Below are 57671 nucleotides of genomic sequence, written 5' to 3'. Positions count from 1 at the left end.
TCCTGCTGACCACGGCCGCATCCGCCTTGGGCTCGTCCTTGGGGCTGAATGCCGTCGGCCAAGCCTTGCTGAATGCCGGCGCGGCCATTGCCGGCAGCGTCATCGACAACGCTCTGTTCGGCGGCGGCGGCACGACCCGCATCGGGCCGCGGCTGACGGAGCTCGACGTGCTCTCGGCGACCGAAGGCAGCCCGATCCCCCGCGCCTATGGCCGCGCCCGCCTCGGCGGCCAGATGATCTGGGCGACCCGCCTGGAGGAGGAGATCGACAAGGACAAGGACGACGTGGGCGGCGTGTTCGGGGTCGGCGGCCAGACGATCACCACGATCAACTACCGCTATTACGCCAACTTCGCCGTGGCCCTGTGCGAGGGCGAAATCGCCCATGTGAACCGCGTCTGGGCGGACGGCAAGGAGCTGGACCTCAACAACATCAGCTACCGCGTCCATGCCGGCAGCGAGGACCAGCTGCCGGACGCGCTCCTCGAGGCGAAGGAAGGGGCGGGCAATATGCCGGCCTATCGCGGGATTGCCTATGTGGTGTTCGAGCGCCTGCCGCTGGAGCGCTTCGGCAACCGTATCCCGCAGCTGAATTTCGAGGTGTTCAAGCCGCTGCCCGGCCGAGTGGAGGAGCGGATCCTCGGAGTGAACCTGATCCCCGGCGCGACCGAGTTCGGCTATGAGCCGCAGGCAGTGAAGCAGGTGAGCACCGGCAGCTGGGGGGCGATCTTCGTCGGCCCGGAGAACCGGCACGTGACCGCCGGCACGAGCGACTGGAGCGTCTCGCTCGACCATCTCGCGGCGCTGCTGCCGAACCTCAAATCGGTGAACCTGGTGGTGGCCTGGTTCGGCGACGACCTGCGCTGTGGCAGCTGCACCGTCCGCCCGAAGGTCGATAATGCGACGAAAGATACCATGCCGATCCGCTGGCGGGTTGCGGGCCTGGAGCGGCAAGACGCTGAGGTCGTATCCCTGATCGCGGGTAGGCCCGCTTATGGCGGCACACCGAACGACGCATCCGTGATCGCCGCGATCCAACAGCTCAAGGCACGCGGCTATTATGTGATCCTGCTGCCGTTCCTGATGATGGACGTGCCGGCGGACAATGCCCTGCCGGACCCGCATACGGGCGGCACCGGGCAGCCGGCCTATCCCTGGCGCGGCCGCATCGCCTGCGACCCGGCGCCGGGGCAGGGCAACGCGCTTCTGACGACGGGCGACCTGAGCGGCTGGACCCTATCGAATGTGAGCCGGATGGCCGCTGCCGGCACCATGCCCGACGGCATTGCCGGGGAGCGGGTCACCCTGACGGACAGCTCAGGCGCGGCCGGCGGCTTCGGCGCGTGCTCGGCCGATCTGCTGGCCGGCAAGCGGGTCACGGTTTCCGCCTATGTGCTGCGGGATGAGGCCGCCGCCCATTTCCCGGCGCTGCGGGTGATGACCCGGCTCGGCACCCACACCGTCACCCTCCGCTACAATCCCGACACCGACCAGCTGAATGTGCTGACCGCCGGCGCCGGGCTCGTCGCGCACGCCCACGGCATGGAGTCGGCCGGCGACTTCCGCCGGCTGTGGGTCGATCTGGAGGACCCCGGCGGCACCATGCTGCGCGCGGATCTGTTCCCCGCCTTCGGGTTGAAGACGTCCTTCCCCGCCACCAGTGCCGCGGCCACCGGCTCGGCCAGTTTTGCTGGCCCGCAGATTACCCGCGGTCGTGGGCTCAAGCCCTATTGGATCAATCTGGGCACGACACCGCTGATCGCCGACTTGACGGCGGAAGCCGCCGCCCAGGTGGATGTGTTCGTGGGCACGGCCGGCCCCGGCGACTTCTCGGTCGATGGCAGCCGGATCGACTATGCCGGGCCGGCGGAATGGTCCTACCGCCGCTTCATCCTGCACTATGCCGCCCTGGCCAACGCCGCGGGTGTGGACGCCTTGCTCATCGGCTCGGAAATGGTCGGCTTGAGCCAGGTGCGGGACGCGGCGGGGCAATATCCCTTCGTTCAGGCGCTGATGGGCATCGCCGCCGATGCGCGGACGATGCTGGGACCGGCGGTGGCGATCGGCTATGCCGCCGACTGGTCCGAATATCACAGCCACCGGCCGGACGACGGCTCCGGTGACGTCATCTTCCACCTCGACCCGCTCTGGGCCGATGCCAATGTCGATTTCATCGGCATCGACAACTACCTGCCCCTGTCCGACTGGCGCGAGGGCCGCGATCACCTCGATTACGACCCGGAGGCGGGCATCTTTTCGATCTATGACCATGATTACCTCGAACGGGGCATCGAGGGCGGGGAATATTACGACTGGTACTATGTCGACGAGGCGGCGCGCCGCGCGCAGCTGCGCACGCCCATCACCGACGGCGCCGGCAAGCCCTGGGTGTTCCGCAACAAGGATATCCGCAGCTGGTGGGACAATCCTCATTACGATCGGCCGGGCGGCGTGGAGGCGGCCTCGCCCACGGCCTGGGTTCCGCGCGCAAAACCGTTGCGCTTCACCGAATGCGGCTGCCCCGCCATCGACAAGGGCACCAACCGGCCGAACCTGTTCTTCGATGCGAAGTCGTCGGAATCGGGTATTCCGCCCTTCTCGACCGGCGGCCGCGACGACGAGATCCAGCGGGCCTATCTCGACGCCATGACCCACTATTGGGACCCGGCATCGGGGAACAACCCGGCAGGCCCCTATGGCGGCGCCATGGTGGATGCGGACAAGACCTGTGTCTGGGCTTGGGACGCGCGGCCGTTCCCGACCTTTCCCATCGACCGCTCGGCCTGGGGCGACGCGGAGAACTGGCCGCAGGGGCACTGGATCTCCAGCCGGGCGACCGCGGTGTCGCTGGCCGACCTGGTGCAGGCGCTGGGCGAGGACTACAGCTTCGACAACTTGGACACGTCAGAGCTGCATGGCACGGTCGACGGCTATGTGCTGGACAGCACCATGTCCCTGCGCGAGGCGCTGGAGCCGCTGGGCCTAATGTTCGGCTTCGATGCGGTCGAGGCCGGGGCCAAGGTCCGCGTGTTCTCCAAGCGGGGCACGAGGCCGGTGGCGGTGCTCGATCAGCACAGGCTGGTGGAGCAGGGACAAGGGGAGGTGCTGACCCTGACGCGGCGCCAGGAGACGGAGCTGCCGGAGGTGGCCAAGCTGCGCTTCATCGAGGGGCAGGCGGACTACCGCACGGCCGCGGTCGAGGCGCGGCGGGTCGCGGGCTTCAGCGCCCGGGTGGCCGAGGCCGAGGTGGCCGTGGTCATCGACCAGGCACGGGCGCAGAACGCCGCCGAGACATGGCTGCAGGACCTGTGGGTGGCGCGCGATCTCGGCACCTTCGCCCTGCCGCCGTCGCTGCTCGCCCTCGAGCCCGGCGATCTCGTGACGGTGGCCTATGATGGGGAACCGGCGCGCGATTTGCGCATCAACCGCATCAGCGAGCTGACGAACCGTGCCTGCGAGGCCCAGGCCTTCGACGAGGACGTGTTCCACGCCGCCTATGCGGCGCCCCGCCACGGCCGGGCGATCTCGGCCAAGCCTGTGAATGCGCCACGCGCCGCGCCGGCCCTGGCCCTGCTCGACCTGCCGCGGCTTAGGGACGGCGAGCCCGACCATGTGGGCTATGCCGCCGCCTTCACTCATCCCTGGCCGGGCGCCGTCAATCTTTACCGTTCGGCCAGTGGGCAGGGATACAGCCTGAACCGTGTGCTGGCGGCGCCCGCCGCTGCCGGCGAGACCGTCGCCCCCTTCGGCGCCGGCCCGACCGGCCGCTGGGACAACGGCAATGTCCTGGAGATCCGCCTTTACGACGGGCAGGTGCAATCGCGGGATGATCCGACCGTGTTTGCCGGCGCCAATCTCATCGCGGTGGAGAGTGCCGCTGGGCGATGGGAGCTGCTGCAATTCGCCTCCGCGGAACTGATCGCGCCCAAGACATGGCGGCTCACCCGGCTCTTGCGGGCGCAAGCAGGCACCGACGGCGAGATGGCGGACATCGTCGCACCAGGCACCCGCTGCCTGGTGATCGATGCAGCGGTGGTGCCGGTCAACATGCAGGCGGGCGACATCGGCCTTGCCTACCACTACCGCGCCGGCCCGGCCGGAGACGACCTCGGCGGCGACACCTATACCGAACAGCAGCACGCCTTTTCGGGGATGGGCTTGAGACCCTTGAGCCCCGTGCACATACGCGGCCGCAGGCTCGCCTCGGGGGATGTGGAACTCCGGTGGATCCGGCGCACACGCGCAGGCGGCGACAGCTGGCACATGGTCGAGGTGCCGCTGGCGGAGGAAAGGGAAGCCTACGAGATCGACGTCCTCGACGGAGCCGATGCCGTGAAGCGCACCATCACCGCCCCGCAAAGCCCGGCGATCTATACCGCCAGCGCGCAGCTCGCCGACTTCGGCAGCCTGCCAGGAAACCTGACCGTCATGGTCTACCAGATCTCGGCGGCTGTCGGACGCGGCACCGGCCGCAGGGCGGCAGTCCAACTCTAAGGCATGGACCTGACATGGGAATCAGGTCTCTTGCTTGGAGCTTTTGATTTGTGGAGCGCTGCAAAACCGCTAACCAAGACTGTGCGCTTGTCCAGCAAGCCGCGATTCACATTCAGGCTATGTTCAGAGCAACGGGGCTACCCCACCAGAAGCAACTGAAACCGACGGCGATGACCCTCAAGGACTTCATCATAGCCGCCGCGCTCTTCGGAGCTGTCATGCCGGAGGTCGCAGCAGTCACCGCGACCCAAGCGGTAGCGCAGTCTGCGACCGTCAGCGCGCCGGACGNCGTAAGTGGTGTCGATGTCCTGATCGGCGGTGAGCGTGTTGGCGCCGAGCGCCACCGTGCCGCCCGTGGCGCCGCTCAGGGCGGCCACGGTCTGGTCGAAGCCGCCGAGGTCGAAGGTGCCCTGCGCCCCCACATCGAGATGGGCATCGGCGATCACGTCGGCCATGCCGGCCTCGAGGGTGCCCTCGCTCACCTCCACCGTGCCGGTGAGGCTGTTCTGATGGTCGAGGGTCAGGGTGCCGGCCCCGGTCTTCTTGAACACCCCATCCCCGGTGATGTCGCCGGAGAAGGTCTTGTCGCCCGTGACATTGGTGATCAGCTCGCCGCCGCCCAGGGCGATCTCGCCGCCGTCTCCCGAAAGGTCGCCCAGATTGAGGGTGTGGCCATTGAGGTCGAGAATGCCGTCATCGCCGATATGAACAGGACCAGAGCCCAACGCATGATCGGCCCCCAGCCGGATGGTGCCCTCGGCAATGTCCGTGCCGCCCGTATAGGTGTTGGCGCTGGCCAGCACCAGGGTGCCGGTGCCGTCCTTGTGCAGCTTGCCGGCCCCGCCAATGGCGCCGTTGGCGGTGAGCACATTATCGCCGGTCACGGCGATGGTGCCGGTGCCGCCGGCGAGGGTCACGCCGCGCCCCGTCGCGAAGCTGCCGGTCGCTTCCAGCCCTGCGCCATCGGCGATGGTCACCGCGCCGCTCACTGCGCCAAGATTGTCGTTGCTCGACACCGACACGGTGCCGGCCTGAATGTTGGTGCCGCCGGCATAAGTATTGTCGCCGGTGAGCACCAGGGTGCCGGTACCGTCCTTCTCCAGCTTGCCGGTGCCGCCGATCGTGCCGCTCGCGGTCAAAGTGTTGCTGTCGGTCACATCGATGGTGCCGACCGTGCCGGCAAGCTCGATGTCATGGGGCGTCTCGAAGGTGGCGGTCGCCTCCAGGGTGGTGCCGTCGGCCATGGTCACCTTGCCCGAGACCGCACCAAGGCTTGAGCCGTTCGAGATGGAGACGGTGCCGGCCTGGATATCGGTGCCGCCGTTATAGGTGTTGGTGCCGGTGAGAACCAGGGTGCCGGTGCCGTCCTTCTCCAGCTTGCCGGTGCCGCCGATCGTGCCATTGGCGGTCAGGGTGCCGGTGGCCACGTCGATCGTCCCGGTGCCGCCGGCGAGGGTCAGGTCGCGGCTGGTGGCAAAGCCGGCGCTGGTCACCTCCAGAGTGGCGCCATCGGCGATGGTGACCGCACTGCTCGCCGCACCGAGATTGTCGTTGCTCGATACCGAGACGGTGCCGGCCTGAATATCGGTGCCGCCCTGATAGGTATTGGTGCCGGTGAGCACCAGGGTGCCGGTGCCGTCCTTCTCCAGCTTGCCGGCGCCGCCGACCGTGCCATTGGCGGTCAGGGTGCCGGTGGCCACATCGATCGTGCCGGTGCCGCCGGCGAGGGTCAGGTCGCGGCTCGTGGCAAAGCCGGCGCCGGTCACCTCCAGGGCGGCGCCATCGGCAATGCTCACCGCGCCGCTGGCAACGCCGAGATTGTCGTTGCTCGACACCGAGACGGTGCCGGCCTGAATATCGGTGCCGCCCTGATAGGTGTTGGTGCCGGTGAGCACCAGGGTGCCGGTACCGTCCTTCTCCAGCTTGCCGGTGCCGCCGACCGTGCCGCTCGCGGTCAAAGTGTTGCTGTCGGTCACATCGATGGTGCCGACCGCGCCGGCAAGCTCGATTTCGTGGGCTGTCTCGAAGGTGGCGGTCGCCTCCAAGGTGGTGCCGTCGGCCATGGTCACCTTGCCCGTGGCCGCACCAAGGCTCGAGCCGTTCGAGATGGAGACGGTGCCGGCCTGAATATCGGTGCCGCCCTGATAGGTATTGGTGCCGGTCAGCACCAGGGTGCCGGTGCCGTCCTTCTCCAACTTGCCGGTGCCGCCGATCGTACCGGAGGCCGTAAGAATATGGTCATCGGTCACATCGATGGTGCCGACCGTGCCGGCAAGCTCGATGTCGTGGGGCGTCTCGAAGGTGGCGGTCGCCTCCAAGGTGGTGCCGTCGGCCATGGTCACCTTACCCGAGGCCGCACCAAGGCTCGAGCCGTTCGAGATGGAGACGGTGCCGGCCTGAATATCGGTGCCGCCTTGATAGGTATTAGTGCCGGTGAGAACCAGGGTGCCGGTGCCGTCCTTCTCCAGCTTGCCGGCGCCGCCGATCGTGCCATTGGCGGTCAGGGTGCCGGTGGCCACGTCGATGGTGCCGGTGCCGCCCGACAGGGTGACGCCGCGGCTCGTGGCAAAGCCGGTGCCGGTCACCTCCAGGGTAGTGGCATCGTCAATGACGACCGTGCCGCCATTGCCAAGGTTCTCGTCCTTCGACACCGACACGGTGCCGCCGGCGATATGGGTATCACCCGTATAATCGCTGTCGCCCGACAGGGTGAGCGTGCCCGTGCCCGCCTTGGTCAGCCCGCCCGTTCCATGTATCGCGCCGGCATATTCGCTGTCGAAATCCTGATTGGTGGTGAGCGTGGCGGTGCCGAGCTCGATGGTCGCGCCGGCTGCCCCCGTGAGGCCCGCAACGGTCTGGTCAAAGTCGTTCAAGTCGAAGACCGCGCCGGCGCCGATATCGAGATGTGACCGGGTGATGACGTCAGCCGCGCCGGCCTGCAGAGTGCCTTCGGAAACCGTCGTCTTGCCGATGTAAGTGTTCTGGCCACTCAGCACCAGCGTGCCGGCGCCGGTCTTGGTAATGCCGTTGTCTACACCGTCACCGGCCGGGTCATCATTGGTGGGATCCGTCGGATCGTTGAATGCATCGCTCTCGATCGCATCAGCTATGGTGACCGTCTCGCCGGCTGCCGCTTCGATGTCCAGGCCCGTCTCGCCGTGCAGATAAAAACCGCTGCCGAGGCCAAGACCGGCACTTGCTCCCGCACCACCGGTACCGCCCGTGGCTGCGCCGTTTTGAACCTCAACGTTGCCCTTAATTTTCAGGCTACCGCCATCCATCACGAAGACAGCGCCGCCCATGCCGGCCCCGCCGCCGCCTGTCGAGGTGCTGCCCGTCGAACCGCCGTTGTTAATCGGACTGCCGACCGCAGCAGCACCACCCCCGAAGCCTGGAGTTCCAAGGGTTCCTCCTCCGCCGGCACCCCCGCCGAAACCACCATCGCCACCCCGGCCAGAGCCAGATCCGCCACCGCCCCCTCCGAAACCGCCGGTTCCGCCGGTTCCGTGGTTTGCACCACCCCCGCCGCCGCCGAATCCCCCATTGCCGCCCGATGCACCGACACCACCCCCGCCGCCGTTCGTGCCGGGATCTCCGCCCCCGGTATTGTTTCCTACACCGCCACCACCGCCGCCATTCAAGCCGCCGGCGCCGCTGGGGCTTCCTACACCCGCCGCACCTCTAGCACCCCCTGCATAGTTTCCGGCTTGACCGTTTAAATTCGTCTGTCCTCCACCGTTTGCGCCGACCCCAAAGCCACCACCACCCCAGGCTCCTTCATTATAATTGCTATTACTCCCACCGTGTCCGCCCATACCTCCACCGCCACCCCCGGCATGTATATTGCCTTCGGGCACGGAGGACTGGTAGTTGCCACCATTGCCACCTCTTGCCGAATTGGAGTCGAACTGGACCGTATCGATGGTCGCACTGGCGCCGTCTTTCACGAAGATGGCGCCGCCTGCGCCCATACCGCCGCCGCCCCGCTGCAAGCCGCCGTTGCCGCCGCGCGCGTGGCCTTGCTCCAAGCTGAGGTTCGCGAAAGTGGCATCACCCGACGCAACGAAAAAGATGCGGTATTGGCCGTTTCCGCTGATTGTGACATTGCCGCCGCCATCAATCGTCACGTCGTCCTGAATGATAGGCAACTCGCGGGTCAGAGTGATGGTTTGCCCCGCCAGGCTCGGATCGAACACGATTTCATCGGCGCCGGCATTGGCGTTGGCCTGGGCGATGGCCCAGCCCAGCGAATTCTCAACGGTTGGATCGCCCGAGGCGCTGGTGACGGTGTATGTGGCCGCTCCGGCCGCTCCTGCGGCACTAAATAACGCAAAAACACCGAGCGCCACAGTATTGAGCAACTTGTAGTTGTGTGAACCATACGTGCGCATGCAAGCTCTCCCTGTCGATCGCCTTAAGGCGAATCGCGCCGCATCTTACGACCCAATAACCGTGGTTGATGTTTAGCTCTGATTCAGAATGCTCTTCCACGTTCTGAGTTGACGAGGGGAAATAACGAATATTGTCGTTGCTTGCCGGCAACAGTGTTGTAGCTCTGTTTATATAAACTGATGATTGACATATGTTGGCCGATCTCTAACAAGCGGCACATTACAGATATATTGGGAAAAGCTTGAGAGATCCGCGTCCGCGCGCGCTCGCAGGTTTCGGGGAGCGGCATACTCGACCCGAGTCAGATTGGGGACGCTCGGTCCGTCACGCCTCGAAGACGTGGTGTGTGGATAAGTGCCGGGAGGGCAGGTTGGCCGAAAGTATAGGGCGGTTTCGCTTCTCTCCGAATCGCAAAACCGCCTCGCTGTAAGGGGGATGACGTATCGTTGACTTGGCCAGCCGATCAGGCGGCGAGCAGCTGTTCCGGCGGCGCCCAGGGCAGCCCCTGTGCTTCGGCCACCGGCGCACAGGTTATGCGGCCATTGTAGACGTTAAGGCCGGCCCGCAGGTGCGGGTCCTCCATGAGCGCGCGCCGCCAGCCCTTGTCGGCAAGTTCAACCACGAAGGGCAGGGTGACATTGTTGAGGGCGAGCGTGGAGGTGCGGGCGACCGCGCCCGGCATGTTGGCCACGCAGTAGTGCACGACCCCGTCCACCACATAGGTCGGCGCGGCATGGGTGGTCGGCTTCGAGGTCTCGCAGCAGCCGCCCTGGTCGATGGCCACGTCGACGATGACCGAGCCGGGCTTCATGGTGGGCAGCATGTCGCGGGTGATGAGCTTGGGTGCAGTGGCGCCGGGCACGAGCACACAGCCGATGAGCAGGTCCGCCCGGCGGGCAAGATCCTCAATGGCGCTGCGCGTCGAGAACACGGTGCGTACGCGGCCGCCGAACTGGGCGGAAATGCGGCGTAGCGCGTCCGGCGAGCGGTCGACCACCGTCACGTCGGCGCCCATGCCGAGGGCGATTGTGGCGGCGTGAGTGCCGGAAATGCCGCCACCAAGGATGACGACCTCGGCCGGGGGCACGCCGGGCACACCGCCGAGCAGCACGCCGCGGCCGCCTTGGGGCCGTTCCAGGCAGTGGGCGCCGACCTGAGGGGCAAGCCGGCCGGCCACCTCCGACATGGGGGCAAGCAGGGGAAGGCCGCCATTGGGGCCGGTGACGGTCTCGTAGGCGATGCAGGTGGCACCGGAGGCGACGAGATCCGCGGTCTGTTCCGCGTCCGGGGCGAGATGCAGGTAGGTGAACAGCACCTGGCCCTTGGACAGTTTACGGCGCTCCGCAGCCTGGGGCTCCTTCACCTTCACGATCATTTCGGCAGAGGACCAGACCTCGTCGGCAGATGGGGCGATGCGGGCGCCCGCCGCCTCATAGTCCGCATCCGTCATGCCGCTGCCCAGGCCCGCAGCGGTTTCCACCACCACCTCGTGGCCGCGGCGGGTGAGCTCGGCCACCGAGGCCGGCACCAGGCCCACCCGGGCCTCGTTCGCCTTGATCTCCTTGGGAACACCGATACGCATAATGATTTACTCCAATGCTTAAAGTGTTGCGGCGACAGCCTCGACCGCGCCGCGTGTGGCGGCGACCACGGTGTCGACTTCGTCGCGGGTAATGCAAAGGGGTGGGGCGAAACCAAGAATATCGCCCTGGGGCATGGCGCGGCCGATGACCCCACGCTCAAGCAGGGCGGCGGCGATGCGCGGACCGACCTTCAAGTCGGCATCGAAGAACACCCGATCCTCCTTGTCGGCCACGAACTCGACCGCGGCGAGCAGTCCTTCGCCGCGGACCTCTCCAACAATATGGTTGCTGCCAAGCGCTTCTGTTAGCGTCTGCTTGAAATAGGCGCCGGTCTCGGCGGCATTGCGCACCAGGCCGAGCGCGTCGATCAGCTCCAGATTGGCCACGCCGGCCGCGGCGCAGAGCGGGTGCGAGGAATAGGTCCAGCCGTGGCCGATGGGGCCGAGCTTGTCGGAGCCCTGCTCCAGCACGCGCCAGAACCGCTCGGATACGATGACCCCCGACAGGGGCGCATAGGCCGAGGTGAGGCCCTTGGCGATGGTGATGAGGTCGGGCTTCATGCCGTAATGATCGGAGCCGAACATGGTGCCGAGCCGCCCGAAACCGGTGACCACCTCGTCGGCGATCAGCAGGATGTCGTATTTGTTGAGCACCGCCTGGATCTTGTCCCAATAACCCTGGGGTGGGGGCACGATGCCACCGGTGCCCAGCACCGGCTCGCCGATGAAGGCGGCGATGGTGTCCGGGCCTTCCGCCTGGATCAGCTCTTCCAGCTTGTCGGCGCAGTATTGCGAGAAGGCCTCTTCGCTCATGGCCGGGTCGGGCCGGCGGAAGTAATAGGGGGCTTCCGTGTGGAGGATGGGCGCGCGCGGCAGGTCGAAGGCGTTGTGGAAATTGGCAAGTCCCGTGAGGCTGCCGGTCATGACGCCGGAACCGTGATAGCCGCGCCAGCGCGAGATGATCTTCTTCTTTTCCGGCCGGCCCAGCACGTTGTTGTAGTACCAGATCAGCTTGATGTTGGTCTCGTTGGCGTCCGACCCGGAGAGACCGAAGAACACGCGGCTCATGCCGGCGGGCGCCCGGTCGATGATCATCTTGGCGAGCTTGATCGAGGGCTCGCTGCCGTGGCCCGCATAGGCGTGGTAATAGGGCAGCTTGAAGGCCTGATCGGCGATCGCCTCGGCGATCTCGCGGCGGCCATAGCCCACGTTCACGCAATAGAGCCCGCCAAAGGCATCGAGACTCCTGCGGCCGTCGCGGTCGACCACATAGACGCCCTCGCCACCGGTCATGATGCGGTTGGGCGTCTCGCCTCGCGCATGCTGGGACATACTCGTGGACGGGTGGAAGAAGTGATCGCGGTCCCAGGCGGTCAGATCGTTGCTGCGGTCGAGCATACGGCGGCTCCTTCGGAAAAAATCGTGGCTGATTTCAGGCGGCGTCGAGGCAGAGATATTTGAGCTCGGTGAAGGCCTCGAGGCCATGGCGCGAGCCTTCGCGGCCGAGGCCGGACTGCTTCATGCCGCCGAACGGGATGGGCGCGCCGGTGATCTTCACCCGGTTGACGGCGACCATGCCGTATTCGAGAGCGCGGCCCAGCCGCAGCATGCGGGCACCGTCGCGGGTGACCACATAGGCGACGAGGCCGTATTCCGTGTCGTTGGCGCGGGCGATCACCTCGGCCTCGGTGTCGAAGGCGGTGACGGCGGCAACGGGCCCGAAGGTCTCCTCCTGCATGATCAGCGCATTGTCCGGCACATCCACCAGCAGGGTGGGCGCATAGAACAGGGCGCCGGACGGGTGGCGGCTGCCGCCCGTGAGGCAGCGCGCGCCATGGGCGAGGGCATCTTGCACCTGCGCGTCGACCTTCTCTACGGCGCGTTTATGCATGAGCGGGCCGATGTCGGTGCCCTCCGCAAGGCCTGGCCCGACCCGCAGCGCTTCAACGCGGGCGGCGAAGGCCTTGCAGAATGCGGCGTAGATCGGGCGTTCCACATAGATGCGGTTGGCAGCCAGGCAGTCCTGGCCGGAGGTGGCGAATTTGGCGCCGATGGCGATGTCGACGGCGCGGTCGAGATCGGCATCGGCGAAGATGATGAGCGGGGCGTGTCCGCCCAGCTCCATGACCAGGCGCTTCATGGTGGGCGCGCATTGGGCGGCGATCATGCGGCCGATCTCGGTCGAGCCGGTGAAGCTCATGGCGCGCACCCGCGCGTCCTCACATAGCCGGCCGACGATGGCCCGGGCATCACCGGTGAGCACGTTGACTACGCCGGCCGGCAATCCGGCACGATCCGCCAGTTCGGCCAAAGCCAGGGCAGACAGCGGGGTCTGTGAGGAGGGGTGGGCCACCACGGTGCAGCCGGCGGCCAGGGCGGCGGCGGCCTTGCGGGTGAGCATGGCGGACGGGAAGTTCCACGGGGTGGCCACGCCGACCACGCCAAGGGGCGCGCGCTGCACGATCATCTCGGCGCCCGGCAGATGGCTGGTGACCGATTCGACGTTGAGGCGCTTGGCCTCTTCCGCATACCACTCGATGAAGGATGCGGCATAGTCGATCTCACCGCGGGATTCCGCAATCGGTTTGCCCTGCTCGAGGGTCATGATCAGGGCGAGGTCTTCCTTGGCGGCGAGCATCAGCTCGTGCCAGCGCTTGAGGTAGGCGGCGCGCTCCTGCGGCAGCAGGGCTGCCCAGGCGGCAAAAGCACGCTGGGCCGCATCGACTGCCTGGCCGGTCGCTTCCGCATCGAGCTTTGCCACCCAAGCGATGCCCTGACCGGTGGCGGGGTCTTCAACCTCGATGACGTCGGCATCGCGGCCAGCCGTCCACCTGCCGTCGACATAGGCAAGCTCGCGCAGCAGGCGCAAATCTTTGAGCCGGGCCAGGTCCGGGTGGCTGATATGCCGTCCGTAATGGGCAGTCATGGAGGTTCTCCTCGAGCTGCGAAGCCGTTCAGTCTCGAAGATAGGTGCTGAGGCCCGAAAGCGAGACCATTTGCACCGGGGGGCGCTAGACAATCTTTTCGTCCGGGCGGTCGGCCGGAGAGAGATTCTCTATTCGTTAACCAGCTTCTCCAAAGGCAGCACCGGGTCGTCCTTCACCGTCTTAGTCACGATATAGGTGAAATAGCGGTCGATGCCGATGTCGCGGGCAAGGAGGTCGTCCACGAGGCGCTGATAGGCGTCGATATCACGGGCCACGACCTTGACCAGATAATCCACGCCGCCGCCCACCGCCCAACAGGATATGACCTCGGGCACCTCCTTGATGGTCCGCTCGAAACGGTCGAAGTCCAGCTGGCGGTGGGCCCCGAGGGTGACCTCCATGAACACGAGCGCCACCGGCGCAACCAGCTTCAACGCTACCCGGGCGTGATAGCCGCTGATGAGACTCGCATCTTCCAGCCGCTTGAGCCTGATCCAGCAGGGGGTGGGCGAAAGGCCCACCCGCTCGGCCAAGGCGAGCTTGGTGATGCGCCCATCTTTCTGGATTTCGCTCAGGATGCGCAGATCGATCGCATCGAGCTTGACCGATGTCATCGAGAACCGTCCGGGTGCCGCGTTGCGGGCGACGATACAGTTCGGCTTTTCCCGTTGTCAATTGCACTGAGTTTGGGCATTCAATGATCCATGACAATATGGCGTCCCGACCCCACCGCCCTTCGCAGGCCGGCTTATCTCTCTCTGGCCGATCAGATCGCACGGGCCATTGTGGAGGGCAAGCTGGAAGCCGGGGCGCAGCTGCCGACCCAGCGCCACCTGGCAGAGGATCTGCGCCTGTCGACCCAGACGGTATCGCGCGCCTATGAGGAACTGATCCGCCGGGGGCTGCTGTCCGGTGAAATCGGGCGGGGCACTTTCGTGCGGCCGCCGCGCCGCGAGCCGGAGCCGCCTTACCTTCCTGAACGGCTTGGCGAGATAATCGACCTGTCGATCCTCAAACCGGCCGGCGAGGCCATCCACCTGGAGCGGATGAAGGCCGGCCTTCGGGAGCTGGCGGACACGGTTCCGGCCAGCGTGGTGCTATCGTTCCGGCCGAACGTGGTGTTCCCGCGGCACCGCGCGGTGGCGGTGGAATGGCTCAAGGCCTGCGGCCTGCGGGACGTGGCGCCGGGCACGGTGTGCCTTACCAACGGCGCGACATCTGCCATGACGATCGCGCTGATGACGGCGGCGCCGCCCGGCTCCACAGTGGCCACCGAGGAGATCGGCCACCACACCCTGGTGCCGCTGGCCTCTTATCTCGGCATCAAGCTTTGCGGCATCGCTACGGACGATGAAGGCATCCTGCCCGACGCTCTGGAGCGGGCTTGCGAGGAAGGCGATATCCGCGCCGTATTCGTGCAGCCGAGCGTGATCAATCCCATGGCCTCCCTGATGGGTGAAACGCGCCGCCGGGCCTTGGTCGCGGTGGCCCAGCGCCACCGGATCGCCATTATCGAGAATGACGTGCTGGGGCCACTGGTGGAGCACAAGCCGCCGCCGCTGGCCGCCTTGGCGCCGGACCATACTCTCTATATCACCAGTTTCACCAAGTGCGTGCTGCCGGGCCTACGGATCGGCTATCTCGTGGTGCCCGACAGGCTGGTTCCGGCAGCCGCCAATCGGCACCTGGTCACGAACTGGATGGCAACACCGCTGCTGGCGGAGCTGGCCACCCGCTGGATCGAAAACGGAACGGCCATGGAGCTGATGCTGTGGCAGCGGAGAGCGCTGCATCGCAGGCACGCCATGGCCGCGAAGGCGTTCATTGACGTCGACTATCGATCGCATCCGAATGCCCTGCATCTGTGGGTGCCGCTCAATGGCCATGACGAGAGCCAGTTCGTCGCCCATGCCCGGCTGCACGGGGTGGCGGTCGCACCGGGCCGTTCCTTCTTCATCCCCCCTGCGGTTCATAAGCCTGCAATCCGCGTCTCCATCGGATCCACCAGCGAGGATCAGCTACGTCCTGGGCTGGAACGGCTGGCCCATCTCCTGAGGAGCGACCCCGAGCCGGCGCTGCTGGTCATCTGATCCAGATTGCTATGAGTTAATTTTCCAATTGACTTGATTTTTGTCCTCTCCCATCGTTGCGCCATTCGGACCGCTCCAAGGGAGAGAGCGTTTTGGCTCCGATCATCGAAGTTCAGAAAATTCGGAAGAGCTTCGGCAGTTTCGTCTGTCTGAGGGACCTGTCCTTTAGCGTCGATCCCGGGGAAAAGATCGCGCTGATCGGCCCTTCCGGCTCGGGCAAGACCACCATCCTGCGCATCCTGATGACGCTGGAGACGATCGATGCCGGCTTCATCAAAGTGGACGGCGACTACCTGTTCCATATGGAGCGGGATGGCGCGCTGGTGCCGGCAGACGAGCGGCATCTGCACAAGATGCGCACCAAGCTCGGCATGGTGTTCCAGCTGTTCAATCTGTTTCCGCACAAGAGTGTGCGCGACAACATCACGCTCGCGCCGATGCTCACGCAAGGTGTGAAGCGGGCGGATGCGGAGCGCGAGGCCATGCGCCTGCTGGATATGGTGGGCATGGCCGACAAGGCCGATGCCATGCCGTCGCAGCTTTCCGGCGGGCAGAAGCAGCGGGTGGCCATTGCGCGGGCGCTGGCGCTCAAGCCGAAGATCATGCTGTTCGACGAAGTGACCTCGGCGCTCGACCCCGAGCTGGTGGAAGAGGTGTTGAATGTCATGCGCAAGCTTGCGGCCGAGACCGACATGACCATGCTGCTGGTCACGCACGAGATGAGCTTCGCCCACGACTTTGCCGACCGGGTGCTGTTCTTCGACCAGGGCGCAATCATCGAGGAGGGGCCGCCCGACAGCATCTTCACCCGGCCCCAGCAGGAACGCACGCAGACATTTCTGAAGAAGATCATTGCCGCCGGCCAGCGGGTCTGAGCGCGCAAGAACAAGTAAACCCGCCCTAGCACCATCGAGGGAGATCATCATGACCAAAAGAACAAGAGCACGGGCCACGTTGTTTGCCGGAGCGGTTGCCGCCTGCGCCGTCCTTGCCGGCAGTGTCCTCGGGGGGCCGCAAGCCGGGGCCCAGGAGGCCTTGGAGCGCCTCCGCGAGCAGGGCTTTGCGCGCATCGCCATCGCCAACGAGCCGCCCTTCACCGAAGTGAAGCCCGATGGTTCAGTCTCCGGCGCGGCACCGGATGTGGCCCGCGTCATCTTCAAGAAGCTTGGGGTTCCGGACGTGGTCGCTTCCATTTCCGAATATGGTGCGATGATCCCCGGCCTGCAGGCGAAGCGCTTCGACGCAGTCACCGCCGGCTTGTTCATGAAACCAGAGCGCTGCCGGGCGGTCGCCTATTCCGAGCCGATCCTGTGCGATGCGGAAGCCATGGCGGTGAAGAAGGGCAATCCGCTCAACTTGCAGAGCTACGAGGATGTGGCCAAGCACCCGACGGCCAAGATCGGTGCGCCGGGTGGCGGCAACGAGGAGCGGCTGTCGCTGCAGGCTGGCGTGCCGCGTGACCGGGTGATCGTGGTGCCGGACGGGCAGAGCGGCATCAAGATGCTGCAGGATGGCCGTATCGATGCCTATTCGCTCCCCGTGCTGTCAATCAACGACCTCCTGAAGAAGGCCAATGACCCGAACCTGGAGATCGTCGCGCCGGTCAAAGGCACGCCGATCTATTGCGATGGCGCCGCCTTCCGCAAGGAAGACGCGGAGCTGCGCGATGCCTTCGATAGGGAGCTCGCGGAACTGAAGAAGTCGGGCGAGTTCGCCAAGATCATCGAGCCTTATGGCTTCTCGGCTGAGGCTGCCATGCAGACCACGCGCGAGAAGCTGTGCACGGCCTCTAACTGAGCCTGAGCTAGCGCACGGCGATGAACCGCTGGTTCGAGTATCTCCCCCTCATTCTGGAGGGGGCGCTGGTGACGGTCGAGCTGACCGTGCTCGGTTGCATGCTGGCGCTCGTGGTTGCGTTCATCGCCGGCCTCGGCCGGCTATCGCGCTGGCGCATTATCCGCTGGCTCGCCAGTGTCTATATCGAGTTCTTCCGCGGCACCTCGATCTTCGTGCAGCTGTTCTGGATCTATTTCGTGCTGCCGCTGTTCGGGGTGTCGCTGACGCCTCTGCAGGCTGGCGTCCTGGCCCTGGGGTTCAATGTGGGCGCCTATGGGGCGGAGGTGGTGCGCGGCGCCGTCCAGTCCATCGGCCGCGAGCAGTACGAGGCCTGCACCGCCCTCAACCTCACCCGCTGGCAGGCTCTGCGCCATGTGATCCTGCCCCAGGCTTTCGTGATCATGCTGCCCACCTTCGGCAACAACGCCATCGAGCTGCTGAAGGCGACGGCGATCGTCTCCTTGATCTCGCTGGCCGATCTCACTTTCCAGGCGCAGGTGGTGCGGGCGCAGACCGGCAATACCATGATGCCGTTCATGACCATCCTGGTCATCTATTTCGCCTTCGCCTCGATCATCTCGTTCGGGGTGCGCGGGCTCGAACGGCGTCTGACCCGCGGCCTCGACGGCGTGCGGAGCTGAGGCGGCCATGGATTGGGACTGGAGCTTCGTCCGCGAGATCTTGCCCACCCTGTTCGAGGGGGTGAAGATCACCATCCTCGCCACCCTGTTGGGCGCGGCGGTGGCGGCGGTGGTGGGCTTGCTGTTCGCGATCGTGCGCCGCTCGCCAAACCCGCTGGTGGCGCGCACCACCTCGTTCATCGTGGAGTTCATCCGCGGCACCCCGCTCCTGGTGCAGCTCTACTTCCTGTTCTACATCCTGCCGGATCTGGGCATCACGCTGGCGCCGCTGGTGGCAGGGGTGATCGGCCTCGGGCTGCATTACGGGACCTACACGGCGGAGGTTTACCGGGCCGGTATAGAGAACGTGGCCCGCGGCCAGTGGGAGGCAGCAAAGGCCTGCAATCTAAGCCCCATCCAGAGCTGGATCCATGTGATCCTACCGCAGGCCATACCGCCGATGATCCCGGCACTAGCCAATTACCTGGTGGCCATGTTCAAGGAAACGCCGCTGCTTTCGGCGGTCACCGTGCTGGAGCTGATGAACCAAGCGCGCAGCGTGGCCAATTTCAACTACCGCTATCTCGAGCCCATGACCCTGGTCGGCGCCTTCTTCCTGGTGATCAGCCTTATCTCGGTGTTCCTGCTGCGCATGCTGGAGCGCCGGTTCGGACGGCTCGGCTGAAGGAGATATTTGATGACCGCAATTCGCATTGAACGCGCCACGCTGGTGCCGCAGCTTGATCCGCGGGCGGTGGCCCGCCGCATCGGGCTGATCGTGCTGGCGACGGACCATACGACGGAGCAGGATTTCCGGCGGATGGTGGCGCGCGAGGATCTGGCTGTCTATACAGCCCGCATCGCTTATGAGAACCCGACCACGCCGGACAATCTGCGGCTGATGCAGCCGCGGCTCAAGGACGGGGCGGCCCTGTTGCTGCCGGACGAGAGCTTGGATGTCATCTGCTATTCCTGCACATCGGCCTCGGTGGTGATCGGCGATGGGCAGGTGGAGGCGGCCATTCAGGCGGCCAAGCCGGGCACACCGGTGGTCACACCGCCTTTGGCGGCGGTGGCGGGTCTGCGGGCGCTGGGCACGCGGCGGATCAGCATCCTGACGCCCTACACGGTCGAGACCAGCACGCCCATGGCGGCCTATTTCGCCGGGCATGGGCTGGATATCGCCCGGTTCACCTGCCTCGGCTTCGAGGATGACCGGGAGATGGCGCGGATCAAGCCCGCCTCGCTGATCGAGGCGGCGGTTGCCGCCATGGTGCCCGATGCGGAGGCCCTGTTCATCTCCTGCACGGCCCTGCGCTCGGCGGCGGTCGTGCCGGAAATCGAGCGGGCGATCGGGCGGCCGGTGGTGACCAGCAATCTCGCCACGGCCTGGCAGTGCCTGCGTCTCTGCGGGGTTGAAGCGGCGCGGCCGGAATGGGGCAGGCTGATGGGCCTGCCGGCGCGGGCCGCCGCGTGAGGATGGCTGGATGAGTTCAGGGCTTGTCACATTGGCGGATATCGAGGCGGCGCGCGAACGCATCGCCGGCCAGGTATTGCGCACGGCCATGATGCCGTCACCGAGCCTTGCGGCGCGGACTGGCGTTCCCGTGCTGCTCAAGATGGAGCAGCGCCAGATCACCGGCAGCTTCAAGCTGCGCGGGGCGACCAATGCGCTGATGTCGCTTGCCCCGGCGGCGAGGGCGCGCGGGGTGGTGGGCGTTTCCACCGGCAATCACGGGCGCGGGCTTGCCCATGCAGCCAAGGCCGAAGGGGTGCGCTGCGTGGTGTGCATGTCGAGCCTGGTGCCGGCCAACAAGGTGGAGGGCATCCGCGCGCTGGGCGCGGAAATCCGCATCGTCGGCCGTTCGCAGGACGAGGCCCAGGTGGAGGTCGATCGGCTGGTGGCGGAGGAGGGGATGACCATGGTGCCGCCCTTCGATGATCCGACTGTTATCGCCGGGCAGGGGACTCTCGGGCTGGAGATGGTGGAGGAAGCGCCCGACATGGAGGCGGTTCTGGTGCCGGTGTCGGGCGGCGGACTCGCGGCAGGCATCGGCCGTGCGGTGAAGGCGCTCAAGCCGGGGGTGCGGGTCATTGGCGTCTCTATGGCACGCGGTGCTGCCATGCATGCAAGCCTTACCGCCGGCAAGCCGGTGCTGGTGGAGGAAGAGGAGACGCTGGCGGACTCGCTGGGCGGCGGCATCGGTCTCGACAACCGCTACACCTTTCCGATGCTGCGGGAACTGCTCGACGAGATCGTGCTGTTGAATGAAGACGAGATCGCGGCCGGCATCACCCATGCCTATCGGCAGGAGCGGGAGGTGGTGGAAGGCTCCGGCGCGGTCGGCATCGGTGCGCTGCTGGCCGGGAAAATGCAGCTAGGCGGGCCCACGGTCGTGCTGCTCTCGGGACGGAACATCGACATGGACCTGCATCAGCGGATCGTCTCCGGCGCTTGGACGGCCGGTGATGCAAACAAGGGGAAATTCGCATAATGCCGCGCATGACCGTGCTGACCGAGGCGGAACTGCGGCGCATCGTGCCGCTCGATCAGGCGGCGGTGGACTGCGTGGAGCAGGCCTTCCTGGCGCTGGCCACCAAGGCGGTGGCGATGCCGCCGATCCTGCGGCTGGACATTCCGGAGCATCGGGGCGAGGTGGACGTGAAGACCGCCTATGTGCCCGGGCTGGACGGGTTTGCCATCAAGATCAGTCCGGGCTTCTTCGACAATCCCAAGTTGGGCTTGCCCAGCCTCAACGGGCTGATGGTGCTGTTCAGCGCCCGTACCGGCTTGGTGGAAGCGCTGCTGCTGGACAACGGCTATCTCACGGACGTGCGCACGGCCGCGGCGGGCGCGGTTGCGGCCAAGCACCTCGCGCGGCCTGATGCGGCGGTGGCGGCCGTGCTCGGCGCCGGTGCCCAAGCGCGGCTGCAGCTCGAAGCGCTGACGCTGGTGCGGCCGATCCGCAAGGCGCGCATCTGGGCCCGCAATGGCGAACGGGCCGCCGCTGCAGCGCGCGAGATGGCCGAGAAGCTCGGGATCACCGTCGAGGCCGCAGCATCGGTTAAGGACGCGGTGGCGGGCGCGGATGTGATCGTCACCACCACGCCGGCAACCGAGCCGCTGCTGGGTGCAGGTAACCTGGAGCCGGGCCAGCATGTCACCGCCATGGGCTCGGATTCCGAGCACAAGAACGAGCTGGCGCCCGATGTGCTGAAGCAGGCCGATCTCTACGTGGCCGACAGCCTCGCGCAAGTGCGGCGGCTGGGCGAGCTGCATCATGCCATCGCAGCGGGGGCGGTTGCCGCCGACGCCGTGTTTGCGGAGCTCGGCGCCATCATTGCCGGGAAGACGCCGGGGCGGCCGTCGGCCGAGGCCCTCACCGTCTGCGACCTCACCGGCACGGGCGTGCAGGATACCGCCATCGCCACACTCGCCAATGCCCGGGCGAAGGCTGCGGGCGCCGGCGTGCCGTTCGATACCTGATTCACAGCCGAGAATGGACATGACCCAAGTAAAGCTCAATTTCACGCGGGAAGAATATGCCGAGCGGCTGGCCAAGACGCGCAAGGCCATGGCGGAGCGCGGCATCGATCTCTTGATCGTCTCCGATCCCGCCAACATGGCCTGGCTCACCGGCTATGACGGCTGGTCGTTCTATGTGCATCAATGCGTGCTGGTGCCGCCGGAGGGCGAGCCGATCTGGTATGGCCGGAAGCAGGATTCGAACGGCGCCAAGCGCACCGCCTACCTCGCCCATGACAATATCCTGTGGTACCCGGACCATTATGTGCAGTCCACGGAACGTCACCCGATGGACTTTCTCGCCTCGATCATCGATGAGCGCGGCTGGGCGCGAGGCACAATCGGCGTCGAGATGGACAATTACTGGTACTCGGCTGCGGCGCATGCCTCCCTGCAGCGGCACCTGCCCAATGCCCAGTTCGTGGACGCCAATGTGCTGGTGAACTGGCAGCGGGCGGTGAAGAGCCCGCAGGAGCTGGACTATATGCGCAAGGCGGCGCGCATCGTCGAGGCGATGCATGCGCGCATCGTCGAGACGGTCGAGCCGGGCATGCGCAAATGCGACCTGGTGGCCGAGATCTATGATGCGGGCATTCGCGGCGTCCAGGATTTCGGCGGCGACTATCCGGCGATCGTGCCGCTGCTGCCTTCCGGCGAGGATGCCTCGGCGCCCCATCTCACCTGGGACGATGCGCCGATGAAATCGGGCGAGGGGACGTTTTTCGAGATCGCGGGCTGCTACAAGCGCTATCACTGCCCCTTGTCGCGCACGGTGTTCCTGGGCAAGCCGAACCAGGCGTTTCTCGATGCGGAAAAGGCGGTGCTGGAGGGCATGGAGGCCGGGCTTGCGGCCGCCCGGCCGGGCAATACCTGCGAGGACATCGCCAATGCCTTTTTTGCGGTGCTGAAGAAGTACGGCATCGTGAAGGACAACCGCACGGGCTATTCCATCGGGCTCAGCTATCCGCCGGACTGGGGCGAGCACACCATGAGCCTGCGGCCGGGCGACCGGACGGTGCTGCAACCGGGCATGACGTTCCATTTCATGACCGGGCTGTGGCTGGAGACCATGGGCCTGGAGATCACCGAGAGCATCGTGATCACGGAAAACGGTGTGGAGTGCCTGGCCAATGTTCCCCGTCAGCTGTTCGTGAAGGCATAATGGGCCCACGCACATGAATATGATTGACACTTTGCCGCCTTCCCCGATCCGCCCGACGGTCGATTTCGACCGGAATGGCGTGCAGCATGGCTTCCTGCGCCTGCCCTATAGCCGGGATGACTCGGCTTGGGGCTCGGTGATGATTCCGATCACGGTGGTGCGCAATGGCAAAGGGCCCACGGCACTTTTGACCGGGGCCAATCACGGCGACGAGTACGAGGGGCCGATCGCCCTGTTCGATCTGGCTCGCAGCCTCAAGCCGGAGGAGGTGAGCGGCCGGGTGATCATCGTGCCGGCCATGAACTATCCGGCCTTCAGCGCGGGCACGCGCACGTCGCCCATCGACCGGGGCAATCTCAACCGCTCGTTCCCCGGGCGGCCGGACGGGACGGCGACGCAGAAGATCGCGGACTATTTCAGCCGCTATCTGCTGCCGCTCGCCGATGTGGTGCTGGATTTCCACTCCGGCGGCAAAACGCTCGATTTCCTGCCGTTCGCGGCGGCGCACATCCTGCCCGACAAGGCGCAGCAGGCGCGGTGCTTCGCGGCAGTGGAGGCGTTCTCCGCGCCTTATTCCGTGCGCATGCTCGAGATCGACGCCGTAGGCATGTATGACACGACCGCCGAGGCGCTGGGCAAGGTGTTCGTCACCACGGAACTGGGCGGCGGCGGCACGTCTCGCGCCGAAACGGTACATATCGCCAAGCGGGGGGTGCGCAACGTGCTGCGGCATGCGGGCATCCTGTCCGGCGCGGTGGAGAAGGCGCGGACATGCTTCATCGACATGCCGTCGGATGACTGCTTCCACTTTGCGGAAGGCGATGGGCTGATCGAGCCTTGCGTGGACTTGGGTGCACCAGTGCGCAGGGGGGACGTGCTGGCGCGGGTCTATCCCATCGGGCGCACGGGACGCGCGCCGGCTGAATACCACGCCAAGCTCGACGGTATGCTCGTGGCGCGCCATTTCCCCGGGCTGGTGAAGGCCGGCGATTGCCTGGCGGTGCTCGGCACTATTGAGGGTGCCTGACCACAGCTGCACGAAGCTGGACCCAAATAGCGCCGGCGGCGTTCCCTCGGAAAGACGTGAGGAATGCCGATGGAAAAGAAAGCGAAAATAACGACTGGCCCCAACGACCGGCCGCGCGACGAGACCATAGGCCAGAGCGGTCCGGGCCTGCCTGACGACAGCAGCCGGCCTGTCGAGGTGGATGAGGCGGAGATCGAGCGCGCCCGCCAGGCATTGGAGCGGAATGCGGACGGTGGCGCCAGGGGCGTGGCGGTTCAGAGCGAGAATGTGGATGCGGTGCCGGCGGGCACCCCCGGATCAGGCGAGAATATCTGCCGTCATTGCTCCGGGCACGGCACGATTAACGGCCGGCCTTGCCCCGAATGCGGTGGCACCGGCAAGATCACGACGCCGATCGGCGGCGCTTGATGTGTGGACGCATCTCCTGGGCGGGGGCGAATGATCTAAGTTGTTGCTCGGTCGCATCTTCTTCACGCGAACCGGTATCCACTTCGCTCTAAAATGCTCTAATTGTCTATCCACGGCATCTCGGCGTGGTGGCCCAAGTTGCCGTGGTCTAATGGGTCGGGCACGGGGTCATGCTGCAAGGCCGCATTCGACATATGCTCTTGGTGCGGAGCTGCGTCCGCCGGGTGCCTGCTGAACGGGTTGAATTCAAAATCCTTATGGGGACCATCTTTGTCATTTTGCGAGTCCGGTGACAAGATGCCTTCAAGTCGATGAGAGGTCTCGAACGAATCCTTAAAGGCCTCGGCGGCGTCATAAAATTGCTGCCCCAGCGTTCGGCCTTCGCCATAGCTTTCAAGATCCTCGCCAAAAACGATGTTAACCATGATATTGTCTCAATATTCAAGACATGCCAGCGGCATGAACGAAAATACGCGGGCTCGACTAGATTGAGGATGGATTTTGACTCTATATGCTTTCACAATCCCTTATCAGCTGGCTCGCCAGGTCTATCGTCCATCGTGGAAGATGATGCCAAGCGTATGCCGCTGGCCGGAGCGCAGACGGCTGACGCCGTGGCGGAGGTTCACCCGGTAATCGCCCTTGGTGCCACGCACGGGACGGTGATGGACCGCGAAGATCACCGCGTCGCCCATGTTCAGGGGCACCACTTCGGCGCGGCTTTGCATGCGGGGCCGCTGTTCCGTCAGCACGAATTCGCCTCCTGTGAAATCGCGGCCCGGCTGCGAGAGCAGGATGGCGACCTGGAGAGGGAAGGCCAACTCGCCGTACAGATCCTGATGCAGGCAGTTGTAGTCGCCGGGTTTATAGCGCAGCAGCAGCGGTGTGGGCCGCAACTGCCCGGCAGCGTGGCAGGCGGCCAAAAGGTCTTCGTGCCGCGCTGGATAGCGCGTGGCAATGCCCATACGCTCGTTCCAGCGATTGGCGATCGCCGCGAGCGGCGGGTAAAGGGCGCTGCGCAGTGCGGCGATCAGCTCGGGCAGGGGGTAACGGAAGTATCGGTACTCACCGCGGCCGAAGCCGTGCCGCGCCATGACGATGTGGCTGCGGAAATGCTGCTCGTCATCGTAAAGTCCCGCGATGGCGGAACATTCCTCGGGCGCGAGCAGCTGCTCGATGACAGCGCAGCCGAAGCCGTCGAGCTCGTCGGCGAGCTTCGTCCAGTCTTGCCGAGCGACCCTCTCGGCCGCGTGGCCGACAGGGTTTTGCACCAACTTGGCCCGGGCGGTCACAGCTTCACCTCGCGGGCGAGCAGGTCGCGCTTGCGGTCCACACCCCAGCGATAGCCGGACAGGGCACCGTCGGTGCGCACCACACGATGGCAGGGGATGGCCACCGCAATGGTGTTGGCGGCGCAAGCCTGCGCCACAGCGCGCACAGCTTTGGGCTCCCCGATACGGCGGGCGATCTCCGCATAGCTCGCCATTTTGCCGGGTGGGATCTGGCGTAGTGCCTCCCATACCCGCTGCTGGAAGGCCGTGCCGCGGATGTCCAGGGGCAGGTCGAGGCCGATCTGAGGCTGCTCTATGAAGCCGACCACCTTGGCCACCAGCGCCTCGAAGGTGGCATCGCCGCCGATCAGCTCGGCATTGGGGAACTGGTCCTGCAAACCGCGCAGGAGGGCCTCGGGATCATCGCCCAAGTGAATGGCGCAAATGCCCTTGTCGCTGCGGGCGACCAGGATGGCGCCGAGGGAGCATTGCCCGACGGCGAAGATGATCTTCGCCTTGGCGCCTCCCTTGCGGAAGGCGGTGGGCGTCATGCCGAGCACCTCGTTCGACTTTTCGTAGAAGCGGCTGTTGGAGCCGAAGCCCGCATCATAGATTGCGGCGGTCACGCTTTCCTCAGGCCGGCTCAATGCCTCGCGCACCCGCTTCACCCGGTGGGCGGCGGCATAGGCGCGCGGCGTGATGCCGGTGACCGACTTGAACACCCGGTGGAAGTGGAACGGGCTCATGCCGGCGGCGTTCGCCAATTCCTCCAGCCGTGGCGCCTCGTCGGCCTCGGCAATGCGACGGCAGGCTACGGCCACGACCGCGGCGTTCATCTCCGCACGGGATGGTTCATCCGGGCGGCAGCGGCGGCAGGGCCGGAAGCCCGCAGCGGCCGCATCAGCGCCTGTATCGTAGAAGGCGACGTTCTTCGGCTTGGCGAGCCGGGCGGCGCAGCTTGGCCGGCAATAGACGCCGGTGGTTTTCACCGCATAGACGAACTGGCCATCGGAGCGGGCGTCGCGATCGACGACTGCCTGCCAGCGCGGGTCCTGCTCGGTGGGGTGCGTCATGCTTGGCGCCTGGGTCTCGAAGGGTTCAATGAGTGTCATGGCACTATCTCCAGAATGATCTGGATGACAGATAGCCATTGCGCAAGCGGACTACACTCCGCTGCTTGCGGTCAAATCGGACGTTTCAGGGGATGATCCTGCGGGCGCGGAGGGTGGCCAAAGCTTCCAGGATGTTGTCTTCCGTGTCCACGGCATCAGTGAAGCCGAAGCGGCGGGATTTGACGATGGAGGACATGTCGTCCCAGCCGGCGGAGAACAGGAAATCGCCGAAGGACCAATTGGCGAGCTTGGCCAGGGGGTAATCGGCCAGGCCGTTTTGGGTTGCGAGCTTCTGCCAGTCCGCGCCGGCATCGGCCATGGCGCGGGCCAGGCTCATGGGCCGCACGATACCCATGGGCACACCGAAGAAGTCGGCGAGCTTCGGCCATAGGCCGCTCCAGCGGAAATAGTCGCCATTGATGATGTTGAAGGACTGGTTGGCTGAGGCCGGGGTGGTGGCGGCCCAGACCATGGCGCGGGCGAGCAGGCCGGCATCGGTTGCCTGGGATATGGAGCGGAAGCAGGCCTCGCTGCCGGGAAAGTCGAGGGGCAGGCCGCGGCTGGCGCAGAGACTGCCATAGGCGCCGAGCAGGGTTATGAGGTTAAAGGGATAGCCGGCGCTGCTGGAGCAGACGATATGGGGCCGAACGGTGGACCAGCTCCAGCCGCCATGGCGCGCGTGCAGCGCGAGCAGGTCGTCATACTGGTCATAGTAGAAATTGGGCCCGAGGTGGCGCGGGTCATCCTCCCGCGCCGGGGTGCGGTAGGGGCCGAGATGGCTGCCATACCACTTGGTGCCATGAACCAGGCAGATATGGGCGAGGGCGTCGGCCCGCTGGACAAGAGGCTGCAGCAGATTGGCCAGCATGGCGCGGTTGATGCGGGCTTCCTCGCGGGGTTCCGGGCTGCTGTAGCGGGCGCAGTAGAACACGTGGGTGACATCGGCGAGCGTATCGGTGGCCGCTGTGCGGCAGGCCTCGGGGTCGGTCAGGTCGAGCGGCACATGGGTCCAGCCGTGAGCTGATTGCGGCGCGGTGCGCGAGATGCCTTTGATGCGCCAGTCGCCCAGGCTCACCAGCTGCTGGATGAGGGCCTCGCCGACGATCCCTAGCGCACCGACGACGAGCGCGGTTCTCGGCGCATCACTCATGCCAGCTACCTCCGGGTCGGCCGCAGCACGATCTCGTCGCTGCTCACATGGTCCGGCTGCGCCAGCGCCCACAGGATCGCCCCGGCGACATCTTCAGGGGTGAGCCACGCCGTGAAGCGTTCGTAGAAGGCATCGGCGCGGGTCTCGTCGCCGCCCCAGCGGCGGGTGGCGAAGCCGCTGCGCACCACACCGGGGATGATCTCGACGAAGCGCAGACCGGTGGCGGCATAATCCACGCGCAGGCCGGCCATGAGCCCGTGCAGACCATGCTTGGTGAGCCCATAGGGAACAAGGCCCGCTGCTGCCTCGCGCGCGGCGATCGAGCCCACCACAACCAGGTCGCCCCGGTCGCGGGCGACCCAGGCCGGCAGCAGGGCGTGAATGAGCGCGGCGGCCACCGTGAGATTGACCGCGAGCTTGTCCTGCAGGTCGGCCAGATCGCTCGCGTGGAACGGCACATTGCCGCCCGCATCATGGCCTGCCGCATGAATGAGCGTGTCGGCCGCCCAGCCTTCGGGCAGCGCGTTCAGCACCCGGGCGGCCTCGCCATCGCGGGAGAGGTCGGCCGCGCAGATCTGCAGGCGATCGCCGAACCGGGCGGCCAACTCGTCGAGGCGGTCCACCCGCCTGCCCACCGCCATGACATGGGCGCCGGCCTCCAGCAAGCCTACGGCCGTCGCATGGCCGATGCCGCTGGTGGCGCCGGTGACGATCGCCGTGCGCGTATGCTCAGCCACACTCATCCGGCGCGCCTCCTCCCGTCCGCATCGGGGCTCACCCAGGTCGCGGGCGTCACCCCGCGCTCGCGCAGTTCCTGCTTGCGCACCTTCTGGGTGGGTGTTTTCGGCAGCGCGTCCATGATCTCGATGAAGCGCGGCCGGGCGAAATCGGGCATGCGGGCCGCGCAGTGCCGGGCAATGTCCTCCGGCGCGGCGACGGCGCCCGGGCGCAGCGCCACATGGGCCTTCACCTCCTGCTCATGGGGATTGAAGGGCGAGGCGATGCCCACCACGGCCGCTTCCAGCACGGCTTCGTGTCGGCGCAGCACCTCTTCCACCTCGAAGGACGAGATATTCTCGCCGCGGCGGCGGATCGCATCCTTCGCCCGGTCGAGGAAATAGAAATAGCCGTCCTCGTCCTGGCGCATCACGTCGCCGGTATGGAACCACAGGTTGCGCCAGGCCGCGACCGTATCCTCCGGCCGGTTGTGGTAGTCCGCCATGATCATCCAAGGGCGGCGCGGGCGTACCACCAGCTCGCCGGGCTGGCCGGGCGCAACCTCCTCGTCGGTTTCGGGGTCCACCAGCCGGCATTCGTACCACTCAGACACGGGCCTGCCGCAGCTCCGCGCCCGGCGGGGTTCGCCGCGCGGATGGTAGATGGGGCAATTGAGCTCGGTCGAGCCATAGAGCTCGATCAGTTGCACGCCGAAGCGCTTTTCGAAGACGGGTCCCAAATCCGGCGCGGTGGGCACGGCGGTGGCGATGCGCAGCGGATTGTCGTGGTCGGCATCGCCTTCCGGCTGCTTCAGGATGAAGTCCACCATCACGCCGAGGAGATTGGTGGCGGTGGCGCCGGTCTCGCGGATATCCTGCAACCAGCGGCTGGCGCTGAAATGCGGGCTGAGCGCCACCCGGCTCTCCAGCAGCAGCGCGCCGAACACCCCGAGCAGCAGCGCATTGGCATGGAACAGGGGCAGGGCGCTATAGAGCACGTCGCTTTGGCCGAGCCCGAGCTGGTCGATATAGATGCGCGGGTTCATATAGAGCTGGCCGTGCGGCATGAGCACGCCCTTGGAGCGGCCCGTGGTGCCGGACGTGTAGATGATCGCGCCGATATCGCGGGGCGCCACCGCAACGTCGAGGCCGCGTTCCGGCCCAGCCATCAGTTCGGCGAAGGCGATGCGCTCCATGGCGGTGCTGTCGAAAGTCGCAGGCGCTGCTCCGTCATCCACATCCACCAGCGCGCGCAAGCCGGGCAGCTCCGGCAGGACGGCGGCGAGCGCCGGCTGGTACCGCCGACCGGCGATGATCACGCGCGCATCCGCATCATTGATGATATTGGCGAGGTAGTCGCCGACGAAGCCGGTATTGACCGGCACCAGCACGGCGCCGAGGCGGTTGATCGCGAACCAGGCCTCGACGAATTCCACCGACGTGCCGAGCATCACCAGCACCCGGTCGCCATGGCCGATCTCGAGGGCTTTCAGGCCGTTGGCCAGCTTGCGCGAGCGGTGCTCGATCTCGCCGTAACTGCGCTCGGCCCCGCCGATCACCCGCAGGAACGGCCGGTCGGCAAGCCGCCGCGCGCGATCCTCGATGAGCTGGGGCAGGGGATGCATGCTTGCCGGAACCTTCAGCGGGCGGTCAGGCCGCCATCGATGGGCAGCATCACGCCGGTGATCATCTTAGCCTCGTCGCTGCTCAAGAACACGGCTGCGGCGGCGACGTCATCGAGGCCGATCAGCCGCTTCATGGGTATGCCGGCGCGGAAGGTCGAAAGGAACGCCTCCTCATCGCCGGAGCGCCGGCCGATCTCGCGCATGAGCGGGGTGTCGATCGGCCCGGGGCAAAGGGCGTTCACGCGGATCGGCACGGAGGCGAATTCGAGCGCGATCGCGCCGACCAGACCGCCAATGCCGTGCTTGGAGGCGGCATAGGCGGTGAAGCCCGCCCGCACCATCAAGGACTGGATCGACCCGGTGAACAGGATGGAGGCATTGGCGCCGCCTTCAGCCGCCGCGCGCAGATGCGGGATGGCCGCCTTGGTCATGAGAAAGGGGCCGACCAGGTTGGCGCCGATGACATTGCGGAATTCGTCGGGCGAAATGGCCTCGACCCCGCCTTGCTGCGGCACGCCGGCATTGTTGTGCAGCACGTGCAATGCGCCGAAGGCTTCGATGGCCGCCTGCACCGCGGCTTGGCAATCGTCCTCGCGGGTGTGGTCGGCCACCAGCCAGCGGGCCTGATCGCCGATCTCCTCCACGACCGCCCGCACTCGGTCGCCGGCTATATCGGTGAGCAGAACGCGTGCACCCTCGGCGGCGAAACGCTGCGCAGTGGCGGCGCCTATTCCTGAGCCTGCTCCCGTGATGAGGGCAACCTTGCCTGCGAGCCGGTTCATGTCTCAAATCTCCGTCATGGGCTGTATTGCGCCGCATTGCGCCCAGCGATGCGGCCGGAGGTGAAGGCCCAGCCGAGGTGATGGCCATGGCCTTCGAGCAGAAGGCCGCCTTGTCCGGTGGAGCCGGCGGCGAACAGGCCGGGGACCGGTTCGCCGGCCCGGGTCAGCACCTCCAGCCGGTCAGATACCCGCACCCCGCCATCGGTCAGCACCACGAAGGCATGCAGCGGTCCGAGGGCGTGGACGGGCCCGGTGGGCGTGGTGTTGACGGCAGCGGCGAGGGCGTCGGCGGGCATGCCGAGCTTGTGGGCGAGACCTGAGACATCATCCGCCTGGTGGCAGAGGTCGGGGCGGGTGCGCTGGTAATCCGGCAGATAGGCATAGGCGACGCCGGGAGCGGTGGATAAGAAATTGGGCCAGGCGGTATAGGCCTTAGCGACCCGATCATCGAATAGGATGAAGGCGGTATTGTCCACGGTTGCGGCCACGGCCTGCCCGGGCGTTACCCCGTCGAGCGCGAGCTTGTGGCCGTCGCGGCCGACCAGCACGGCGCCGTTGCGGTAAAGGCTCATCTCCGGTGCGAGCACGGTGGTCATGAAGCCCATGACGAAAGGGCGCACCAGGGCGGGCGGCATTGCTTCGAGACCGAGGCGCATGAGGCGGGTCAAGGCAGTCACGGGCGGGATCTGCTGATGGAGCATCCGCCGCTTGGGCGGGGCGAAGCGGAGCACAGGCCCCAGCACCAGGTCGCCGTTGAGGATCTCGCCGCCGATCGCCTCGACCATGCGCTGGCAGTCGCCCGTGGCGGTGGGGTTGACGGCCGGCACCTTAGCGAGCGCTGCCGAGGCGAGTTCCGCCTTCATGCTGCTGTTGTTGCTGTAGTCGCCGCCGGCCAGCACGATGCCGTTGCGCGCCGCGAACCGGGTGGTGCCGGCTTCCGTTACGGCTTCAATGGCCGTGGCGCGGCCGCCCTCAAGCACGATGCGAGTGGCTTGGGTGTTCAGCCTGATGTCGATGCCGAGCCTCCGGGCGCGGCGCGACAGGTGGAAGATATAGGCCTGGGAGTTGGGCAGCACATTGTGCATGCGCGGGACGCGATGGGGCGGCTCCTCCATAGGGCCGAAGAACTCGACGCCCATGGCGCGGAGCCAGGCGAAGGTCTGCGGCACATTCTCGGTGAGCAGGCGGCGGAGCGAGAGGTTGTCGCGATTGGCAAGCGGCCCGGCGAACTTGCCCATGTCTTCGAAATGGGCTTGGGGCGTATCGGTGATGCCGTGGCGGCGCTGATGGGGCGTGCCCGATGCGGTGATGGAGCCGACCGACCAGCGGGTGCTGCCGCCGAGATGCGGGTTCTTCTCCAGCAGGATGACCGAACGGCCGCATTCCGCGGCGGAGATGGCCGCAGCCAGCCCCGATCCGCCGCCGCCGACCACGACGACATCCGCAGCCGCTTCGCCGGGCGCGCCCGCCATGCTCACACCGCGAGGTGGGCGAGCACCTTGTCGGCCTCCGCCTTCGCCTGCTCCACCGTGCCGCTATAGACGATGGTGCCGCGGTTCATCACATGCACCTCGTCGGCAACGTGGTGGGCGAAGTGCATGTCCTGCGCGGCAAGGAGCATGGTGAGCCCTTCCTGCTTGAGGCCGAGGATCGCCTCTTCCAGGGTGCGTACGACGATGGGCGAGAGCCCTTCCGTCGGCTCGTCGATGAGCAGCAGGCTGGGTCGGCCCATGAGGGTGCGCGCAATGGTGAGCATCTGCTGCTGGCCGCCGCTCAAATAGCCGCCCTGCCGTTCGCGGAACTCATAGAGCGGTGGGAACACCTCATAGCTCTTGGCCAGGGTCCACCTGATGCCGTCCGGATTGTCCTTCTCGGCGATCAGCAAATTGTCCTCGACCGAGAGATCCGGGAAAATGCGCCTGTCTTCCGGCACATAGCCGATGCCCTGCTGCGCCACCCAATAAGCGGGGCGGCCGGTGATGTCGCGACCGCGGAAGGTCACGCTTCCGGCCACGGGCGGGGTTAGGCCCATGATCGTCTTAAGGCAGGTGGTCTTGCCCACGCCGTTGCGGCCGAGCAGGCAGGCGGCGCGGCCTTGTCCGAGGCTGAGCGAGACGTCGAACAGGATCTGCGCGGCATCATAGAAGGTGGCGAGGCTGCGGCACTCAAGCATGGCCGTGCTCTCCGAGGTAGACCTCCTGCACGCGCGGATTGGCGCGCACTTCGGCGGGACTGCCTTCGGCGATCTTGCTGCCCTGGTGCATGACGGCGATGCGCTGGGCGAGGGCGAAGACCATGTCGATATCATGCTCGGTGAACAGCAGGCTCACGCCCGAGCGCGCGTTCAGCTCACGGATGACGTCGACCACCAGCGCCCGTTCGGCGGCGCTCATGCCGGCGGTGGGCTCGTCCAGCAGCACCACGGAGGGGTTGCCGGCCAGGGCGACGGCGAATTCCAGGCGCTTGCGGTCGCCGGCCGCCAGCTCGCCGGCCAGGCGATCGCCGCGATCGCTCATGCGCACCTGCTCCAGCAGATGCTGGACCTCGTCCCGCAGCATGTTGCGGGCGGGCTGCAGAAAGCGGGCACACAGGCCGCGGCGGGCCATGAGGGCCACGCGCACATTCTCGGCGGCGGTGAGCCGGGGGAAGATGCTGGTGATCTGGAACGAGCGGGCAATGCCGAGATGCACCAGCCGGTGCGGCGGGAGGCCCGCAATGCTGGCGCCGTTATAGACGACATCGCCCGCATTCGGGCTGAGCGCGCCGGAGGCCACGTTGAGCAGGGTGCTCTTGCCGGCGCCATTGGGGCCGATGAGCGCGAGGATCTCGCCCTTGTAGAGGGTGAGGCTCATATCCGACAGAGCCTTGAAGCCGCCGAAGGTCTTGGTGACGCCACGGATGTCGAGCACTGCTTCGCTCATGGCCGCTGCCCCGTCGGCAGGGGGCGAGCCGCCTCCGGTGCGGGTGTGGGCGCTTTGGCGGCGGGCGTTGGTTCGGCCGGCGGCTTCGGAGCGGCTTGGCGGCGCCAGCCGCGGCGATGCTTGCCCAATGCCGTGCCGAGCACCCCTTCGGGCAGGAATAGCACCAGCAGCAGCACCACGATCCCGAAGACGAACAGCGGATAATCCGTGTAGCTCGCCACGAAGAAATTGAGCAGGGTGAAAATGGCGGCACCCACTGCCGGCCCGAAGAAGGTGTGCATCCCGCCGGCCAGGGTCATCAACACCGGTTCCGCGGACTGCGGCCAGAACAGCAGGGACGGAAATGCCATCTGATGGAACGAGGCGCGCAGGGCGCCGGCCACCCCGGTGAGGGCACCGGAAATGGTGAAGGCGGCGAGCTGGTAGAGTCGGATGTTGAGGCCGACGAAGCTCGCCCGCTGCGGGTTCTCGCGGATGGCGGCGAGGGCGGTGCCGAAGGGGGACGAGACGATGAGCCGGATGAGGATGATGCCGGCGGTGACCACGGCGAGCGCGAGATAATAGAAGTTGATGGTGTCGAACAGGAACTCCGGCGGCATGACCGGCGCGCCATTGTCGCCGCCGGTGAAGGAATACCAGCCGGCGACGATGGCGAAGACCAGCTGCGAGAAGGCAAGGGTCAGCATGGCGAAATACATGCCGGACACCCGCACGGTGAAGAAGCCGATGGCGAGGGCCAGGAGGCCGGCCACGAATGGGGCGGCGACCATGCCGACCGGCACCGGCAGGTCGAGATGCATCTGCAGCAGCGCGACCGTATAGGCGCCGACACCGAAAAACGCGGCGTGGCCGAAGGACAGAAGGCCGGTCTGGCCCAGCACCAGGTTGTAGCTCATGGCGAAGAGGACGGCGATGAGCACGTCGACCATGAGGAAGAGGTCGCCCTCGCTGACCAGCTTGGGCAGGAGCACCAGCACCACGAGCACGGCGATGGCGGCGATGAGCGACCAGGGGCGGTTTGCGCCGGATGCCGTCATACGCGCCTCCCCAGCAGGCCTTGCGGGCGCAGGAGCAGCACGGCGCAGAGGGCGATGAAGATGAAGGCGATGGCCAGGCGCGGCGCCACCATGATGCCGAGCGACTGCACGATACCGATGATGAGGGCGGCGGCGAGCGCGCCGGGGATGCTGCCGCTGCCGCCAATGATGACCACGGCGAAGGATTCGATGATGATGGAATTGTCGATGCCGAGGGAGACCGAGCCGATGGGCGCGGCCAAGGCCCCGCCGACGCCGGCGAGCCAGGCGCCGAGGCCGAAGACGAGCGTGTAGAGCCGCGGCACATTCACGCCGAGCGCGCCGACCATTTCCGGATCGACCACGGCGGCGCTGATGGTGCGGCCGAAGCGGGTGCGCTCGATCATCCAGCTGAGGCCTGCGGCGATGGCCAGGCCCAAGATGATGACGAGGAGGTAGTAGGCCGGGAAGGGGCGGCCGAGAATATCCAGGCTGCCGCTGAGCATGGGCGGATAGCCGATCGAGCGATAGGCACCGCCCCAGATCATCTTGATGCCGTCGGAGATGATGAGGGTGGCCGCGAAGGTCATGATCAGCTGGTAGAGGTGCTCGCGCTTGGCGATGCGGCGCAGCAGGAAGAATTCGAAAGCAAGCCCGAAGGCGGCGACCACCAGGGGCGCGATAATGAGCGAGGCGACGAAGCTGAAATTCGAGCCGCCCAGGGCCATGGTGACCGCGTAAGCCGTGAAAGCGGCCATCATGTAGAAGGAGCCATGGGCGAAGTTGGCGATCCTCAGCACACCGAAGATCAGCGTCAGGCCGGACGCGACCACGAACAGGATCATCCCGCGGCTTACGCCACTGAGGAGCTGGATGAGGACGTCGGTCAACATGCGGAGCCGGTCAAATTACGCAAACGAATAGCCAGGTCGCGGCGCGCCCTGTTCAGGCGCGCCGGTCGGGTCAGTTGCCCTTCCGTTGCGCCAGGATCTCCTCCGGCGTGGGCATGACCGTTTCAGCCTCGATACGCTTGATGTCCACGAGGCCTTTGAACGGCAGGCCTTCCACCTTGCCGGTGGTGCCGAGGAAGGAAGGCACATTGCCCTGGTGGTCCACGTCGCGGAAGACGATCGGCCCCTGCAGCCCGTCATATTTGAGCTTGAGGATGGCTTCGGAGACCGAGTCCGAGTCCCAGTCGCTGGCGTTCTTGATGCCTTCGGCCAGGATCATCATGCCGTCATAACCCATCACCGCCCAGTCCGACGGGTATTTGTTGTACTTGTCCTGGTACTTCTTGATGAAGGCATCCATCTTCTCGCTCTTGGTGCCGAAGGGCGGCGCATACATCTGGCCGATGATGCCGTCGGGCATGTCGTCGCCGAGCGCGACCAGATCATCCAGGAACAAGAGGGTGGCGAACTTGGTCTTCTCGAAGAAGCCGTAGGGCTTGGCCTGCTTGATGAAGGCGATCAGGTCGGCGCCCCAGAGGTAGGAGAACACGATGTCCGGCTGGGCCGACATGAGCTGGGTGATATAGGGCGTGAAATCCGGCTCGCCGAGCTTGGGCCATTGCTGGTTGATGATCTTGGCGTTCGGATTGACCTTGGCCAGCCAGTCGCCGAAATATTTGATGGCCTGGTGGGAGGCTTCGTAATCGCCGCCGATGAAGGCGATCTTCTGGTTGTCCTTGCCAATGCCCTCGGCCATGGCACGGGCCAGCATGGTGCCGCTCGGCACGATGGTGAAGAAATAGGGGTGGAACAGCTCGCCCACCAGCCGCGGGGTGTTCGGGATCGTCATGACGACGACCTTCTTGTACTGCTTGGCCACATTGGTGACCGCGACGCCCACGGAGCTCGCGTCGGGGCCGATCAGGTAATCGACCTTCTCGCGCACGATGAGGTCGCGGGTAAGGCTCGAGCCCAGCTCCGGCTTGAGTGCTGAATCGCGCACGAGCAGCTCGAGCTGGCGGCCCTTGATGCCGCCGGCGGCGTTGATCTCGTCAATGGCCAGCTGCACGGAGTCCACCTGGTCGCGCGCATAGGCGGCGGCGATGCCGGTCAAGTCCGTGGTGAGGCCGATCTTGATCGGCTTCTCCTGGGCCTGCGTCTGCGAGGCAGAGAAGGCGAGGACAGCGGAGAACGCAGCCGCGAGAACACCGCGGCGCGACACTGAAAACCAATCCATTCATTCCCTCCCGGGTTAGGCGCTCTTTCGGCGCCTCGCGCGTGGTGTCTCCCCAACTCGGCGCGATGGGTGAACCTCATCTTGTTGACGGTCTGTCCGACAACAGGTCAATCTTAGCTCATTCCCTATTGGCCGCAAGTCGAAACTGACCTTCTTCAGCGCCGTCATTGCCGCGCTTGACAGCGATCCGGAACGCCCGGGGAAAAGCGTGTGCCGCGTGGCCCTGGATGCGCCGGTCAAGCCGGCGCATGACGGGTTGTTTTAGCCACTCTCGTCATTACCGCGCTTGACGCGGCAATCCAGGACGGCAGGGGAAGGCGTGTGCCGTGCGGCCCTGGATGCGCCGGTCAAGCCGGCGCATGACGGCTTTGAAAGGAGGAGTCTTCAGAACCAGCTGTCGCGCATGTCGAGGCAGGCGGGGTCACGGCGGCGCAGCAGCGCGTGGCCGGGTTGCACCTGCGGCAGTTCCCATTGGAAGAAATAGCGGCAGGCCTGCAGCTTACCGGAATAGAAATCGCGGTCGGCGCCCGAGACGCCATCGCTGCTCAGCCGGTGGGCGGCGGCGATCGCCTGGGTCAGCCACATCCAGGCGATCACGGTGTGGCCGAACACGTCGAGATAGACCGAGGCGTTGGCCAGCCGCCGCTCGACATCGGGCTCGTCGCGCAAGGCGGCCGTCGTCTCCGTCAACGCATCCAGAGCACGGGAGAGATCCGCGCCCCAGGCGCGAACGTCCGGGCTGGCGCTTGCCTCCGCCTGCCGCGTCGTCTCGCCCATACGATCGATAATCAGGCGGAAGGCGGCGCCGTCGTCCATCATCACCTTGCGGCCAAGCAGGTCGAGGGCCTGGATGCCATTGGTGCCTTCGTGGATCGGGTTCAGCCGGTTGTCGCGGTAGAACTGCTCCACGTCGAACTCGCGGGTATAGCCGTAACCGCCATGCACCTGGATGGCCAGGTCATTGGCGGCGAGACAGTATTTCGACGGCCAGGCCTTGGCGATAGGCGTGAGCACGTCGAGCAGCAGATTGGTGTCGGCGCGCTCCTGCTCGGTTGCGGCGGTGGCCTGCTCGTCCACCAGGCGGGCGCAGGTGAGGATCAGGGCGAGCGCGCCTTCCACATAGGCTTTCTGGGCCAGCAGCATACGCCGCACATCCGCATGCGCGATGATGGGCACCGGCGGCTGGGTCGGATCCTTGGCGGCAGGGGGGCGGCCTTGCAGGCGGGTGCGGGCATAGTCGAGCGCGTGGAGATAGCCGGTATAGCCGAGCATGGTGGCGCAGCGGCCGATGGCGATGCGTGCCTCGTTCATCATGTGGAACATATAGGCGAGGCCCTTGTTGGGCTCGCCGACCATGGTTGCGATGGTGGCGCCGCTCTCGCCGAAATTCAGCACGCAATTGGTGATGCCGCGAAAGCCCATTTTGTGGTTGAGGCCGGCCAGCACCACGTTGTTGCTCGCGCCGACCGTGCCATCCTCGGCTATATGGCGCTTGGGCACCAGAAACAGGGAGATGCCCTTGGCGCCGGGCGGCGCATCGCGCAGACGTGCCAAAACCAGGTGAATGATGTTGTCGCTCAGCTCGTGCTCGCCGGCCGAGATCCACATCTTGGAGCCGGTAATCTGGTAGGTGCCGTCCGGCTGCGGGTCGGCGGTGGTGCGGATATCGGCGAGCGACGAGCCGGCCTGGGTCTCCGAAAGGCACATGGTGCCGAGAAAACGTCCGCTGAGCAGGCCCGGCAGATAGAGACGCTTCTGCTGCTCCGACCCGTAGCGTGCAAGCAGGTTGGCATTGGCGATGGTGAGCATGCCATAGGACGCGGTGCTGACATTCGCCGCATCGAAATAGGCATAGCAGGCCTGGGCGATGGTCATCGGCAGCTGCATGCCGCCGAGGGTTGCGTCTTGGGTGGCCGCGAGCAGCCCCGCCTCCGCATAGGCGGCGAGTGCCGTCTTGACCTCGGGGATCATCTCCACCCGGCCATTGACGAAGCGCGGCTCGTTCTGATCCGACAGCTTGTTATGCGGCCGGAACAGATCGGCGGCGAGCTGGGCGGAAAGGTCGAGAGCGCCATCGAAGGTCTCGCGGCCGTGCTCGGCAAAGCGCGCGCGGGCGGTGAGGCTTTCCGCGTCGAGCATTTCATAGAGCAGGAAGTCGAGATCGCGCCTGGACAGCAGCATGGCCGGTGTCGTCATGGAACTCCCGTCAGCGATGTTATCTGCTGTCCATTATGGCCGCCCATCCCGCTCCAGCGCAAACAGATGCGAGGGCGCCACGTTGGCGCGCCTCCGGCGAGGCGGCATTGCCGTCGAGCGCGCGCTTGAACACGCCCTGCAGAATGGCCGCCAACCGGAACAGGGCAAAGGCCACATAGAAATGCCACTGGTCGATATGACTGCGGCCGGTGCGCCGACAGTAGGCCTGGAGGTAGTCGGCTTCCTGCGGGATGCCGGTGTTCTCGAGATCGCGACTCTTGAGGCCACCGAAGGCGTGCGGCGGCAGGTGCCAAGGCAGGCAGCTATAGGCGAGATCGCCCAGGGGGTCGCCGAGGGTCGACAATTCCCAGTCGAGCACCGCCAGAATCGTCGATTCGCTCGGGTGAAGGATGAGGTTTTCCAGGCGGAAATCGCCATGAACGAGCGAGGCGGGGCCTTCCTGTGGCAGGTTGGTGGGCAGCCAGGCGATCAGCTCTTCCATTTCGGGAATGGTGCGCGTTTCGCTCGCCCGATACTGCTCCGTCCAGCGCTTCACCTGGCGCGCATAGTAGCCCTGGGGCCGACCGTAATCGGCAAGGCCGGCGGCGTTGAGGTCGACCGTGTGCAAGGCGGCGAGGCAGGCAGCCATCGCCTCATAGGTGGCGGCGCGCTGTTGGCGGGAAACGCCGGGCAGGTCCGGCTGCTTGATCACCCGCCCCGGCACGTAATCCATGACGAAGAAGGTGGTGCCGAGGATGGCTTCATCCTCGCAGAATACGTGAAGGCGCGGGACGGGCACCGCCGTGTTGGCGAGCGCCTGCATGACCCGGTATTCGCGATCGATGGCGTGGGCCGAAGGCAGAAGAGGCCCGGGCGGGCGCTTGCGCAGTACGTATTGCTCGGCGCCGGCGCGCAGCAGGAAAGTGGGGTTGGATTGGCCGCCGGTGAACGGGGTGATCTCAAGATCACGCCAGTCGCCCGCGAGGCGCGGTGCAAGATATGTGGCCAGCGCCGCGCGGTCGAGCACTGCGGGGGAAGGAGCAGTCAGGGTCATAATGTTAGCTGGCGGAATAGCCGCCATCCACATAGAGGGCCTGGCCACTGACGAAACCGGCGGCGTCGGAAGCCAGGAACAGAAGCGGGCCTTCGAGATCGCTGATCTGGCCGAGCCGGCCCAGGGGCGTGCGATCGATGATGACCTGGTAATATTGCGGATGCTTGGCCACCAGGTCGCGGTTGAGGTCGGTGACGATGACCGTCGGGCCCAGCGCGTTCACGGTGATGCCATGGGGGCCGAGCTCTATGGCGCAGGCGCGGGTGAAATTCACGAGGCCAGCCTTGGCCGCGGCGTAAGCCGAACGGCGGGCGAGCGCGCGGGCGGAGAGGATCGAGCCCATATTGATAATACGGCCGCGACCACGCCCGATCATGCGCGGGGCGACGGCCTTGGTGCACAGGAACGCGCCCTTCAGGCTGACGTCGATGATCCGGTCCCACTCTTCCTCCGCAAGGTCGAGCAGGCGCTTGGGCGAGGTGATGCCGGCATTGTTGATAAGGATGTCAATGGGGCCAAGCTCCTGCTCGGCTTTGTCCATGGCGGCGGTGATCTGGGCTGTGTCCAGGACGTCGGCCTGGATCGCCTGGGCCTTGCCGCCACGCTCGCGGATGGATTGGGCCACCGCCTCGCATTTGTCGAGCGAGCGGGCCACCACCGCCACGGCGGCCCCTGCATCGGCCAGGGTGCGGCAGGCCATGGTGCCAAGCCCGCCACCCCCGCCGGTGATGAAGGCCGTTCTGCCGGTCAGGTCGAAGGATGGCATGGCTATGGCGCCTCGCGCGGCTTGAACTTCGGCAACACGACGTCCCCCTCGCCCGGCTCGAACGTCACCTCGACCGGCATATTCGCACCGATGGCGCGGGGATCAAGACCGATGATGTTGCTGACCATGCGCACCCCTTCTTCGAGATCGATGAGAGCGACCACGTAGGGCACGTCCTGGCCATAAACCTCGCGTGGGACCGGGTGCTGCACCACGATCCAGCTATAGACGGTGCCGCGGCCCGAGGCCTCGAACCATTCCGACAGGGTTGAATGGCATTTTGGGCAGGCGCGCATGGGCGGGAAGCGTGGGGTCTTGCAGCTCGCGCAGCGCTGGATCAGCAGCCGGTGCTCCCGGCAGCCCTCCCAGAACGGTGCGGAGTCGCTGTCGGCGACGGGGATCGGCTTGGAGGCGTCGTTCATGTCGTTGTCCTTCAAGCCCTCAGCACCATGGCGCTGCCGCAGGTCATCGCGCCTGCCGTGGTCAGGGCGATTTCGGCGCCGGGGATCTGGCGCGGGCCAGCCTCGCCGCGCAGCTGGCGCACCGCCTCCAGCACGTGGTTGAGGCCGTGGATATAGGCTTCCGAGAGGAGGCCGCCATGGGTGTTGAGCGGCAGGCTGCCATCGCGCTTGATGGCGCCGCTGGCGACGAATGGGCCGCCTTCGCCCGGCTTGCAGAAGCCCAAGCCTTCCAACTGCATGATCACGCTATAGGTGAAGCAGTCATAGATCTCGGCCAGGTCGACATCTTGCGGGCCAATGCCGGCGCTGCGCCAGAGGTCGTCGGCGATATAGGCCGCATAGTTCTGGGAGTGGTCGGGCCAGCGGATGGCATCGAACAGGTCTTCGCCCTGGTTGGGGCCGCCGCCATAGGCGCCGCCCATGATATAGACCGGTGTGTGCCTGAGGTCGCGGGCATGCTCGGCCTTGGTGACTAGCACGGCGCAGGCGCCGTCGGTTTCCAGGCAGATGTCCAGCATGCGGAACGGCTCGACGATGAAGCGCGAGGCCATGTAGTCGTCCATGGTGATGGGCTCGCGCTGCATGGCCCGTTCGTTGAGGGAGGCATTCTCCCGGAAGGTGATCGCGACGCTGCCGAGCTGCTCCGCGGTGGTGCCGTATTCGATCATGTGCCGGCGGCACCACATGGCCATGGCCTGGGGATAGGTGATCCAGCCGAAGGGGGCGGTGTATTGGGTGATGCCGCGGGCCTGGAACTCGCGGCCGCCGCCCAGACGGAAGCCGGAACGGCCGTTCATGGCCCTGAAGCACAGGACCGATTTGGCAAGCCCTGCCTCGATGGCCGCGGCGGCGGTGAGGGTGATGAGATTGGCGGCATTGCCGCCGCCGGCAAAGTCCACGGCATACCCGGCATTGGGGATGCCGAGCGCCGTCGCCACCGCAATGGCCGGAACCGAGTCGCCGAAATTGTAGCTGATGATGCCGTCGATCTCTTCGACAGGCACGCCCGCGTCATCGGCGGCCTTCTGGCAGGCCTCCACGGCGAGATTCAGCACCGTGGTTCCGGAGTTCTTGGTATAGGCGGTCTCGCCCAGGCCGGCGATCGCGTATTTGTCCCTGAGGGTGAACATGGGGGCCATCCGGGGTCGGGTGGAGGTTCTCAGGTATACTATTCACCGCTTGTCCGACAAGAGGTCAAGCCCTAAACAAGATCGAGATCTCGTCCTGATGCGATTGACCGCATGTCGGACAAGCCGCATAATCGCTTGCAAGAAGCGGAATGGCGAGGGCCTTTCAGGAAGAGCGGCATCGAAGGCTGCTGCGCGTTGGATACCCCGCGGCCTTTCGAATTGCGAATTGAGAGTAGTGAGGCGGCAAGCGGATGGAGGCGGTGAATCAGGCTGCGAGCGCTGAAGAGGAGCGGGTACAGTGTGCCGTTCGGGATGGTGTTGCGACTATAACCCTGAACCGCCCGGAGCAGCTCAATCCCCTTGACCGGCTCACGGTGGCAGCCCTGCTGGCGCTGGTGCGGCGCCTGGAGGAAGACAGCAGCATATCCGTTGTGGTGCTGCGCGGCGCGGGGCGCGCCTTTTCCGCGGGCGGTGATCTCGAAGGCTATATGGCGCTCTATCGCGACCGGCCGAAATTCATGAAATTCCTGCGGGATCTCAACCATTTGCTGGAGGAGATCGAGCGGTCGGAGAAGATTTACATCGCGGTGGTGCACGGCCATTGCGTGGCCGGCGGACTGGAGCTGATGCTGGCCTGCGACATCGTGCTGGCGGCGCATGAGGCGCAGATTGCCGACGGGCACCTGAATTTCGCGCAGCTGCCGGGGGCCGGGGGGTCGCAGCGGCTGCCGCGCACCATCGGGCCGCTCAAGGCCAAGCTGCTGGTGCTGACCGGCCGTGCGATCGGCGGCGAGGAGGCCGAGCGCATGGGGCTCGTGAGCCTCTCCGTTCCGCTGGCCGAGCTCGAGGCGGCGGTGGATGGCGTGCTCGCCGATCTCAAGCGCAAGAGCCCGCTGGGGCTGAAAGGCGCGAAATATCTGATCAATACCGGCGGGCTCGGCGCCCGAGACGCGGCCCTGGAGCTGGAGCTGCAATATGTGCATCACTACGCCACCACGTCGCATGATGCCTATGAGGGCCTTGCCGCCTTCAAGGAAAAGCGCAAGCCCGATCTGAAGGGCGAGTAAGCCGGTCGGCCATCAGACGGGGAGCGGACGCCAATGGTTTCACAGGCGCTACAGAGGGAAAGTCGAAGCGCTGAGGCGGCGGGCGCCTCGCACCTGATTGCGGCGCTGAGCGCCTTGAGCCGTGCGGAGCTTGAGGCGCTGCAATTCGCCAAGCTCAAGCGGCAGCTGGCGCGAGTCTACGCCCAGAATGGCTTTTACCGCACGCGCTTCGATGAGGCCGGCGTGAAACCGGACGAGATCCGCAGCCTGGCGGAGTTCCGGGCGCGGGTGCCGACCATGGGCAAGAGAGACTGCCTGGCGGACCAGGAGATCTGCCCCCCGTTTGGTCAACGTGTGGGGGTGCCGCGGGAAGATGTGGTGCTGATGAACCTCACCGGCGGCACCTCCGGCCAGGGGCAGGAGATTTACGGCCGCACCAATCATGACGTCGCCCTGCAGGGTCACCTGCATTACCTGCCCTGGTACATGGCCGGGCTGCGGCGCGGGGACTCGGCGCTCAACTGCGTCCCAGCTGGCGGGCTCACCACCGGCGGCTGGGGGCCGACGGAAGGCTTCCGCGTGGCCGGTGCGACGTCTTATCCGGTCGGCGGGGTGACCTCGACGGAAGCCAAAATCGACCTGATGCGGCGGTTCCGCGAATTCCATTTCGTCTATGCCTCGACCAGCTATCTCCACACCCTGACCGAGGCGTTCCGGCGCAAGGGCATAGACCCCAAGGCCGAATTCCCCATGCTGCGCACCCTGTTCATCGCCGCCGAGCCCTATCCGGTGGAATGGGCCCAGCGCATCGAGGCGTTCTGGGGCGCCAAGCTGCACGAGGGCTATGGCAGCACGCAAGGCGCCGGCTTCATTGCGGGCACTTGCGAGAATGGCGCGATTCAGGGGAACGCGCGCGGGGTGATGCTGGTGTTCGAATGGCACCAGCTGGTGGAGATCGTGAACCCGGAGACCATGGCGCTGGTGGCGCCCGGCGAAGAGGGCGAGATCGTGCTGACCAATCTGGACATCGTCGGCTCGCCGGTGATCCGCTTCCGCACCGGGGACAAGGGCCGCTATATCCCGCCGGGGGCGGGGCCGAGCGGCCGCAACTGGATCGGCATCGAGGCGGGCACCATCGGGCGGATCGACGACATGATGAAGATCCGCGGCAACAATATGTGGCCGAGCGCGGTCGACAACGTGGTGTTCCGCAGCGACAAGGTCTGGGAATATGCGGGCCGCGTGTTCACGGACGATCATGGCCGCACCCAGGTGGAGCTGAGGCTGGCCTTCAAGGGCGGCGTGAGCTTCGCAACCGAGGCGGAACGGGCCGCCTTCCTGCAGGGGCTTGCGGCGGAGTTGAAGCAGACCACCAATATTGCCATGCAGATTGCCGTGGTTCATCGCTCGGAGCTGCCGAGCTACGAATACAAGAGCCGGCGCTGGACGGACGAGCGGGCGGAAGGCTTTCGCACGGGTGAGTTGAGCAAATGACTGTGACGACGATGCTTTCCCTTGAGGAGCAGCGGGCGCTGGTCGGACAGATCCGGGATCTTGCGGCGCGGCTCGAGCAGGGGGCGGATCCGTTCCTGGCCGGCCATATCCTGCATTTGCGCGAGCGGGCCGAGGTGCTGCTGGAGATCCTGGAGATTGCGCCCTCGGCCGTAATGCCGGCGCTGCCGGGTGAGGTGTCATGACGAGCCAGTTGGCATCGGCCGCGGTTTTGCGTAAGTGCTAGCAGCGGCAAGGGAGAGGGTGAATGGCGGAACCACTGTTCGATAAGCTTACCGTGCACCCGGCCTATCGGGTGGTGGCGGAGGCCATCGAACGCAACATCCTGATGGGCCGGCTGAAGACGGGCGACAAGCTGCCGTCCGAGATCGAGCTCGCCAAGCAGTTCGGGGTGCACCGCTCGACCGTGCGCGAGGGCATCCGCCTTCTGGAGCAGAGCGGACTGGTGACCCGCTTCGGCCGCACCGCCCTGGAGGTGACGCTGCCGCATTTCCAGGACCTGGCAAGCCGCGCGTCGCGCGCGCTTTCCATGCACAAGGTGAGCTTCCGCGAGCTGTGGGAAGCGTCGATGCTGACCGAGCCGGCCGCGGCCGAGATGGCGGTGGACCACATCACCGATGACGAGCTGGCACGGCTGCGCGAGAACCTGAGGGCCATGCGCGAGAGCGTGGACAATACGGAAGCCTTCGTGCGGCTGGACACGGAGTTCCACGACCTGTTGGCGCTGGCCACGCGCAACAAGGTGATCGTGATGATGCGCGAACCGATCAGCCTGTTGTTCATGCCGGCGGGGCAGATCATCCTGCCGCGGCTCAAGACCTATGACCGGGTGATCCACGCCCATGCCATGATCCTCGATGCGATCGAGAAGCGGGACAAGGCCACGGTGCGGGAGTGGATGACCCGGCACATGGCCGATTTCCACCGGGCCTATGACCGCACCGGCCTCGACATCGACCAGCCCATGCAGATGCCGGAATCGGCCCTGAGCCCGCAACGGCCGGAGTGAAGCCCGGGCCGGCATACCGGGGACCATGCAGCAAGCGCTGGCCCTGTGGCCCTGGATCATCGGCTCAAGGCCGATGATGACGTAAATTACTGAAACGTCAGGATAGTTCGCCATGCCCCGGCTTCGCCGGGGCATCCAGGGGCACCGCGGTACTACCGCTCGTCGATGTCCAGGTCGAGCAGGATGTAAATGGCGGATTTCTGCCAGTGCATGCCGGCATGGAGTGAGGCGTGGACACCGCCGGGCAGGGCGCCGGGAATGACGAATTTCAACGCGCGCAGGCCCGGCACAGCGTAGCGGGTGACCGTGCCCGGCATGGCGGGGCCCAATGCCTCGGCGGCGACTTCCGCGGTGAGATGGCGTTCGAGCCGGGCATAGGCTTCGTCATCCACCGCAACCAGTGTGAGGTCGAGGATGTCGCCCTTGTCGCCCGAGCGCCCGACGGCGATGTCGCCCACCCTCATCGGCTTGTCCCCCAAGAGATGGACAGGGGCACGGCATCACGGTCGATGAAGCCGGTGACGGTCGCGATGTTGCGGCGCTTCTCGGAACGCAGACTGCCGCCCCCGCCAGGGCCGGAGAGGGTGAGGGCATAGACCTCGTCCTCGATGATCTGCGCGGCCTCGGCGTCGGGGCAACGGGCCGAGACATGCACGCGCAACTCGTTGGTGGTGGCATTGGCTGGCCTGGAGGCGCCGCCGAGGATCGAATCGATGCCGACGATGTCGATGCGAAGATCGTCCTGCGGCCAGTCGCTCAGGCGGTGGCGCAGCACATCCGCCGCCCTGAGGGCGCGCTCGTGGGCACCGAAACCGGCAAGGCCCATTTCCACGTCCGCAATCATGCCCGGTTCTTCGGCAAAGCCGACCACCTTGAGATCCTGCGGCGCCGGGCGGAAGCCGGTGCCGGAGACCCGCACCCGCCGCGGGCCGATTTCTTCGATGCGGGTGGTGGTGAAGTCGATGACGCCGTCGGGTGTGATGTAGCGGCTGGGGTCGTGCACCTCGTAGAGGAGCTGCAGCGTGCAGGTGAGACGGTCGACAATGCCTGGATCGTCGTCGAGCACGGTGATGTCGGCCGTGCCGTCGCGCCTGACATGGGCGATGGGGAAGCCGAGCTGGGCCAGAGCGGGTGCATCGAGCCCACCGCCGCCCGGCCGCTCGTAATTGCCGCCGGTGACTTGGCCCGAGCATTCCAGCAGGTGGCCAACGGTGAGCGCCATGGCCACGGCCTCCGGCCGCTGGTCGAGATGGGGCAGCAGGGGTCCGGCGAACAGGGCGGAGTCGGCGGCGCGGCCGGTGATCACGATGTCGGCGCCCTCGTCCATAGCCTGGGCAATCATCTCGGCGCCGATATAGGCATGGGCGCCGATGAGCCGGCCGGCCGGCTGTTCCTGCCAGCGCACCTGGTCCAGCTGACGCATGACGTCGTCGCCCTCGATGGCGGCGATGCGCAGGGGACCCAAGTCCAGCTCGCGGGCGAGGGCGGCAACCTTGCGTGCGGCGGCCGATGGGTTTGCCGCACCCAGATTGGAAATGATCCGGCAGCCGTTCTTCTGGACATAGGGAAGAAGCGGTGAGAGACGCCGCTTGAGGCGCGGATCGGCGCCGGCTTGCGGGTCGGCGGCACGGGCCGTCAGCGCCGCGATCAAGGTGCGCTCGGCCAGGCATTCTAGGCCTACGGCATTGACCTGGCCGGAGGCGGCGAGCCGCACGGCGGCGTCGGTGCGGTCGCCGGCGAAACCGGCGCCGCCGCCGATCGCGTATACGGGCGCGCCTGAGGGGGCGGTCATGCGTGCAGCCCGGCGGGTACCTTCTGTTCCTCACCGGTCGATTGCATGCTGGTGCGCTTGGCCGCACTCGCCTCAGGGTCGAGACGGTAGCGCGAGCGCTGCCCGAGCTTCTGCTCTTCGGCAATGACCACGCCATAGACGTTTTCGGCCGTGGCGCGGGAGATGTAGCCCAGGTTCAGGTCGCGCTCGACCGCCTCCAATGCCCTGGTGGTGGGGTCACCGAAGCCGCCGCCGCCGGGTGAGGCGGCAAACAGCCAGTCGCCTGGGGCCATGGGCTGCTTTTCCATCTTGCTGCGCATGGGTGGCGTGGTCTCGCGACCGCCGTTGTTCACGTGCACCACACTCGGTGCTGCGGTGTGCCCGCCGGCAATGCCAAAGGGCTTGTGGTCGACGCGGTCGCCGAGAGCGGAGACCACCGCGTCCGACAGCACGGTGAAGCGGTATTGCGAGCCGCAGCCGCCGCGGAACTGGCCGGCGCCGCCGGAATCCTCGCGCAGGGCATATTCCTGGAACTGCAGGGGATAGCGGTGCTCGGACATTTCGATGGACATGAAATTGGCCATGGAGATGGGCGGGGTGCCATGCACCAGGCCGTCGCCCTTAGAATGGCCGCCATAGCCGCCGGGATAGGGGAAGACGGCGACGTAATACTGATTGGTCGCAGGATGGCGACCGCCGACCGTGACCACGCCCACGGTGCCGAAGGCGGGCGCCGGGACCCGCTGCGGGATGGCTTGCGACAGGGCGCCGAGCACCACGTCGAACACCCGGCCGATGGGCTCGAGATAGCCGGAGACCGGCGAGGGATAGGCGGCCGAGACGATCGACCCTTCGGGAATGGTGAAGCGGGTGGGGCGGAACACGCCCCCGTTGATCGGCACTTCGGGGAAGATGTGCTTGAGGGCGATATAGCAGGTGGACTGAGTGGTGCTGCGTGCCAGGTTCACCGGCCCGCGCGCGGCCGGATCGGACTGTGAGAAGTCGAAATGCAGGGACGAGCCCTCGACCGTGAGGGACAGGGCGAACTTGTTCGGCTTGTCGACGATGCCGTCATTGTCGAGGTAGTCTTCCGCGTAATAGGTGCCGTCGGGGATCTCGTCGATATAGGAGCGCATCTGCTTTTCCGAGCGGTCGATCATCTCGGTGATGCAATCGCGCAAGGTGTCCGCGCCATAGCGCTTGACCAGGCTGTCGAGGCCGCGGCGCGCCACGGTGAACACATTGGCCATGGCGAACAGGTCGCCCTCGATCTGGGTGGGCAGGCGCACATTGCGGGTGAACATGGAGACCAGGGCTTCGTTGAGCTTGCCCTGATCGTAAAGCTTGACCGGCGGGATGAGGACGCCCTCGGTGTGAATGTCCTGGGCGGACGGCGCCCAGCCGCCGGGCACGGCGCCGCCAATATCCATCCAGTGGCCGGTGCTGGCCAGCAGGGCGAAGAGCTCGCCATCGACGAAATGGGGTGCCACCAGAACCACGTCCTGCAGATGGGTGCCGCAGAGATAGGGATCGTTCAGGACCCAGACGTCGCCCGGCTTGAAGCCGCCCGCCTTCTCGGCAATGGGGATGATGTTCTGGACCGTGAACTGCATATTGGCCAGGAATACCGGCAGGCCGAAGCGGCCTTGGGCGATGGTCTCGCCGTTCTGCGGATGGAAGATGCCGTTGGCGCAGTCATTGGTCTCGGAGATGATGGGCGAAATGGCCGCATGGATCAGATGCAGGTCCATCTCGTCGGCGATCTGCTCGAGGGCGCCGCGCACCACGGCAAGGGTTACGGGATCCATCAGCCGATCTCCACGAGAAGGTTGCCATAGGCGTCGACCCGCGCGGCCATATCGGGCTCGATGACGATGGTGGTGTCGGCCTGCTCGACGATGGCCGGGCCGGGAACGACCATGCCGGGCTGCAGGGCCTGGCGGTCGTGAATGGGCGTTTCGTGCCAGCCGCCGAAATAGACCCGGCGCGTGGTCCTGGGCGGCGGAGCGGATCGTTGCGGCGGTGTGGGTAGGCTGCGTCGCACGTGCTCGCGCATGCCCTGCACCACGGTGCGGAAGGACACGATGGTGGTGGCGATGTCGCCCAAGGTGTTGCCGTATTCGCGGCGATAGGCTTCCTCGAAGGCGCGGGCGATGCGGGCGGCATCCCAGCCGCTTTCGATCGGCACGCGCAGGGTATGAATCTGGCCGACATAGGCCATCTCGGCGAAATGGGCGACGGCCACATGCTTGATGAGCACGTCGTTCGCCTTCAGCTTTTCCTCGCCCTCCTGCTGCTGCTCGGCGAGGATGGCGGCGATCTCCACCGTATCGAAGCTGTCGGTGCGACGGGCGACCGTGCGCGAGATGTCGTAGCGCACGTCAGCCACCGCGCAGCCCATGGCGCAGAGCACGCCGGGCGAGGGCGGCACCAGCATGGTGCGGATGCCGACAGCGCGGATGATGGCGGCCCCGTGCAGCGGCCCGGCCCCACCGAAGATGACCAGGGCGAAGTCGCGCGGGTCGTAGCCGCGCTCAATGGACAAGAGCCGGGTGCGGCCGGCCATGTTCTGGTTGACCACGGCGAGGATCGCTTCCGCCGTTTCCTCGACGCCGAGGCCCAGCTGCTCGCCAAGGCGACCGATGGCCTGGCGCGCGCCCTCCACGTCCAATGTCCTGCGGTTGGTGAGGCCGATCGGGTCTTCCGCATTGATGCGGTTGAGCACCAGATTGGCGTCGGTGACAGTTGGCTCGGTGCCGCCATGGCCAAAGCACACCGGGCCGGGCCGTGCGCCGGCACTCCGGGGACCGACTTGCAGGATGCCGCCGCGATCGATGGAGGCGATGGAGCCACCGCCGGCGCCGATGGTGTGCACATTGATCATCGACAGGCGCAGGGGAATGCGGAATTCGAGATTGGTGGTGGGGGTAATCTCCGGTTCGCCATCGATCACCACGGCGACGTCGAAGCTGGTGCCGCCCATGTCGCCGGTGATCACCCGGTCGAAGCCGGCTTCCGCCGCGATGCGCGCTGCCGCGATCACGCCGGCGGCGGGGCCTGAGCGCACCACATGGGCGGCGCGCTCCTGCAGCTGCTTCACCGGCACCAGCCCGCCATTGGACTGCATGACCAGGGTGTGCTTGCTGAAGCCCCAGCGGTTCAGGCGATTCAGCAAATTGTCGGCATAGCGCGAGATGAGCGGCTGGAGGTAGCCTTGCACCACGGCGGTGCTGGTGCGCTCGAACTCGTAATATTCGCGGATGACGCTGGCGGAGGTGACGATCTCCCATGAGGGTTCCGCATCGCGCAGGATGTCGGCGACCTCCAGCTCATGGGCGGGGTTGGCATAGGCATGGAGGAGCGAGACGACCACCGCCTCGACCTCTTGCGCCTTGAGCACCTGGGCGAGCGCGCGCGCCTCCTGCGCGTCGAGAGGCACCAGTACCTCGCCCTGAAAGCTCATCCGCTCGTTGACTTCCCAGCGATGGTCGCGGGGGATGAGCGGGTTCTGCAGACCCGTGAGGCCGTAGAAATGGGGCCGGTCGCGGCGGCCGAGCTCCAGCACGTCGCGGAAGCCCTTGGTGGTGACGAGGGCGCAGCGTGCGCCACGCCGCTCGATCAGGGCATTGGTGGCGATGGTCGTGCCATGCAGGATCAGATCCACGCCGTCGGCCGGTATGTCCGCCCGGTTCAGGGCGTCGATGAGGCCGTTGGAGGGATCTTCCGGGGTCGAGGGGACTTTGCAGATGCGGTCGGCATTGATGCCGTCGGTGGAGTAGAAGAGATCCGTGAACGTTCCGCCCACGTCGATGCCGACAAGTCCTGCCACGATACGGCCTCCGCTCGGGTACCCTTGGAATGTGAGAACCGGACCGGGAAGGGCGGATGAGGTGCGGCGGCCGGTGCGAATGCCGGCAGTGCGCACACGGGCACCTTTCCTCCCGATGATCCTGCCCGCTCTTGCGGCGAGCTCGCCTGATCATAGGAACGGTGCGAAAAATTCGTCAAGCAGTTTGGTCTGATAATTTTCCAGAATATTGGTCCGATAATTTGTTGACAGGTGGCGGCCGGCTGGACAATCCTTGCGAACAGACGCCGGAAAGAGCGTTGCCGGGAGGATTGCTGGGATGACGTCTCGGCCTTCGCAGCAACTCCACAATCTTCCGAAGAGGCCATGCGCGACAATGCGCCCGGCACGATGCCGCTCGGCTGCTCGCGGCCGCTTGTTTCAAATCGAGGCTCGAACGGATGAATGACAATGGAAGCTGGGAACTCCCGTCGGACCTGGCAATGCTGCAGCAGACCGCGCGGCGTTTCATGGAACGAGAGGTCATCCCGGAGGAAGACAAGGTCGAGCACGACGCATTCACGCTGCCGGATGACGTGCTGAAACAGCTGCAGGCCAAGGCGCGGGCGATCGGCCTGTGGCAGGTGCAGACGCCGGCGCAATATGGCGGGGCGGGCTTGAGCCTGCTCGGCCAGTGCCTGGTGGCGGAAGAGGCGGCGAAGTGCCGGATGGGCGCCTATATCCCGGCCTGCGGCGCCTTCGGCTTCGATCCGCCGAATGTGATCTTCAAGGGCACCCGGCAGCAGATCGAGAAATATGCGCTGCCCGTGATCGAAGCGGGCGACAAGACCTTCGTGGCGATTTCCGAACCCTCCGGCGGGTCGGACCCTGCGCGCGCCATCGAGACCCGCGCCGAGCGCAGGGGTGATCGCTATGTGCTCAACGGCACAAAGGTGTGGATCTCCGGCGCCGCCCAAGCCAAATGGGGCATCGTGTTCGCCCGCACCGGCAGCGAGAAGTCACGCGGGAACATCACCTCCTTCATCGTGGAGAAGGACAGGCCGGGCCTGAGCCTCAAGCGCATCCCCGTCATTCGCTCCTATTCGCCTTACGAGCTCACCTTCGACAATTGCGAAGTCCCGGTGGAGAACCGGCTGGGCGAGGAGGGCGAGGGCTTCAAGCTGGCCGAAACATGGCTGGTGCATGGGCGCGTGCCCTATGCGGCGGCGACGCTCGGCATTGCAGACGCGGCCCTGCGCATGGCGGTCAAGTGGGCGCGCGAGCGCAGGACCTTCAACTCACCCCTGGCGGACAAGCAGGCGATCCAGTGGATGATCGCGGATTCGGAGATCGAGCTGCGGGCGGCGCGGCTGCTGGTGTTCCAGGCGGCATGGAATGCGGACCTCGGCAAGGACATCAAGGTCGATGCCTCGATCTGCAAGGTGTTCGCCACGGAAACCGCCGGCCGTATCGTCGACCGCTGCATCCAGATCTTCGGCGGGCTCGGGGTGGCTTGCGAGATGCCGCTGGAGCGTTGGTACCGCGAGATGCGCATCAAGCGCATCGGCGAGGGGCCCTCGGAGGTGCATCGCATGGTGGTGGCGCGCGAGCTGTTAAGTCAGGTGGCCTGATGTCGATCGATGTGGATGTGGAGGACGGGATTGCCGTCATCACCATCAACCGGCCGGAACGGCTGAATGCGATGGATGCGGGGCATTATGCCGGCCTGTCGCGCGCCTGGACAAGGGTGCGGGACGAGCCGGAGATCCGGGTGGCTGTGGTGACCGGTGCCGGCGAGCGCTCGTTCACCACGGGGGCCGATCTCAAGAGCTTCGTGTCCAAGCCGCCGGAGCTGGCGGAGATGTGGCTGACCCAGAAGGAGCAGCTGCTGAACCGCGGCCTCGAAGTGTGGAAGCCGGTGATCGCCGCGGTGAACGGCTATTGTCTGGGCGGTGGCATGACCCTGCTGCTGGCGACCGATATCAGGCTCGCGGCACCCCATGCCACCTTCTCGCTCGCGGAGGTGAAGCGCGGCGTGATCGCCGGTAATGGCGGCACCCAGCGCATCCTGAGCCAGCTTCCCTATGCGATCGGCATGGAGATGCTGCTCACGGGCGATCCGATCGATGCGGAGACCGCCGCGCGCTGGGGTCTGATCAACCGGGTGGTGCCGGCGGAGACGCTGATGGACGAGGCCATGGCCTATGCCCGCCGCATCGCCGCCAATGCGCCGCTGGCGGTGCAGGCGGCAAAGGAGCTGGCGGTGCGCGCCCGCGAGATGCCGCTGACGGCCGGCCTGCGCCTGGAGCAGATGACCAACCGCATGCTGCAATTCACCGAGGATGCGGCCGAAGGGCCCAAGGCGTTTGCCGAGAAACGTCCCGCCAAGTTCAAGGGGGCCTGAGGTGAGCGGAATGACCCGGCCCCTGGAGGGCACCACCGTCATCGACCTGGGCCAGATCTATAACGGGCCCTACGCGACGCTGCTGATGGCCATGGCTGGTGCGCGGGTGATCAAGATCGAGCCGCTGCACGGCGAGAACATGCGGCGGCGCGGCGCGGTGGGCGGGGCCATGGTGCCTTTCGCCATGCTCAACTCCAACAAGGACTTCATCACGCTCAACATCAAGAGCGAGCGCGGCCAGACGCTGCTCAAGGACATGGTGGCCAAGGCCGACGTGCTGCTGGAGAATTTCGCGCCGGGGGTGATGGACCGGCTCGGGCTCGGCCCCAAGGCGATGATGGCGCTGAACCCGCGCCTGATCTATGCGGCAGGGTCGGGATTCGGCTGGTCCGGCCCTTACCGGGATTATCCCGCCATGGATCTGACCGTGCAGGCCCTTTCGGGCGTCATGTCGACCACGGGCTACCCGGACCGGCCGCCGGTCAAGGCGGGGCCCGCGATGTGCGATTTCTTCGGCGGCATTCACCTCTATGCGGCCGTCGTGACGGCGCTGCTCGACCGTGAGCGTACCGGCAAAGGCCATTTCGTCGAGGTGTCAATGCTGGAGGCCGTCTATTGCTCGCTCAGCTCGCCGCTCGGGCTCTATTTCGGCAGCAAGGGCCACATTCCCAGCCGCACCGGCAACCGCCACAGCGGGCTGGCGGAGGCGCCCTACAATGTCTACCCGGCCGCCGATGGCTGGATCGCGCTGATCTGCGTGAGCGAGACGCACTGGACCTCGCTGCTGGAGGCCATGGAGCGCAGCGATCTCAATGACGACCCCCGCCTCAGCAGCCTGAAGGCGAGGGTGGACAATATCGATTTCGTCGACGAGACCATCTCTGCCTGGACGTCGAGCCGCACACGCGACGAGATCTATGACCGGCTGCGCAAGCATCGGGTGCCCTGCGCGCCGGTGCGCGACCTCGACGAGGTGGTGCACGACCCGCATCTGCATGCGCGCGGCATGCTCAAGCACGTGGACCATCCCTTGCTCGGGCCGTTGATCCTGCCGACCACGCCGCTGCGCTTCGACGGGGAGCCGGCGCCGGAGATCGCGCCGAGCAAGGACCTCGGCGCCGACAACGACAATGTCTATAGCGATTTTCTCGGCCTTGGGCCTGAGGAGATCGCGCGATTGCGCAAGGAGGGCGTGATCTGATGCGCGGGCGTGCGGTCATCGCCGGCATCGGCCACACCGCGTTCGGCAAGCTGCCGGGCCGCTCGACCATCTCGCTCAATATGGAGGCCTGCCGCAAGGCGGTGGCGGATGCGGGCGTCGAGAAGGACCGCGTGGATGCGCTGTTCGTGAAGGTGCCGACCTCCCGGGTCGAGATGATGTACGGGCAGAAGCTGGCCGAGGCCATGGGGATGACACCGCGGGTAGGCGGCGTGTGGGACCAGGGCGGCGCCTCGAATATCTCCATGATCTCGTTCGCCGCCATGGCCATCGAAGCCGGACAGTGCGAGGTGGCACTGGTGACGCTTGCGGACAACCCGCGCACCGGCACGCGCCAGGCCTACGAGAAGCCCTGGAGCGATGACGCGATCTTCGGCTGGTCCAGCGTGGTGGCGGGCTATGCGATGATCGCGCGCCGCTACCTGCACGATACCGGGCTTTCGCCCGACGTGTTTGCCGATATCGCGATGGCTTGCCGCAAGCACGGGGCCAACAATCCGCATGCGCAGCTCAGGCTGCCTTTGACCCGCGACATGTATGGGGATTCACCGTGGGTGGTGGAGCCTCTACGGCGCGACGACTGCTGCCTCGTCTCCGATGGCGCGGCGGCGGTGGTGGTCATGTCGGCCGAGCGCGCGAAGGCGCTGAACGTGCCGGCGCCGGTGCCGATCCTGGGCTTCGGCCAGGGCCACAGCTCGTGCGACGTGCCGCTCCGGCCGGATCTGACGGAGACCATGGCCGGCGTGTCGGGCCGCACGGCTTTCGCCATGGCGGGGCTCGGGCCTGAGCATATCGACGTCGCCCAGATCTATGACTGCTTCACCATCACGGTGGCGATGACGCTGGAGGCCTATAGCTTCTGCCGCAAGGGCGAGCTGGGGCGCATCGCGGCGGATGGCGGTTTTGAGGTTGGCGGCCGGCTGCCACTCAACACATCCGGCGGGCTGCTGTCCGAGACCGGCATGCCGGGCCTGCAGCTGGTGCTCGAAGGGGTTCGGCAAATGCGCGGCTCCTCGGTGAACCAGGTGACGAACGCCAAGACCTGCATCGTCAGCAACCAGGGAGGGATCATGCATACGCACTCGACAATGATCCTGGGCCAATGAGCGACACGGCTTCAGCTGAGCGGCAAGGGCCGCCGCCTTCCGACTGGGGCCCGCCGGGGGACGCCTATTGGGCCGCGCTCGACGAGGGACGGCTCACGTTCCAGCGGTGCGGGGCTTGCGGCAATGGCTGGCTGCCGCCGCGCACCGAATGCCCGCGCTGCTGGTCACCGGACTGGCGCTGGGAGAAGGCCGAGGGCACGGCCACGGTGGTGAGCTGGGTCATCTATCACACCGCCTTCGACAAGCGCTTCCAGGAGCGGCTGCCCTACAACGTGGCGGTGGTCGAGCTGGATGAAGGGCCGCGCATGGTCACCAACCTGGTGGATCTGCCGGACGGCCAGCAGGACCTGATCGGACGGCGCGTGGAACTGGTCGTTCAGCGGGATCTCGGCCGTGCGCTGCCGCGCTTCCGCCTGAGCCCGTGAACAGGACGGACATATAAGAGAAGGGAGGAAACCATGATCGGAACAGTCACGAGGCGCCTGGTGCTCGGGATGAGCGCAGCGGTGGCGCTGTCGCTTGCCGCCGATACGCAGGTCCAAGCACAGGAGACCTTCAAGATCGGCGCCATCAATCCTTATTCGGGACCGATGGCGCTTTATGGGGACGAGGTGACCCGCGGCTACGAGCTGGCGGCGGAGGCGCTGAACGCCAAGGGCGGCATTCTCGGCCGCAAGGTCGAGATCGTCCGTGGCAATGCCGCGAGCCCGCAGGAGGGCATCGCGGCGGTGGAGCAGCTGGCGGGTCGCGACAATGTGGACGTGTTCATCGGCACGTATTTGAGCGCGGTGTCGGCCGCGGCCTCGGAAGCAGCCATGAACTACCAGAAGCTCTACTGGGACACCAATGCGCTTGCGGCAAACCTCACCGAGCGCGGATTGCCCAATTTCGCTCGCTCCGGTCCTTACGCGGTGTCGTTCGCGGATCAGTCGGTGGAGCTGGTCACCGGGCTACTCGCCGAAGCCCTGGGCAAGGAGCCCAAGGATCTCAAGGTGTGGATCGAGCACGAGGAGTCGATCTACGGCACCTCGATCGCCGACCGGCAGAAGGAGCAGCTCGAAAAGGCCGGGGTGCAGGTGGTGGGCATGGGCGCGCATAGCGCCAAGGCCATCGACCTGACCGACTCGATCCTGCGGGCCCGGGATGCGCAGCCGGACATCTGGATCAACACCGGCTATGTGCCCGATGGCAACCTGCTCCTGCGCACCGCACGCGATCAGGGCTTCAAGCCGGGTGCCATGGTGCTGGTGGGCACCGGCGACACGCGCGAGACGCTGGAAGCGCTCGGCGCGGAATCGCTCGAAGGCATCCTGATCGTCAGCTATCCCAGGCCAGATGTGACGGAGCAATATGGCCCTGGTTCACAG

General features: G+C 66.1%; 49 protein-coding genes (2 of these 49 running past the window's edge). 22 read left to right on the top strand and 27 right to left on the bottom strand.

The window, feature by feature from the left end; genetic code table 11:
• Positions 1 to 4493, top strand: partial view of a baseplate multidomain protein megatron gene (locus E4P09_RS12530; protein WP_137389926.1) — the 3' portion only. It extends 10 nt beyond the left edge of the window; 4493 of the gene's 4503 nt are visible here — the last part of the coding sequence; the start codon falls outside the window, past its left edge; it ends in the stop codon at positions 4491 to 4493.
• Between the two features lie 137 nt (positions 4494 to 4630).
• Here E4P09_RS12530 and E4P09_RS12525 read toward each other — a convergent pair whose 3' ends face one another.
• The 5 genes from E4P09_RS12525 to E4P09_RS12495 form a co-directional block, all read right to left on the bottom strand.
• Positions 4631 to 7774 carry an autotransporter-associated beta strand repeat-containing protein gene (locus E4P09_RS12525; protein WP_239025192.1) on the bottom strand — a complete coding sequence of 1048 codons (3144 nt, stop codon included), beginning with the start codon at positions 7772 to 7774 and terminating at the stop codon, positions 4631 to 4633.
• Between the two features lie 1574 nt (positions 7775 to 9348).
• Positions 9349 to 10467, bottom strand: coding sequence for an alanine dehydrogenase (gene ald, locus E4P09_RS12510; protein WP_137389922.1), 1119 nt, complete (start codon positions 10465 to 10467; stop codon positions 9349 to 9351).
• Between the two features lie 18 nt (positions 10468 to 10485).
• Complete coding sequence (locus E4P09_RS12505) at positions 10486 to 11865, bottom strand: aspartate aminotransferase family protein (protein WP_239025152.1); 1380 nt, start codon at positions 11863 to 11865, stop codon at positions 10486 to 10488.
• 34 nt (positions 11866 to 11899) lie between these two features.
• Positions 11900 to 13393 carry an NAD-dependent succinate-semialdehyde dehydrogenase gene (locus tag E4P09_RS12500; protein WP_137389920.1) on the bottom strand — a complete coding sequence of 498 codons (1494 nt, stop codon included), beginning with the start codon at positions 13391 to 13393 and terminating at the stop codon, positions 11900 to 11902.
• Between the two features lie 129 nt (positions 13394 to 13522).
• Positions 13523 to 14008 carry an Lrp/AsnC family transcriptional regulator gene (locus tag E4P09_RS12495; RefSeq protein WP_137389919.1) on the bottom strand — a complete coding sequence of 162 codons (486 nt, stop codon included), beginning with the start codon at positions 14006 to 14008 and terminating at the stop codon, positions 13523 to 13525.
• A 90-nt stretch (positions 14009 to 14098) separates the two neighbouring features.
• Here E4P09_RS12495 and ehuR point away from each other — a divergent pair, with 90 nt between their 5' ends.
• The 11 genes from ehuR (at position 14099) to E4P09_RS12440 (ending at position 24063) form a co-directional block, all read left to right on the top strand.
• Entirely contained in the window at positions 14099 to 15484 is a 1386-nt protein-coding gene (gene ehuR / locus E4P09_RS12490) for a MocR-like ectoine utilization transcription factor EhuR (RefSeq protein WP_137389918.1), read from the top strand.
• Positions 15485 to 15576: 92 nt separating this feature from the next.
• A complete protein-coding gene (ehuA, locus tag E4P09_RS12485; RefSeq protein ID WP_137389917.1) occupies positions 15577 to 16359 on the top strand; it encodes an ectoine/hydroxyectoine ABC transporter ATP-binding protein EhuA in 783 nt (260 codons plus the stop codon).
• Positions 16360 to 16408: 49 nt separating this feature from the next.
• Complete coding sequence (gene ehuB, locus E4P09_RS12480) at positions 16409 to 17281, top strand: ectoine/hydroxyectoine ABC transporter substrate-binding protein EhuB (protein WP_137389916.1); 873 nt, start codon at positions 16409 to 16411, stop codon at positions 17279 to 17281.
• 20 nt (positions 17282 to 17301) lie between these two features.
• The gene (gene ehuC / locus E4P09_RS12475) at positions 17302 to 17961 is read left to right on the top strand and encodes an ectoine/hydroxyectoine ABC transporter permease subunit EhuC (protein WP_137389915.1); all 660 of its coding nucleotides are present in this window, start codon (positions 17302 to 17304) and stop codon (positions 17959 to 17961) included.
• Positions 17962 to 17968: 7 nt separating this feature from the next.
• Positions 17969 to 18625, top strand: a complete 657-nt coding sequence (ehuD, locus tag E4P09_RS12470; RefSeq protein ID WP_137389914.1) for an ectoine/hydroxyectoine ABC transporter permease subunit EhuD — start codon at positions 17969 to 17971, stop codon at positions 18623 to 18625.
• A gap of 12 nt (positions 18626 to 18637) precedes the next feature.
• Positions 18638 to 19417 (top strand): ectoine utilization protein EutA, encoded by a 780-nt coding sequence (gene eutA / locus E4P09_RS12465; protein ID WP_137389913.1) that lies wholly within the window; start codon positions 18638 to 18640, stop codon positions 19415 to 19417.
• A gap of 10 nt (positions 19418 to 19427) precedes the next feature.
• A complete protein-coding gene (gene eutB / locus E4P09_RS12460) occupies positions 19428 to 20435 on the top strand; it encodes a hydroxyectoine utilization dehydratase EutB (protein ID WP_137389912.1) in 1008 nt (335 codons plus the stop codon).
• On the top strand, positions 20435 to 21427 hold the full coding sequence (eutC, locus tag E4P09_RS12455) for an ectoine utilization protein EutC (RefSeq protein WP_137389911.1): 993 nt from the start codon (positions 20435 to 20437) through the stop codon (positions 21425 to 21427). The genes eutB and eutC overlap by 1 nt, the downstream gene beginning before the upstream one ends.
• 19 nt (positions 21428 to 21446) lie before the next feature.
• Positions 21447 to 22628, top strand: a complete 1182-nt coding sequence (doeA, locus tag E4P09_RS12450; RefSeq protein WP_137389910.1) for an ectoine hydrolase DoeA — start codon at positions 21447 to 21449, stop codon at positions 22626 to 22628.
• Between the two features lie 13 nt (positions 22629 to 22641).
• Positions 22642 to 23655 (top strand): N(2)-acetyl-L-2,4-diaminobutanoate deacetylase DoeB, encoded by a 1014-nt coding sequence (gene doeB / locus E4P09_RS12445; protein ID WP_428977706.1) that lies wholly within the window; start codon positions 22642 to 22644, stop codon positions 23653 to 23655.
• Between the two features lie 69 nt (positions 23656 to 23724).
• A complete protein-coding gene (locus tag E4P09_RS12440) occupies positions 23725 to 24063 on the top strand; it encodes a hypothetical protein (protein ID WP_137389909.1) in 339 nt (112 codons plus the stop codon).
• 98 nt (positions 24064 to 24161) lie between these two features.
• Here the strand turns inward: E4P09_RS12440 and E4P09_RS12435 are convergent, their stop codons facing one another.
• The 18 genes from E4P09_RS12435 to E4P09_RS12350 form a co-directional block, all read right to left on the bottom strand.
• Positions 24162 to 24488 carry a hypothetical protein gene (locus E4P09_RS12435; RefSeq protein ID WP_137389908.1) on the bottom strand — a complete coding sequence of 109 codons (327 nt, stop codon included), beginning with the start codon at positions 24486 to 24488 and terminating at the stop codon, positions 24162 to 24164.
• Positions 24489 to 24611: 123 nt separating this feature from the next.
• Positions 24612 to 25355, bottom strand: coding sequence for a 2OG-Fe(II) oxygenase (locus E4P09_RS12430; protein WP_137389907.1), 744 nt, complete (start codon positions 25353 to 25355; stop codon positions 24612 to 24614).
• The gene (gene ada / locus E4P09_RS12425) at positions 25352 to 26446 is read right to left on the bottom strand and encodes a bifunctional DNA-binding transcriptional regulator/O6-methylguanine-DNA methyltransferase Ada (RefSeq protein ID WP_239025151.1); all 1095 of its coding nucleotides are present in this window, start codon (positions 26444 to 26446) and stop codon (positions 25352 to 25354) included. The genes E4P09_RS12430 and ada overlap by 4 nt, the downstream gene beginning before the upstream one ends.
• Before the next feature lie 85 nt (positions 26447 to 26531).
• Positions 26532 to 27596: an SDR family oxidoreductase gene (locus E4P09_RS12420; RefSeq protein ID WP_137389906.1), complete on the bottom strand. Its 1065-nt coding sequence runs from the start codon at positions 27594 to 27596 to the stop codon at positions 26532 to 26534.
• Between the two features lie 5 nt (positions 27597 to 27601).
• The gene (locus tag E4P09_RS12415; protein ID WP_137389905.1) at positions 27602 to 28339 is read right to left on the bottom strand and encodes an SDR family oxidoreductase; all 738 of its coding nucleotides are present in this window, start codon (positions 28337 to 28339) and stop codon (positions 27602 to 27604) included.
• Complete coding sequence (locus tag E4P09_RS12410) at positions 28336 to 29937, bottom strand: AMP-binding protein (protein WP_137389904.1); 1602 nt, start codon at positions 29935 to 29937, stop codon at positions 28336 to 28338. The genes E4P09_RS12415 and E4P09_RS12410 overlap by 4 nt, the downstream gene beginning before the upstream one ends.
• 14 nt (positions 29938 to 29951) lie before the next feature.
• Positions 29952 to 30719: an SDR family NAD(P)-dependent oxidoreductase gene (locus tag E4P09_RS12405; RefSeq protein ID WP_137389903.1), complete on the bottom strand. Its 768-nt coding sequence runs from the start codon at positions 30717 to 30719 to the stop codon at positions 29952 to 29954.
• 14 nt (positions 30720 to 30733) lie between these two features.
• Positions 30734 to 32191: an FAD-dependent oxidoreductase gene (locus E4P09_RS26690; protein WP_137389902.1), complete on the bottom strand. Its 1458-nt coding sequence runs from the start codon at positions 32189 to 32191 to the stop codon at positions 30734 to 30736.
• 2 nt (positions 32192 to 32193) lie between these two features.
• On the bottom strand, positions 32194 to 32892 hold the full coding sequence (locus E4P09_RS12395) for an ABC transporter ATP-binding protein (RefSeq protein ID WP_137389901.1): 699 nt from the start codon (positions 32890 to 32892) through the stop codon (positions 32194 to 32196).
• Positions 32885 to 33640 carry an ABC transporter ATP-binding protein gene (locus E4P09_RS12390; RefSeq protein WP_137389900.1) on the bottom strand — a complete coding sequence of 252 codons (756 nt, stop codon included), beginning with the start codon at positions 33638 to 33640 and terminating at the stop codon, positions 32885 to 32887. Before E4P09_RS12390 ends, E4P09_RS12395 begins: the two co-directional genes overlap by 8 nt.
• The gene (locus tag E4P09_RS12385) at positions 33637 to 34677 is read right to left on the bottom strand and encodes a branched-chain amino acid ABC transporter permease (RefSeq protein ID WP_137389899.1); all 1041 of its coding nucleotides are present in this window, start codon (positions 34675 to 34677) and stop codon (positions 33637 to 33639) included. Before E4P09_RS12385 ends, E4P09_RS12390 begins: the two co-directional genes overlap by 4 nt.
• The gene (locus tag E4P09_RS12380) at positions 34674 to 35549 is read right to left on the bottom strand and encodes a branched-chain amino acid ABC transporter permease (protein WP_137389898.1); all 876 of its coding nucleotides are present in this window, start codon (positions 35547 to 35549) and stop codon (positions 34674 to 34676) included. Before E4P09_RS12380 ends, E4P09_RS12385 begins: the two co-directional genes overlap by 4 nt.
• Positions 35550 to 35619: 70 nt before the next feature.
• Positions 35620 to 36843, bottom strand: coding sequence for an ABC transporter substrate-binding protein (locus E4P09_RS12375; RefSeq protein ID WP_137389897.1), 1224 nt, complete (start codon positions 36841 to 36843; stop codon positions 35620 to 35622).
• A gap of 384 nt (positions 36844 to 37227) precedes the next feature.
• Positions 37228 to 39039, bottom strand: coding sequence for an acyl-CoA dehydrogenase (locus E4P09_RS12370; RefSeq protein WP_137389896.1), 1812 nt, complete (start codon positions 39037 to 39039; stop codon positions 37228 to 37230).
• Positions 39040 to 39058: 19 nt separating this feature from the next.
• Complete coding sequence (locus E4P09_RS12365) at positions 39059 to 40093, bottom strand: phosphotransferase (RefSeq protein ID WP_205042095.1); 1035 nt, start codon at positions 40091 to 40093, stop codon at positions 39059 to 39061.
• 4 nt (positions 40094 to 40097) lie between these two features.
• Positions 40098 to 40859, bottom strand: coding sequence for an SDR family NAD(P)-dependent oxidoreductase (locus E4P09_RS12360; RefSeq protein ID WP_137389894.1), 762 nt, complete (start codon positions 40857 to 40859; stop codon positions 40098 to 40100).
• A 2-nt stretch (positions 40860 to 40861) separates the two neighbouring features.
• Positions 40862 to 41281, bottom strand: a complete 420-nt coding sequence (locus E4P09_RS12355) for a Zn-ribbon domain-containing OB-fold protein (protein WP_137389893.1) — start codon at positions 41279 to 41281, stop codon at positions 40862 to 40864.
• 11 nt (positions 41282 to 41292) lie between these two features.
• The gene (locus E4P09_RS12350) at positions 41293 to 42450 is read right to left on the bottom strand and encodes a thiolase C-terminal domain-containing protein (RefSeq protein ID WP_137389892.1); all 1158 of its coding nucleotides are present in this window, start codon (positions 42448 to 42450) and stop codon (positions 41293 to 41295) included.
• 251 nt (positions 42451 to 42701) lie between these two features.
• Here E4P09_RS12350 and E4P09_RS12345 point away from each other — a divergent pair, with 251 nt between their 5' ends.
• From E4P09_RS12345 to E4P09_RS12330, 4 genes are all read left to right on the top strand, one after another.
• The gene (locus tag E4P09_RS12345; protein ID WP_137389891.1) at positions 42702 to 43517 is read left to right on the top strand and encodes an enoyl-CoA hydratase/isomerase family protein; all 816 of its coding nucleotides are present in this window, start codon (positions 42702 to 42704) and stop codon (positions 43515 to 43517) included.
• Between the two features lie 33 nt (positions 43518 to 43550).
• Positions 43551 to 44990, top strand: coding sequence for a phenylacetate--CoA ligase family protein (locus E4P09_RS12340; protein ID WP_137389890.1), 1440 nt, complete (start codon positions 43551 to 43553; stop codon positions 44988 to 44990).
• Entirely contained in the window at positions 44987 to 45193 is a 207-nt protein-coding gene (locus E4P09_RS12335) for a hypothetical protein (protein ID WP_137389889.1), read from the top strand. The genes E4P09_RS12340 and E4P09_RS12335 overlap by 4 nt, the downstream gene beginning before the upstream one ends.
• A gap of 62 nt (positions 45194 to 45255) precedes the next feature.
• Positions 45256 to 46017: a FadR/GntR family transcriptional regulator gene (locus tag E4P09_RS12330; protein WP_137389888.1), complete on the top strand. Its 762-nt coding sequence runs from the start codon at positions 45256 to 45258 to the stop codon at positions 46015 to 46017.
• 152 nt (positions 46018 to 46169) lie between these two features.
• Here the strand turns inward: E4P09_RS12330 and E4P09_RS12325 are convergent, their stop codons facing one another.
• The 4 genes from E4P09_RS12325 to E4P09_RS12310 are packed head-to-tail and all read right to left on the bottom strand — an operon-like array spanning position 46170 to position 51617.
• The gene (locus E4P09_RS12325; RefSeq protein WP_137389887.1) at positions 46170 to 46481 is read right to left on the bottom strand and encodes an AtuA-related protein; all 312 of its coding nucleotides are present in this window, start codon (positions 46479 to 46481) and stop codon (positions 46170 to 46172) included.
• Positions 46478 to 47809: an acyclic terpene utilization AtuA family protein gene (locus tag E4P09_RS12320; protein WP_137389886.1), complete on the bottom strand. Its 1332-nt coding sequence runs from the start codon at positions 47807 to 47809 to the stop codon at positions 46478 to 46480. Before E4P09_RS12320 ends, E4P09_RS12325 begins: the two co-directional genes overlap by 4 nt.
• A complete protein-coding gene (locus E4P09_RS12315; protein WP_137389885.1) occupies positions 47806 to 49596 on the bottom strand; it encodes a hydantoinase B/oxoprolinase family protein in 1791 nt (596 codons plus the stop codon). The genes E4P09_RS12320 and E4P09_RS12315 overlap by 4 nt, the downstream gene beginning before the upstream one ends.
• Complete coding sequence (locus tag E4P09_RS12310; protein ID WP_137389884.1) at positions 49596 to 51617, bottom strand: hydantoinase/oxoprolinase family protein; 2022 nt, start codon at positions 51615 to 51617, stop codon at positions 49596 to 49598. Before E4P09_RS12310 ends, E4P09_RS12315 begins: the two co-directional genes overlap by 1 nt.
• 461 nt (positions 51618 to 52078) lie before the next feature.
• Here E4P09_RS12310 and E4P09_RS12305 point away from each other — a divergent pair, with 461 nt between their 5' ends.
• The 6 genes in view from E4P09_RS12305 to E4P09_RS12280 are tightly spaced (at most 33 nt apart) and all read left to right on the top strand, a layout consistent with a single transcriptional unit that may run on beyond the window.
• Positions 52079 to 53206 carry an acyl-CoA dehydrogenase family protein gene (locus tag E4P09_RS12305; RefSeq protein WP_239025150.1) on the top strand — a complete coding sequence of 376 codons (1128 nt, stop codon included), beginning with the start codon at positions 52079 to 52081 and terminating at the stop codon, positions 53204 to 53206.
• Complete coding sequence (locus E4P09_RS12300) at positions 53206 to 53979, top strand: enoyl-CoA hydratase/isomerase family protein (RefSeq protein WP_137389882.1); 774 nt, start codon at positions 53206 to 53208, stop codon at positions 53977 to 53979. The genes E4P09_RS12305 and E4P09_RS12300 overlap by 1 nt, the downstream gene beginning before the upstream one ends.
• 10 nt (positions 53980 to 53989) lie before the next feature.
• The gene (locus tag E4P09_RS12295) at positions 53990 to 55180 is read left to right on the top strand and encodes a CaiB/BaiF CoA transferase family protein (protein ID WP_137389881.1); all 1191 of its coding nucleotides are present in this window, start codon (positions 53990 to 53992) and stop codon (positions 55178 to 55180) included.
• The gene (locus E4P09_RS12290; protein ID WP_137389880.1) at positions 55180 to 56304 is read left to right on the top strand and encodes a thiolase family protein; all 1125 of its coding nucleotides are present in this window, start codon (positions 55180 to 55182) and stop codon (positions 56302 to 56304) included. The genes E4P09_RS12295 and E4P09_RS12290 overlap by 1 nt, the downstream gene beginning before the upstream one ends.
• On the top strand, positions 56301 to 56729 hold the full coding sequence (locus E4P09_RS12285) for a Zn-ribbon domain-containing OB-fold protein (protein WP_137389879.1): 429 nt from the start codon (positions 56301 to 56303) through the stop codon (positions 56727 to 56729). The genes E4P09_RS12290 and E4P09_RS12285 overlap by 4 nt, the downstream gene beginning before the upstream one ends.
• Positions 56730 to 56762: 33 nt before the next feature.
• A protein-coding gene (locus E4P09_RS12280) for an ABC transporter substrate-binding protein (protein ID WP_137389878.1) crosses the window boundary here: on the top strand, positions 56763 to 57671 show its 5' portion. Its footprint extends 324 nt past the window's final position; only the first 909 of its 1233 coding nucleotides appear in the window; it begins with the start codon at positions 56763 to 56765; the stop codon falls past the right edge of the window.

This window comes from Rhodoligotrophos defluvii (genome assembly GCF_005281615.1).
GTDB lineage: Bacteria > Pseudomonadota > Alphaproteobacteria > Rhizobiales > Im1 > Rhodoligotrophos > Rhodoligotrophos defluvii.
The sequence above is the reverse complement of the archived record's forward strand: the minus strand, read 5'-3'. Positions and strand labels throughout refer to the sequence as shown.

Excerpts from the sequence above, each read along its gene's own strand:
- E4P09_RS12440 (WP_137389909.1), top strand. The coding sequence starts at position 23,725 with ATGGAAAAGAAAGCGAAAATAACGACTGGCCCCAACGACCGGCCGCGC.
- ehuD (WP_137389914.1), top strand. The coding sequence starts at position 17,969 with ATGGATTGGGACTGGAGCTTCGTCCGCGAGATCTTGCCCACCCTGTTC.
- E4P09_RS12415 (WP_137389905.1), bottom strand. The coding sequence starts at position 28,339 with ATGAGTGTGGCTGAGCATACGCGCACGGCGATCGTCACCGGCGCCACC.
- eutA (WP_137389913.1), top strand. The coding sequence starts at position 18,638 with ATGACCGCAATTCGCATTGAACGCGCCACGCTGGTGCCGCAGCTTGAT.
- E4P09_RS12500 (WP_137389920.1), bottom strand. The coding sequence starts at position 13,393 with ATGACTGCCCATTACGGACGGCATATCAGCCACCCGGACCTGGCCCGG.
- E4P09_RS12495 (WP_137389919.1), bottom strand. The coding sequence starts at position 14,008 with ATGACATCGGTCAAGCTCGATGCGATCGATCTGCGCATCCTGAGCGAA.
- eutB (WP_137389912.1), top strand. The coding sequence starts at position 19,428 with ATGAGTTCAGGGCTTGTCACATTGGCGGATATCGAGGCGGCGCGCGAA.
- doeB (WP_428977706.1), top strand. The coding sequence starts at position 22,642 with ATGAATATGATTGACACTTTGCCGCCTTCCCCGATCCGCCCGACGGTC.
- E4P09_RS12360 (WP_137389894.1), bottom strand. The coding sequence starts at position 40,859 with ATGCCATCCTTCGACCTGACCGGCAGAACGGCCTTCATCACCGGCGGG.
- E4P09_RS12285 (WP_137389879.1), top strand. The coding sequence starts at position 56,301 with ATGAGCGACACGGCTTCAGCTGAGCGGCAAGGGCCGCCGCCTTCCGAC.
- E4P09_RS12320 (WP_137389886.1), bottom strand. The coding sequence starts at position 47,809 with ATGACCGCCCCCTCAGGCGCGCCCGTATACGCGATCGGCGGCGGCGCC.
- E4P09_RS12420 (WP_137389906.1), bottom strand. The coding sequence starts at position 27,596 with ATGAGTGATGCGCCGAGAACCGCGCTCGTCGTCGGTGCGCTAGGGATC.
- E4P09_RS12390 (WP_137389900.1), bottom strand. The coding sequence starts at position 33,640 with ATGAGCGAAGCAGTGCTCGACATCCGTGGCGTCACCAAGACCTTCGGC.
- E4P09_RS12395 (WP_137389901.1), bottom strand. The coding sequence starts at position 32,892 with ATGCTTGAGTGCCGCAGCCTCGCCACCTTCTATGATGCCGCGCAGATC.
- E4P09_RS12335 (WP_137389889.1), top strand. The coding sequence starts at position 44,987 with ATGACTGTGACGACGATGCTTTCCCTTGAGGAGCAGCGGGCGCTGGTC.
- doeA (WP_137389910.1), top strand. The coding sequence starts at position 21,447 with ATGACCCAAGTAAAGCTCAATTTCACGCGGGAAGAATATGCCGAGCGG.
- ada (WP_239025151.1), bottom strand. The coding sequence starts at position 26,446 with ATGACACTCATTGAACCCTTCGAGACCCAGGCGCCAAGCATGACGCAC.
- E4P09_RS12365 (WP_205042095.1), bottom strand. The coding sequence starts at position 40,093 with ATGACCCTGACTGCTCCTTCCCCCGCAGTGCTCGACCGCGCGGCGCTG.
- E4P09_RS12380 (WP_137389898.1), bottom strand. The coding sequence starts at position 35,549 with ATGTTGACCGACGTCCTCATCCAGCTCCTCAGTGGCGTAAGCCGCGGG.
- E4P09_RS12290 (WP_137389880.1), top strand. The coding sequence starts at position 55,180 with ATGCGCGGGCGTGCGGTCATCGCCGGCATCGGCCACACCGCGTTCGGC.
- E4P09_RS12435 (WP_137389908.1), bottom strand. The coding sequence starts at position 24,488 with ATGGTTAACATCGTTTTTGGCGAGGATCTTGAAAGCTATGGCGAAGGC.
- E4P09_RS12410 (WP_137389904.1), bottom strand. The coding sequence starts at position 29,937 with ATGCATCCCCTGCCCCAGCTCATCGAGGATCGCGCGCGGCGGCTTGCC.
- E4P09_RS26690 (WP_137389902.1), bottom strand. The coding sequence starts at position 32,191 with ATGGCGGGCGCGCCCGGCGAAGCGGCTGCGGATGTCGTCGTGGTCGGC.
- ehuB (WP_137389916.1), top strand. The coding sequence starts at position 16,409 with ATGACCAAAAGAACAAGAGCACGGGCCACGTTGTTTGCCGGAGCGGTT.
- E4P09_RS12405 (WP_137389903.1), bottom strand. The coding sequence starts at position 30,719 with ATGAACCGGCTCGCAGGCAAGGTTGCCCTCATCACGGGAGCAGGCTCA.
- E4P09_RS12295 (WP_137389881.1), top strand. The coding sequence starts at position 53,990 with ATGACCCGGCCCCTGGAGGGCACCACCGTCATCGACCTGGGCCAGATC.
- ald (WP_137389922.1), bottom strand. The coding sequence starts at position 10,467 with ATGCGTATCGGTGTTCCCAAGGAGATCAAGGCGAACGAGGCCCGGGTG.
- E4P09_RS12355 (WP_137389893.1), bottom strand. The coding sequence starts at position 41,281 with ATGAACGACGCCTCCAAGCCGATCCCCGTCGCCGACAGCGACTCCGCA.
- E4P09_RS12330 (WP_137389888.1), top strand. The coding sequence starts at position 45,256 with ATGGCGGAACCACTGTTCGATAAGCTTACCGTGCACCCGGCCTATCGG.
- E4P09_RS12505 (WP_239025152.1), bottom strand. The coding sequence starts at position 11,865 with ATGCTCGACCGCAGCAACGATCTGACCGCCTGGGACCGCGATCACTTC.
- E4P09_RS12340 (WP_137389890.1), top strand. The coding sequence starts at position 43,551 with ATGGTTTCACAGGCGCTACAGAGGGAAAGTCGAAGCGCTGAGGCGGCG.
- eutC (WP_137389911.1), top strand. The coding sequence starts at position 20,435 with ATGCCGCGCATGACCGTGCTGACCGAGGCGGAACTGCGGCGCATCGTG.
- ehuC (WP_137389915.1), top strand. The coding sequence starts at position 17,302 with ATGAACCGCTGGTTCGAGTATCTCCCCCTCATTCTGGAGGGGGCGCTG.
- E4P09_RS12350 (WP_137389892.1), bottom strand. The coding sequence starts at position 42,450 with ATGTTCACCCTCAGGGACAAATACGCGATCGCCGGCCTGGGCGAGACC.
- E4P09_RS12325 (WP_137389887.1), bottom strand. The coding sequence starts at position 46,481 with ATGAGGGTGGGCGACATCGCCGTCGGGCGCTCGGGCGACAAGGGCGAC.
- E4P09_RS12300 (WP_137389882.1), top strand. The coding sequence starts at position 53,206 with ATGTCGATCGATGTGGATGTGGAGGACGGGATTGCCGTCATCACCATC.
- E4P09_RS12370 (WP_137389896.1), bottom strand. The coding sequence starts at position 39,039 with ATGACGACACCGGCCATGCTGCTGTCCAGGCGCGATCTCGACTTCCTG.
- E4P09_RS12305 (WP_239025150.1), top strand. The coding sequence starts at position 52,079 with ATGCTGCAGCAGACCGCGCGGCGTTTCATGGAACGAGAGGTCATCCCG.
- E4P09_RS12345 (WP_137389891.1), top strand. The coding sequence starts at position 42,702 with ATGGAGGCGGTGAATCAGGCTGCGAGCGCTGAAGAGGAGCGGGTACAG.
- ehuR (WP_137389918.1), top strand. The coding sequence starts at position 14,099 with ATGACAATATGGCGTCCCGACCCCACCGCCCTTCGCAGGCCGGCTTAT.
- E4P09_RS12375 (WP_137389897.1), bottom strand. The coding sequence starts at position 36,843 with ATGGATTGGTTTTCAGTGTCGCGCCGCGGTGTTCTCGCGGCTGCGTTC.
- E4P09_RS12385 (WP_137389899.1), bottom strand. The coding sequence starts at position 34,677 with ATGACGGCATCCGGCGCAAACCGCCCCTGGTCGCTCATCGCCGCCATC.
- E4P09_RS12315 (WP_137389885.1), bottom strand. The coding sequence starts at position 49,596 with ATGGATCCCGTAACCCTTGCCGTGGTGCGCGGCGCCCTCGAGCAGATC.